The 56,393-nt window shown below is 71.2% G+C and carries 49 protein-coding genes, 3 pseudogenes and 1 riboswitch (2 of these 53 running past the window's edge); of the genes and pseudogenes, 28 read left to right on the forward strand and 24 right to left on the reverse strand.

Annotated features, from left to right (window positions below):
* The 3 genes from ACFY0K_RS38995 to ACFY0K_RS39005 all read right to left on the reverse strand — a co-directional run.
* On the reverse strand, window positions 1-235 hold the 5' portion of the coding sequence (locus tag ACFY0K_RS38995; RefSeq protein WP_390643830.1) for a hypothetical protein. The gene continues 8 nt to the left of window position 1, outside the view; only the first 235 of its 243 coding nucleotides appear in the window; the start codon lies at window positions 233-235; its stop codon lies beyond the left edge, outside the window.
* A 71-nt stretch (window positions 236-306) separates the two neighbouring features.
* A complete protein-coding gene (locus ACFY0K_RS39000; RefSeq protein WP_390643831.1) occupies window positions 307-495 on the reverse strand; it encodes a hypothetical protein in 189 nt (62 codons plus the stop codon).
* A gap of 358 nt (window positions 496-853) precedes the next feature.
* Window positions 854-2,557, reverse strand: a complete 1,704-nt coding sequence (locus ACFY0K_RS39005) for a recombinase family protein (RefSeq protein ID WP_390643832.1) — start codon at window positions 2,555-2,557, stop codon at window positions 854-856.
* On the opposite strand from ACFY0K_RS39005, the pseudogene ACFY0K_RS39010 reads away from it, so the two are divergent.
* The 4 genes and pseudogenes from ACFY0K_RS39010 to ACFY0K_RS39025 all read left to right on the forward strand — a co-directional run.
* Window positions 2,448-3,341: pseudogene (locus tag ACFY0K_RS39010) on the forward strand (ATP-binding protein); the annotation flags it as partial. The gene ACFY0K_RS39005 and the pseudogene ACFY0K_RS39010 sit on opposite strands and share 110 nt — an antisense overlap.
* Window positions 3,338-4,483 carry a DNA-processing protein DprA gene (dprA, locus tag ACFY0K_RS39015; protein WP_390643833.1) on the forward strand — a complete coding sequence of 382 codons (1,146 nt, stop codon included), beginning with the start codon at window positions 3,338-3,340 and terminating at the stop codon, window positions 4,481-4,483. The pseudogene ACFY0K_RS39010 and the gene dprA, both read left to right, overlap by 4 nt.
* Before the next feature lie 323 nt (window positions 4,484-4,806).
* Complete coding sequence (gene whiG / locus ACFY0K_RS39020) at window positions 4,807-5,649, forward strand: RNA polymerase sigma factor WhiG (RefSeq protein ID WP_089098491.1); 843 nt, start codon at window positions 4,807-4,809, stop codon at window positions 5,647-5,649.
* 117 nt (window positions 5,650-5,766) lie between these two features.
* On the forward strand, window positions 5,767-6,324 hold the full coding sequence (locus ACFY0K_RS39025) for a TetR/AcrR family transcriptional regulator (RefSeq protein ID WP_390643916.1): 558 nt from the start codon (window positions 5,767-5,769) through the stop codon (window positions 6,322-6,324).
* A gap of 186 nt (window positions 6,325-6,510) precedes the next feature.
* Here the strand turns inward: ACFY0K_RS39025 and ACFY0K_RS39030 are convergent, their stop codons facing one another.
* A complete protein-coding gene (locus ACFY0K_RS39030; RefSeq protein WP_390643834.1) occupies window positions 6,511-7,077 on the reverse strand; it encodes a murein hydrolase activator EnvC family protein in 567 nt (188 codons plus the stop codon).
* 271 nt (window positions 7,078-7,348) lie between these two features.
* Between ACFY0K_RS39030 and rpsB the strand changes: the two genes are divergently transcribed.
* From rpsB to ACFY0K_RS39085, 11 genes are all read left to right on the forward strand, one after another.
* The gene (rpsB, locus tag ACFY0K_RS39035) at window positions 7,349-8,281 is read left to right on the forward strand and encodes a 30S ribosomal protein S2 (protein ID WP_390643835.1); all 933 of its coding nucleotides are present in this window, start codon (window positions 7,349-7,351) and stop codon (window positions 8,279-8,281) included.
* 133 nt (window positions 8,282-8,414) lie between these two features.
* Complete coding sequence (tsf, locus tag ACFY0K_RS39040; RefSeq protein WP_390643836.1) at window positions 8,415-9,251, forward strand: translation elongation factor Ts; 837 nt, start codon at window positions 8,415-8,417, stop codon at window positions 9,249-9,251.
* A 208-nt stretch (window positions 9,252-9,459) separates the two neighbouring features.
* Window positions 9,460-10,218, forward strand: a complete 759-nt coding sequence (gene pyrH, locus ACFY0K_RS39045) for a UMP kinase (RefSeq protein WP_351959657.1) — start codon at window positions 9,460-9,462, stop codon at window positions 10,216-10,218.
* 146 nt (window positions 10,219-10,364) lie between these two features.
* Window positions 10,365-10,922, forward strand: a complete 558-nt coding sequence (gene frr / locus ACFY0K_RS39050) for a ribosome recycling factor (protein ID WP_132889831.1) — start codon at window positions 10,365-10,367, stop codon at window positions 10,920-10,922.
* Window positions 10,922-12,247 carry a phosphatidate cytidylyltransferase gene (locus ACFY0K_RS39055; RefSeq protein ID WP_390643837.1) on the forward strand — a complete coding sequence of 442 codons (1,326 nt, stop codon included), beginning with the start codon at window positions 10,922-10,924 and terminating at the stop codon, window positions 12,245-12,247. The genes frr and ACFY0K_RS39055 overlap by 1 nt, the downstream gene beginning before the upstream one ends.
* Before the next feature lie 375 nt (window positions 12,248-12,622).
* Entirely contained in the window at window positions 12,623-13,411 is a 789-nt protein-coding gene (locus tag ACFY0K_RS39060) for a VOC family protein (RefSeq protein ID WP_390643838.1), read from the forward strand.
* A gap of 401 nt (window positions 13,412-13,812) precedes the next feature.
* Entirely contained in the window at window positions 13,813-14,367 is a 555-nt protein-coding gene (locus tag ACFY0K_RS39065; protein ID WP_390643839.1) for a hypothetical protein, read from the forward strand.
* A gap of 731 nt (window positions 14,368-15,098) precedes the next feature.
* A complete protein-coding gene (gene rlmN, locus ACFY0K_RS39070; RefSeq protein WP_351959654.1) occupies window positions 15,099-16,205 on the forward strand; it encodes a 23S rRNA (adenine(2503)-C(2))-methyltransferase RlmN in 1,107 nt (368 codons plus the stop codon).
* 24 nt (window positions 16,206-16,229) lie between these two features.
* Window positions 16,230-16,337: riboswitch (TPP riboswitch) on the forward strand.
* Between the two features lie 72 nt (window positions 16,338-16,409).
* The gene (locus tag ACFY0K_RS39075) at window positions 16,410-17,480 is read left to right on the forward strand and encodes a thiamine ABC transporter substrate binding subunit (protein WP_390643840.1); all 1,071 of its coding nucleotides are present in this window, start codon (window positions 16,410-16,412) and stop codon (window positions 17,478-17,480) included.
* A 44-nt stretch (window positions 17,481-17,524) separates the two neighbouring features.
* A complete protein-coding gene (locus tag ACFY0K_RS39080; RefSeq protein WP_390643917.1) occupies window positions 17,525-19,123 on the forward strand; it encodes an ABC transporter permease in 1,599 nt (532 codons plus the stop codon).
* A complete protein-coding gene (locus ACFY0K_RS39085) occupies window positions 19,123-20,145 on the forward strand; it encodes an ABC transporter ATP-binding protein (protein ID WP_390643841.1) in 1,023 nt (340 codons plus the stop codon). The genes ACFY0K_RS39080 and ACFY0K_RS39085 overlap by 1 nt, the downstream gene beginning before the upstream one ends.
* 82 nt (window positions 20,146-20,227) lie before the next feature.
* On the opposite strand, the gene ACFY0K_RS39090 is transcribed toward ACFY0K_RS39085, so the two are convergent.
* From ACFY0K_RS39090 to ACFY0K_RS39120, 7 genes are all read right to left on the reverse strand, one after another.
* Entirely contained in the window at window positions 20,228-20,959 is a 732-nt protein-coding gene (locus tag ACFY0K_RS39090; protein WP_390643842.1) for an LAETG motif-containing sortase-dependent surface protein, read from the reverse strand.
* A gap of 138 nt (window positions 20,960-21,097) precedes the next feature.
* Window positions 21,098-22,252, reverse strand: coding sequence for an LOG family protein (locus ACFY0K_RS39095; protein WP_390643843.1), 1,155 nt, complete (start codon window positions 22,250-22,252; stop codon window positions 21,098-21,100).
* Between the two features lie 16 nt (window positions 22,253-22,268).
* A complete protein-coding gene (locus tag ACFY0K_RS39100; protein ID WP_352364636.1) occupies window positions 22,269-22,676 on the reverse strand; it encodes a VOC family protein in 408 nt (135 codons plus the stop codon).
* Between the two features lie 132 nt (window positions 22,677-22,808).
* Window positions 22,809-24,395, reverse strand: a complete 1,587-nt coding sequence (locus tag ACFY0K_RS39105; protein WP_390643844.1) for a hypothetical protein — start codon at window positions 24,393-24,395, stop codon at window positions 22,809-22,811.
* Window positions 24,377-25,117, reverse strand: coding sequence for an ATP-binding cassette domain-containing protein (locus tag ACFY0K_RS39110; RefSeq protein ID WP_351959649.1), 741 nt, complete (start codon window positions 25,115-25,117; stop codon window positions 24,377-24,379). Before ACFY0K_RS39110 ends, ACFY0K_RS39105 begins: the two co-directional genes overlap by 19 nt.
* 190 nt (window positions 25,118-25,307) lie before the next feature.
* Window positions 25,308-26,690, reverse strand: a complete 1,383-nt coding sequence (locus tag ACFY0K_RS39115; RefSeq protein WP_390643845.1) for an aspartate aminotransferase family protein — start codon at window positions 26,688-26,690, stop codon at window positions 25,308-25,310.
* Window positions 26,675-27,193 carry an Lrp/AsnC family transcriptional regulator gene (locus tag ACFY0K_RS39120; protein WP_093498818.1) on the reverse strand — a complete coding sequence of 173 codons (519 nt, stop codon included), beginning with the start codon at window positions 27,191-27,193 and terminating at the stop codon, window positions 26,675-26,677. Before ACFY0K_RS39120 ends, ACFY0K_RS39115 begins: the two co-directional genes overlap by 16 nt.
* 165 nt (window positions 27,194-27,358) lie before the next feature.
* On the opposite strand from ACFY0K_RS39120, the gene ACFY0K_RS39125 reads away from it, so the two are divergent.
* The 3 genes from ACFY0K_RS39125 to ACFY0K_RS39135 all read left to right on the forward strand — a co-directional run bounded on the left by ACFY0K_RS39125 (window position 27,359) and on the right by ACFY0K_RS39135 (window position 31,592).
* Window positions 27,359-28,798: a gamma-aminobutyraldehyde dehydrogenase gene (locus tag ACFY0K_RS39125; RefSeq protein ID WP_390643846.1), complete on the forward strand. Its 1,440-nt coding sequence runs from the start codon at window positions 27,359-27,361 to the stop codon at window positions 28,796-28,798.
* A 179-nt stretch (window positions 28,799-28,977) separates the two neighbouring features.
* A complete protein-coding gene (locus ACFY0K_RS39130) occupies window positions 28,978-30,171 on the forward strand; it encodes a PotD/PotF family extracellular solute-binding protein (protein WP_390643847.1) in 1,194 nt (397 codons plus the stop codon).
* Between the two features lie 467 nt (window positions 30,172-30,638).
* Window positions 30,639-31,592, forward strand: coding sequence for an AraC family transcriptional regulator (locus ACFY0K_RS39135; RefSeq protein ID WP_390643848.1), 954 nt, complete (start codon window positions 30,639-30,641; stop codon window positions 31,590-31,592).
* A 44-nt stretch (window positions 31,593-31,636) separates the two neighbouring features.
* On the opposite strand, the gene ACFY0K_RS39140 is transcribed toward ACFY0K_RS39135, so the two are convergent.
* The 5 genes from ACFY0K_RS39140 to ACFY0K_RS39160 all read right to left on the reverse strand — a co-directional run bounded on the left by ACFY0K_RS39140 (window position 31,637) and on the right by ACFY0K_RS39160 (window position 38,384).
* Window positions 31,637-32,539, reverse strand: coding sequence for an intradiol ring-cleavage dioxygenase (locus ACFY0K_RS39140; RefSeq protein WP_390643849.1), 903 nt, complete (start codon window positions 32,537-32,539; stop codon window positions 31,637-31,639).
* Window positions 32,536-33,597 carry a maleylacetate reductase gene (locus ACFY0K_RS39145; protein ID WP_382718034.1) on the reverse strand — a complete coding sequence of 354 codons (1,062 nt, stop codon included), beginning with the start codon at window positions 33,595-33,597 and terminating at the stop codon, window positions 32,536-32,538. Before ACFY0K_RS39145 ends, ACFY0K_RS39140 begins: the two co-directional genes overlap by 4 nt.
* A 4-nt stretch (window positions 33,598-33,601) precedes the next feature.
* A complete protein-coding gene (locus tag ACFY0K_RS39150; protein WP_390643850.1) occupies window positions 33,602-35,395 on the reverse strand; it encodes an FAD-dependent oxidoreductase in 1,794 nt (597 codons plus the stop codon).
* Window positions 35,396-36,149: 754 nt separating this feature from the next.
* Window positions 36,150-37,475 (reverse strand): lipase family protein, encoded by a 1,326-nt coding sequence (locus tag ACFY0K_RS39155; RefSeq protein ID WP_390643851.1) that lies wholly within the window; start codon window positions 37,473-37,475, stop codon window positions 36,150-36,152.
* Window positions 37,476-37,910: 435 nt separating this feature from the next.
* Window positions 37,911-38,384, reverse strand: a complete 474-nt coding sequence (locus ACFY0K_RS39160; protein WP_390643852.1) for a cytochrome P450 — start codon at window positions 38,382-38,384, stop codon at window positions 37,911-37,913.
* Between ACFY0K_RS39160 and ACFY0K_RS39165 the strand changes: the two genes are divergently transcribed.
* Window positions 38,379-38,597, forward strand: a complete 219-nt coding sequence (locus tag ACFY0K_RS39165; protein ID WP_390643853.1) for a hypothetical protein — start codon at window positions 38,379-38,381, stop codon at window positions 38,595-38,597. The genes ACFY0K_RS39160 and ACFY0K_RS39165 overlap by 6 nt on opposite strands.
* A 288-nt stretch (window positions 38,598-38,885) precedes the next feature.
* Here the strand turns inward: ACFY0K_RS39165 and ACFY0K_RS39170 are convergent, their stop codons facing one another.
* Complete coding sequence (locus ACFY0K_RS39170) at window positions 38,886-39,773, reverse strand: sugar phosphate isomerase/epimerase family protein (RefSeq protein ID WP_390643854.1); 888 nt, start codon at window positions 39,771-39,773, stop codon at window positions 38,886-38,888.
* Window positions 39,774-40,371: 598 nt separating this feature from the next.
* Between ACFY0K_RS39170 and ACFY0K_RS39175 the strand changes: the two genes are divergently transcribed.
* Window positions 40,372-41,058, forward strand: a complete 687-nt coding sequence (locus ACFY0K_RS39175; RefSeq protein ID WP_390643855.1) for a helix-turn-helix transcriptional regulator — start codon at window positions 40,372-40,374, stop codon at window positions 41,056-41,058.
* A 47-nt stretch (window positions 41,059-41,105) separates the two neighbouring features.
* Window positions 41,106-41,660, forward strand: coding sequence for a DUF3291 domain-containing protein (locus ACFY0K_RS39180; RefSeq protein WP_382718055.1), 555 nt, complete (start codon window positions 41,106-41,108; stop codon window positions 41,658-41,660).
* Between the two features lie 42 nt (window positions 41,661-41,702).
* Here the strand turns inward: ACFY0K_RS39180 and ACFY0K_RS39185 are convergent, their stop codons facing one another.
* From ACFY0K_RS39185 to ACFY0K_RS39195, 3 genes are all read right to left on the reverse strand, one after another.
* The gene (locus tag ACFY0K_RS39185) at window positions 41,703-43,097 is read right to left on the reverse strand and encodes an MFS transporter (protein WP_390643856.1); all 1,395 of its coding nucleotides are present in this window, start codon (window positions 43,095-43,097) and stop codon (window positions 41,703-41,705) included.
* Between the two features lie 696 nt (window positions 43,098-43,793).
* Window positions 43,794-45,497, reverse strand: a complete 1,704-nt coding sequence (locus ACFY0K_RS39190) for an NAD-dependent malic enzyme (protein ID WP_390643858.1) — start codon at window positions 45,495-45,497, stop codon at window positions 43,794-43,796.
* Window positions 45,498-45,661: 164 nt separating this feature from the next.
* Window positions 45,662-46,138 (reverse strand): MarR family winged helix-turn-helix transcriptional regulator, encoded by a 477-nt coding sequence (locus tag ACFY0K_RS39195; protein ID WP_390643859.1) that lies wholly within the window; start codon window positions 46,136-46,138, stop codon window positions 45,662-45,664.
* Window positions 46,139-46,442: 304 nt separating this feature from the next.
* Here ACFY0K_RS39195 and ACFY0K_RS39200 point away from each other — a divergent pair, with 304 nt between their 5' ends.
* Entirely contained in the window at window positions 46,443-46,859 is a 417-nt protein-coding gene (locus ACFY0K_RS39200) for a nuclear transport factor 2 family protein (protein ID WP_388717510.1), read from the forward strand.
* 27 nt (window positions 46,860-46,886) lie between these two features.
* Here the strand turns inward: ACFY0K_RS39200 and ACFY0K_RS39205 are convergent, their stop codons facing one another.
* A complete protein-coding gene (locus ACFY0K_RS39205; RefSeq protein ID WP_390643860.1) occupies window positions 46,887-47,615 on the reverse strand; it encodes a LuxR C-terminal-related transcriptional regulator in 729 nt (242 codons plus the stop codon).
* A 251-nt stretch (window positions 47,616-47,866) separates the two neighbouring features.
* On the opposite strand from ACFY0K_RS39205, the gene ACFY0K_RS39210 reads away from it, so the two are divergent.
* Both ACFY0K_RS39210 and ACFY0K_RS39215 read left to right on the forward strand, forming a co-directional pair.
* On the forward strand, window positions 47,867-48,277 hold the full coding sequence (locus ACFY0K_RS39210) for a hypothetical protein (RefSeq protein ID WP_390643861.1): 411 nt from the start codon (window positions 47,867-47,869) through the stop codon (window positions 48,275-48,277).
* 119 nt (window positions 48,278-48,396) lie between these two features.
* Window positions 48,397-49,071: pseudogene (locus ACFY0K_RS39215) on the forward strand (RNA polymerase sigma factor); the annotation flags it as partial.
* A 56-nt stretch (window positions 49,072-49,127) separates the two neighbouring features.
* Here ACFY0K_RS39215 and ACFY0K_RS39220 read toward each other — a convergent pair.
* Both ACFY0K_RS39220 and ACFY0K_RS39225 read right to left on the reverse strand, forming a co-directional pair.
* Complete coding sequence (locus ACFY0K_RS39220) at window positions 49,128-49,805, reverse strand: glycerophosphodiester phosphodiesterase (RefSeq protein WP_390643862.1); 678 nt, start codon at window positions 49,803-49,805, stop codon at window positions 49,128-49,130.
* Between the two features lie 22 nt (window positions 49,806-49,827).
* A pseudogene (locus tag ACFY0K_RS39225) lies at window positions 49,828-51,070 on the reverse strand (adenosine deaminase).
* 19 nt (window positions 51,071-51,089) lie between these two features.
* Between ACFY0K_RS39225 and ACFY0K_RS39230 the strand changes: the two are divergent.
* Window positions 51,090-51,812, forward strand: coding sequence for a DUF4190 domain-containing protein (locus tag ACFY0K_RS39230; RefSeq protein WP_390643863.1), 723 nt, complete (start codon window positions 51,090-51,092; stop codon window positions 51,810-51,812).
* A 272-nt stretch (window positions 51,813-52,084) separates the two neighbouring features.
* On the opposite strand, the gene ACFY0K_RS39235 is transcribed toward ACFY0K_RS39230, so the two are convergent.
* The gene (locus ACFY0K_RS39235; protein WP_390643864.1) at window positions 52,085-52,699 is read right to left on the reverse strand and encodes an NADAR family protein; all 615 of its coding nucleotides are present in this window, start codon (window positions 52,697-52,699) and stop codon (window positions 52,085-52,087) included.
* A 208-nt stretch (window positions 52,700-52,907) separates the two neighbouring features.
* On the opposite strand from ACFY0K_RS39235, the gene ACFY0K_RS39240 reads away from it, so the two are divergent.
* The 3 genes in view from ACFY0K_RS39240 to ACFY0K_RS39250 are tightly spaced (at most 52 nt apart) and all read left to right on the forward strand, a layout consistent with a single transcriptional unit that may run on beyond the window.
* On the forward strand, window positions 52,908-54,443 hold the full coding sequence (locus tag ACFY0K_RS39240; protein WP_390643865.1) for a gamma-aminobutyraldehyde dehydrogenase: 1,536 nt from the start codon (window positions 52,908-52,910) through the stop codon (window positions 54,441-54,443).
* 52 nt (window positions 54,444-54,495) lie between these two features.
* Window positions 54,496-55,731: a PotD/PotF family extracellular solute-binding protein gene (locus ACFY0K_RS39245; RefSeq protein WP_390643866.1), complete on the forward strand. Its 1,236-nt coding sequence runs from the start codon at window positions 54,496-54,498 to the stop codon at window positions 55,729-55,731.
* A gap of 7 nt (window positions 55,732-55,738) precedes the next feature.
* Window positions 55,739-56,393, forward strand: partial view of an ABC transporter ATP-binding protein gene (locus ACFY0K_RS39250; RefSeq protein ID WP_093498800.1) — the 5' portion only. It continues 491 nt past the right edge of the window; the window shows 655 of its 1,146 coding nt (coding positions 1-655); the start codon lies at window positions 55,739-55,741; its stop codon lies off the right edge, out of view.

Below are 56,393 nucleotides of genomic sequence, written 5' to 3' on the forward strand. Positions count from 1 at the left end.
CCTCGTCGTCGAGCAGGCTCACAGGTGTCTTCGACGCTGCCTTACGCGCGGGAATCTCAATCCCGTTGGCTTTGGCGAGTTCCTTCCGGAATGCGGTTGCGTCGGCCTGTGCGGCAGTCAGCGCTAGAAGGGCGTGAACGTTGGCGAGACGGGTGAGCCGCTCCTGTTCCTCGGTGGTGACGTAGCAAACCTCGAAACCCGCTTTATTCATGCGCGTTGCTGTGGCCTGTTCCATCAGTTCTTCGGCGCGCCGGTAGTGCTCAATGCCGTTTATGGATCTTTCCTTCCGGTGGCGGTGGTTAGCGCTCAGCGCGCTGTGTAAGTGCGGATGGTCTGAATGCTCAGGCCGGTATAGGCCCGGATTTCTTCTTGGGTCATGTGCGCTTTCGCGCTGGGCATTAGCTCGCGTAGCTCGCGATCGGCGGTAGCCAGCTCGTCACGCAGTCGCTTACGACGTGCGCCTATTGCTCGCATGCGCTGTGTGATCTCGTCCATGTGGACTCACCTCCTATCGGTGACTGAGGCAGGCGGAAGGGGAAAGCAAGGGCCCCGGTCGCAATGACCAGGGCCCTGCCTCCCCACCGCCAGGAAGGGAAATCTGTGGGATGCAGCTTGGGGACCTGTGCCCCTTGCTCATTTGGTTACCGTCGAGTCGAATGCATGCCGCTGGATGGCCAGTGGGGCGTTTTGCTGATGGCACTAGACCGCAAGCACTTCCCGAACGGGCGTCGAAGTGCTCCTACAGAGAATCTGTCGAGTCGAACGCAGGGCGCTGTACGGCCACCTGAGGGCATGAAAGAGCCCCGCCGGACCCACTGGGCCAGACGGGGCTAAGAGTGGCTTACGCGGGCGCTCAGGCCATATCAGCCAAGAACTCTTCGCGCAGGACAGCGTCAGCAGCCTCAGCCGCTGGGTCATCGATATGCACGCCAACGCTCACGCGCTCAGAGTCCCAGCGCCGTCCCTTTGTTGCTGGCGCGATGGCAGCCCGGATACGCATGGACAGCAGGAGCACCCGCTTACCGGCCGTATCGGCGTTGTTCCAGCGATCCGCCACCGTTTCGCCGGTCGGCACCCAACGCCATTCCGGCTCGCTCGCTGGCTCCGCCTGGGCCTCTTCTAGCGCTTCCTGGCGGGATTCGAGCTGGGCGAGAACGGCAGCTTTGGCAACTCCACGCAGACCAACCAGGCTCGCCGCAAGTTCGGCAATGTCGCTTTCAAGCTCTTCGATGACTGACGCCGTGTCGTTGCCCCCGACTAGCACGCGCTCTGTGTATGGCAGGTGGCCGAAGCTGCGGAGCAGCCAGGTTTCTACCTCAGCTTCGACCCGTTCGGCATTCACGCTGATTCCCGCGCACTTATCGCGCCGGTTCTTGTCTCGCGCTGCCGGACACGCGTACTGGTCCATGCGCCGGTCTTTGTAGACGCGCGTGTTGTAGTGCATGTGCTCATCGCACGCCGTGCACCAGGCGACGTGAAGCAACATCGTTGCTTTCTTGCGCGGGCGCCGGGTAGCCACCCCGTTTGCGTCCAGTGTGGCTTGCAGCGTGCGCCAGGTCTTGTCATCGATCAGTGCCGGACCTACGCGAACCGGCCTGCCTTCGCTGTCACGCACTACGCGCCGTTCATCGCGCTTCCCCTGTACGCGATATCCGCGCAAAACCTCAGACCGAAGATGCTGATACAGCGCGGAATAGGTCCATCGGGCACGCTCGCCGGTCAGCTCTTCCCCGCGCTGGTCTTTCCGGTAGTCGCCCGGAGACAGCACGCCGGACGAATTCAGCCGGTCCACTTCTGCGCTGAGCGTATGTCCCTCGTTGATTCGCTCGATTACATGGCGCAGCACTTCGGCGGCAGTCTCGTCTACGTCGAGCCGCTTGTTTCCTTCGCCGTCCGGCACCACGCGGAATCCGTAAGGCGCAGCGCCACCAAGCCACTTGCCACCCTGGCGAAGCTCAACGCGGCTACGCAGGATGCGTTGTTGGATGGTTTCCCGTTCGAGCTGGGCGAACGCCACCATCAGCGTGACGACGAACCGGCCGTAGGGCGACGTGAGGTCAGCTTGCCCCTGGACGTCGGCAAGGGTGGTGCTGCGCTTGTCGAGCAATTCGACCAGAGAAGCGAAGTGCGAAGTTACGCGCGAAAAGCGGTCGACGCTGCGAGCAACGACAACGTCAATACCGCTGAGCGATGCGACAATCTGACTGAAGCCTTCACGCTCTTCCGGCCGGACACTGCCGCTGACACCGACGTCATGCCGGACCATGACCACTTCGTAGCCGCGAAGCTGGCACCACGCGCGAGCGTCAGACTCCTGCGTAGTAATAGAGGTAGAGGATTCGTCGTCACGGGACAGACGACAATAGATAGCGGCGCGGAGCGGGCGGCCTTCTTCTCGCTGGGCTGGGATCACTGACGGAGCCTCTTTCTGTCTCGAACAGTGTGCACCAGCGGGTGCCGGCAAGACCATGCTGGCCGAGCGGCTGCCGGGGCTGCTGCCCGAGCTGGGCCGCCAGGAGTCCCTGGAGGTCACCGCCGTCCACTCGGTCGCCGGCATGCTGCCGCCCGGCCACCCCCTGGTCGACAGGCCGCCCTACTGCGCCCCGCACCACTCGGCCACCATGGCCTCCCTGGTCGGCGGCGGAACCGGCCTGCCACGCCCCGGAGCGGTCTCCCTGGCCCACCACGGCGTGCTCTTCCTGGACGAGGCCGCGGAGTTCCACAGCAGCGTCCTGGACGCCCTGCGCCAGCCCCTGGAGTCGGGCCACGTCGTCATCGCCAGGGCCGCCGGGATACTGCGGATGCCCGCGAGGTTCCTCATGGTCCTGGCCGCCAACCCCTGCCCCTGCGGCCGCCACGGCACCCCCGGCGACGTCTGCGAGTGCCGGCCCTCCTCGATCAAGCGGTACCGGGCCCGGCTCTCCGGCCCCCTGATGGACCGCGTGGACCTCAGGGTGAGCGTCGAACCGGTCGCCCGGGAGGAACTGCTGCGGCTGCACACCGGCGCCGAGCCCTCCGCCGCCGTGGCCGACCGGGTGCGCACGGCACGCCAGCGGGCCGCCCGCCGCTACGAGGGGCTGCCCTGGCGGACCAACAGCGAGGTCCCCGGCCACGAACTCCGCACCCGCTGGCACGTCCAGCCGGGCGCGCTCCTCAAGGCGGAGCTGGACCTCGACCGGGGCCTGCTCACCGCCCGTGGCCTGGACCGGGTGCTCCGGGTCGCCTGGACCCTCGCCGACCTCGCGGGCCGCGACCGCCCTTCGGCCAACGACGTCAACCTGGCCCTGGAGCTGCGCACCGGCGTCCGGCGCGGCGCGATCCTGGAAGGGATCGCCCCATGAGCGACAGCGGACTGCTCGACCGGGTCTTCCTGGCCCGGGTGGCCGAGCCCGGCGACGAGACCGCCGGGCGGTGGGTGCGGGAACGGGGCGTGCACGAGGTGGCGGCCCGGCTGCGCGCGGGCGGGCGGCCCCTGCCCGGCGCCGGCGCCAAGCGGTGGGCGGGCCTGCTGGCCCGCGCGGCGCAGGCCGACCCCCGCGCGGACCTCGCCGCCGCAGGGGAGGCGGGCGCGCGGTTCGTGTGCCCCGGCGACACCGAGTGGCCGACACAGCTCGACGACCTGGGCGACGCCCGCCCCCTCGGCCTGTGGGTGCGCGGCCTGCCCAGTCTGCGGATGTGGGCGCTCAGGGCCGTCGCCGTCGTCGGGGCACGGGCCTGCACCGAGTACGGCGCCCACATGTCGGCCGTCCTCGCCGCGGGACTCGCCGAGCGCGGCTGGGTGGTGGTGTCGGGGGGCGCCTACGGGGTCGACGGCGCCGCCCACCGCGGAGCCCTCGGCGCCGGCGGGGCCACCGTCGCCGTGCTGGCCTGCGGGGTCGACCGGCCCTACCCCCGGGGCCACACCGAGCTGATCAACAGGATCGCCGAACAGGGACTGGTGGTGGGGGAGTTGCCGCCCGGCGAACACCCGACGCCGAGCCGGTTCGTGCTCCGCAACCGGGTCATCGCCGCGCTCACCAGGGGCACCGTCGTCGTGGAGGCCGCCCACCGCAGCGGCTCGCTGGTCACCGCGCGGGCGGCACAGCGGCTCGGCCGGTTCACCATGGGCGTGCCAGGTCCGGCCACCAGCGGCCTCTCGGCCGGGGTGCACGAACTGCTCCGCGGGGAGGCCGTGCTGGTCACCGACGCCGCGGAGGTCGTCGAGCTCGTGGGCGACATGGGCGAGCTGGCCCCGGCCGGCCGGGGCCCCGTCCTCCCGCGTGACCTGCTGGAACCCGCCGCCCGGCAGGTCCTTGCCGCCCTGCCCGGCAACCGGCCCGCCTCACCCGAAGAGGTGGCACGCGGCGCGCAGACGTCCGAGGACGAGGCCGTCGCGAGACTGTACGAACTCCGAGCACTTGGTTACGTCGAACGACATGGCGACGGCTGGAAGTTGACACGCCAGGCGATGATCTCGGTCCGGGCCGGTCGGAGCCGGTGCTGACCGAGCGTGTTCGGCCGTCCGGGGGAACCCCCGACGCCCTTGGGAATTCCCGGAGTTGACGCTCTCGGCCGATCACGCAGAGCGACGCGCGGAGTGTGCTGGAGCGCGCCGTGCAGGGGGTTCGCGCAGGGGTGGAGCCGCACTGTTCGCGCACCGCGACTCCTCAGTCACGCTACGCTCACGAAAGGCCTGACGCAGACCGCGCCAACCGACACGAGACCGGCACCTCACCCAACCATCGCTCTCCATTCCCCGCTCACCCCGCGCCACGGCACGACACGGCACTTCCTGGCACTTCACAGCAGAACGGCACAAGGCGACGAATGCCCCAGCACACCTCCGGGTCCGACCGGGCGGCGATCCCCCCAGCCGCCCGCGACGGTGGCAGCGTGCGGCCGCCCGCTCCCTCGACGCTCGACGAGCTGTGGCGGTCGTACAAGGCGACGGGGGACGACCGGCTGCGGGAACAGCTGATCCTGCACTACTCGCCGCTGGTCAAGTACGTGGCCGGGCGGGTGAGCGTGGGCCTGCCGCCCAACGTGGAGCAGGCCGACTTCGTCTCCTCCGGGGTGTTCGGGCTCATCGACGCGATCGAGAAGTTCGACGTCGACCGGGAGATCAAGTTCGAGACGTACGCGATCACCCGGATCCGGGGCGCGATGATCGACGAACTCCGGGCGCTGGACTGGATCCCGCGCTCGGTCCGGCAGAAGGCGCGGAACGTGGAGCGGGCCTACGCCACCCTGGAGGCACGGCTGCGGCGCACGCCCTCGGAGGGCGAGGTGGCCGCCGAACTGGGCATCGAGGTGGACGAGCTGCACGCCGTCTTCAGTCAGCTGTCGCTGGCCAACGTGGTGGCGCTGGAGGAGTTGCTGCACGTCGGGGGCGAGGGCGGCGACGGCCTGAGCGTCATGGACACGCTGGAGGACACCGCGGCGGACAACCCCGTGGAGGTGGCCGAGGACCGGGAGCTGCGGCGCTTCCTGGCGCGGGCGATCAACACGCTGCCGGAGCGGGAGAAGACCGTGGTGACGCTCTACTACTACGAGGGACTGACCCTCGCCGAGATCGGGAACGTGCTGGGGGTCACCGAGAGCCGGGTGAGCCAGATCCACACCAAGTCGGTACTGCAGCTGCGGGCGAAGCTGGCGAGTTTCGGCCGCTGAGCGGCGGTTTCCGGCGCCCGGCGGCGGCCGGGCGCCCGGTCTTCCGGTCGTGCTGCCTCCCGTCCGGCCCGACGCGTCCGTAGAGTGGTCGACGTGCCAAGGATTCGAGCGGCCTCCGTGGCCGAGCACCGGTCGATGCAGCGAGCCGCCCTGCTGGACGCGGCGCGGTCCCTCCTGTCCGAGGGCGGGACGGAGGCGCTGACCTTCCCCGCGCTCGCCGAGCGCACGGGGCTGGCCCGGTCGTCCGTCTACGAGTACTTCCGCTCCCGGGCCGCCGTGGTCGAGGAGTTGTGCGCGGCCGACTTCCCCGTGTGGGCGGCGGAGGTCGAGGCGGCGATGGAGCAGGCGGCTACCGCCGAGGGCAAGGTCGAGGCCTATGTGCGGCAGCAGCTCGCCCTGGTCGGGGACCGGCGGCACCGGGCGGTGGTCGCGATCTCGGCGAGTGAGCTGGACGCGGGGGCACGCGAGAAGATCCGGGCCGCGCACGGCGGGCTGGTCGCGATGATCGTGGAGGCGCTGGGGGAGCTGGGGCACGAGCAGCCCCGGCTGGCGGCGATGCTGGTGCAGGGGGTCGTGGACGCCGCGGTACGGCGGATCGAGCTGGGGGCGGCGGAGGACCCGGTGGTGATCACCGAGGCGGCTGTGGCCATGGCGCTGCGGGGTGTGCGGGGCTGAGGGTCAGCTGGGGCTGGGGCCCCCACCCCTGCCGCCCGGCTATGGAGCTGGGGTGACTGCAGCGCCCCTCAGGGGCGCTGGGGGTGCCCCCGGCCGAAGGCTGGGGGAGGAACTGCGCGATCAGCCCCCACGCACCCGCAGTCGCGCGACCGCCCCTTGCCACCCCTTCGGTGGCGAAATCCCGGCTCACCCCTCCGGCAGCGGCACCCCCAACACCGGCAACAACCTCGACGGCCCCGCGTTCAACAACCACGGCGGCAACAGCAGCAACGGGTCCAGGTACACGTCTCCCCTGAGCAGCCCCCAGTGCACGCACACCGTCGGGCAGTGGGCTCCGACCGCCGGCACCGTCCCCACCACCTCCCCCGCCGCCACCACCTGCCCCTTCTCCACCGTCGGCGTCACCGGCTCGTACGTCGTGCGCAGATCTGTCCCCGTCAGTGCCACGGACACCACACCCCTCCCGGCCACCGGCCCCGCGTAGGAGACCCGGCCCGCCGCCACCGCCCGTACCGGCGCACCGGGGGCCGCGCCCAGGTCGACCCCGCGGTGCCCGGGGCCGTACACCGTCGCCGGAGGTTCCCAGCCGCGCAGCACCGGTGGCCGTACCCCCACCGGCCAGGCGCGGGCGACCGCCGGCACGGGTGGCGGCGTGTCCGCCGCCACCCACGCCCGGGCCGCGGCCGACCCCAGAGCCAGCGGCAACGCAGTCGCCGCCCACATCCATCGCATCGCCCGTCGCATGACCAACATGGCCAAACGGTCCCGCACCCACGCCGATCATGGCCGGTACCTGTGGATTACTCCCGAGTTGTGGACAGCGGCGTCACCCGACGCCTCCCCGGTCCCGTACACTTCCCTTGGCGATCCGGGTCACCGGGTCGACTTCGCACGCCCCGACACCTGGCCCTCACCAGCAGGTGTCAGCGCTTCTCGGTCCTTCGCGGCACAGCGCACACGGGCGTCAGGCGCGGGAGCCGTCCGGCACCCGCGGCACAACCGAGAAATTCAAGGAGATACGGCCATGGCCGTCGTCACGATGCGGGAGCTGCTGGAGAGCGGCGTCCACTTCGGTCACCAGACCCGTCGCTGGAACCCGAAGATGAAGCGCTTCATCTTCACCGAGCGCAACGGCATCTACATCATCGACCTGCTCCAGTCGCTGTCGTACATCGACCGCGCCTACGAGTTCGTCAAGGAGACCGTCGCCCACGGCGGCACGGTCATGTTCGTCGGCACGAAGAAGCAGGCGCAGGAGGCCATCGCCGAGCAGGCCACCCGCGTCGGCATGCCCTACGTCAACCAGCGCTGGCTGGGCGGCATGCTCACCAACTTCTCGACCGTCTACAAGCGTCTGCAGCGCCTCAAGGAGCTCGAGCAGATCGACTTCGAGGACGTCGCCGCGTCCGGTCTGACCAAGAAGGAGCTTCTCGTGCTCTCGCGCGAGAAGGCCAAGCTTGAGAAGACCCTCGGCGGTATCCGCGAGATGCAGAAGGTGCCCAGCGCCGTCTGGATCGTGGACACCAAGAAGGAGCACATCGCGGTCGGCGAGGCCCGGAAGCTCAACATCCCGGTCGTCGCGATCCTCGACACCAACTGCGACCCCGACGAGGTCGACTACAAGATCCCGGGCAACGACGACGCGATCCGCTCCGTCACCCTGCTCACCCGCGTGATCGCCGACGCCGTCGCCGAGGGCCTCATCAGCCGCTCGCGCGTCGCCACCGGTGACAAGGGCGAGAAGGCCGCCGGCGAGCCGCTCGCCGAGTGGGAGCGCGACCTGCTCGAGGGCGAGAAGAAGGCGGACGACGCCGAGGTCCAGACCTCCGCCGAGACCGAGAAGGTCGCCGACGCCGAGCAGGCCGAGGCTCCGGCTGCCGCCGAGGCCGCTGCCGAGGCTCCGGCCGCCGAGGCTCCGGCTGCCGAGGCTCCGGCCGCGGACGCCGAGCAGGCCTGACCCGTCAGCGTTGACGGCGGGGGCGGCGACATCCCGTACGCCCCCGCCGTTCACCCATAGATTCGCGCTCCACATCTACGTGTGGTTCGTGGATCGGGCAGATCTCCCGACTTCGAGAAAGACTTAACGACTCATGGCGAACTACACCGCCGCTGACGTCAAGAAGCTCCGCGAGCTCACCGGCGCCGGCATGATGGACTGCAAGAAGGCCCTGGACGAGGCCGAGGGCGACGTCGACAAGGCTGTCGAGGCGCTCCGCATCAAGGGCCAGAAGGGCGTCGCCAAGCGCGAGGGCCGCTCCGCCGAGAACGGCGCCGTGGTCTCGATCATCGCCGACGACAACTCCTCCGGCGTCCTCGTCGAGCTGAAGTGCGAGACGGACTTCGTCGCCAAGGGCGAGAAGTTCCAGGCCGTCGCCAACGCCATCGCCGAGCACGTCGCCAAGTCCTCCTACGCGGACCTGGACGCCCTGCTCGCCTCCGAGATCGAGCCCGGCAAGACCGTCCAGGCGTACGTCGACGAGGCCAACGCCAACCTCGGCGAGAAGATCGTCCTGGACCGCTTCGCGCAGTACGCCGACGGCTACGTGACCGCCTACATGCACCGCACGATGCCCGACCTGCCGCCGCAGATCGGTGTCCTCATCGAGCTCGACAAGCCGAACGCCGAGATCGCCAAGGGCGTCGCCCAGCACATCGCCGCCTTCGCGCCGAAGTACCTCTCCAAGGAGGAGGTGCCGGCCGACGTCGTCGAGTCCGAGCGCCGCATCGCCGAGGAGACCACCCGCGCCGAGGGCAAGCCCGAGGCCGCCCTGCCGAAGATCGTCGAGGGTCGCCTCAACGGCTTCTTCAAGGACGCCACCCTGCTCGGCCAGCCGTACGCGCTGGACAACAAGAAGTCGGTCCAGAAGGTCCTGGACGAGGCCGGTGTCACCCTGAAGCGCTTCACGCGCATCAAGGTCGGCATCTGAGTCCGTACCGCGATCGACGCGCGACCCGCGGGGAAATCCCGATAGGGTCGGTCGACAGCAGTCGTCCGTACGCACCGCCACACCCACGGGCGTGACGGACGGCGGCAGATCTGACGAGGAGGCCATTGCCGCGCATGGGCAGCGAAAAGCGACCCCACCGGCAATGGCCTTCTTTGTATGTGCACCACGTGAAAGAGGCGGGATCTCCATGACCACCAAGGCCCAGAAGAGTGACGACGGCAAAGTGCGCGGCCGGTTTCTGCTGAAGCTGTCCGGAGAGGCCTTCTCCGGTGGCGGCGGCCTGGGCGTGGACCCCGACGTGGTGCACAAGATCGCCCGTGAGATCGCGGCCGTCGTCCGCGACGGCGCACAGGTCGCCGTCGTCATCGGCGGCGGGAACTTCTTCCGCGGCGCCGAGCTCCAGCAGCGCGGCATGGACCGGGCCCGCTCCGACTACATGGGCATGCTCGGCACCGTCATGAACTGCCTCGCCCTCCAGGACTTCCTGGAGAAGGAGGGCATCGACAGCCGGGTGCAGACCGCGATCACCATGGGGCAGGTCGCCGAGCCGTACATCCCGCTGCGCGCCGTGCGCCACCTGGAGAAGGGCCGCGTGGTCATCTTCGGCGCCGGTATGGGCATGCCGTACTTCTCCACCGACACCACCGCCGCCCAGCGTGCCCTGGAGATCGACGCCGAGGCGCTGCTCATGGGCAAGAACGGCGTGGACGGGGTCTACGACTCCGACCCCAAGACCAACCCCGACGCCGTCAAGTTCGACTCCCTCGGCTACGGCGAGGTCATCACCCGCGAGCTCAAGGTCGCCGACGCCACCGCGATCACGCTCTGCCGCGACAACAAGCTGCCCATCCTGGTGTTCGAGCTGCTCGCGGAGGGCAATATCGCGCGCGCCGTCAAGGGTGAGAAGATCGGCACGCTGGTGGGTGACCAGGGCGGCCGGGACTGACCGGCACCGCCTGACGGACCCTGACCGGGGGATGGACAATGTCCTGCCGGTCGGGAACCGTCGGAGAAAGAAGACGCGACGCAGCCGGCCGCCGCCTCCGGGCGGAACCGCAGCCGGGCCTTACTCAAGACACGCAGGAGCAAGTGGTGATCGAAGAGACCCTCCTCGAAGCCGAGGAGAAGATGGAGAAGGCCGTCGTGGTCGCCAAGGAGGACTTCGCCGCGATCCGCACCGGCCGTGCGCACCCGGCGATGTTCAACAAGATCGTGGCCGACTACTACGGCGCGCCGACGCCGATCAACCAGCTGGCCTCGTTCTCCGTGCCGGAACCGCGCATGGCGGTCGTGACCCCGTTCGACAAGACGGCCCTGCGCAACATCGAGCAGGCCATCCGCGACTCGGACCTGGGCGTCAACCCGAGCAACGACGGCAACATCATCCGGGTGGTGTTCCCCGAGCTCACCGAGGAGCGCCGCCGTGACTACATCAAGGTCGCCAAGGGCAAGGCGGAGGACTCCCGGGTCTCCATCCGCTCCGTCCGCCGCAAGGCCAAGGACGCCATCGACAAGCTGATCAAGGACGGCGAGGTCGGCGAGGACGAGGGCCGCCGCGCCGAGAAGGAGCTCGACGACACCACCGCGAAGTACGTCGCGCAGGTGGACGAGCTCCTCAAGCACAAGGAAGCGGAGCTTCTCGAAGTCTGATGAACGACTCATCCTGGGGAGCCCCGCCGCACGCCGGGCCGCAGCCCGGGCAGGCCGGACCACCGGCCGGGTACTGGGAACCGACCGATCAGGGCACCGGCCAGGGGTACGACCACGGCTCCGGCCAGGGATACGGCCCCGCCCACGGGTCCGGCCCGGGGTACGGCACGGGCGCAGGCCCTGTCCACGGTCCCGGTCAGGGGTACGGCCCCGGTCACGCTCACGGCTACGACCAGGGGCATGTCCAGGGAGCCGCTCCTGCGGGTCCCGCGTACGATGCGCAGAACGCGCAGCAGACTCGCCCCATGCCCGTCGTGCCCGACGACGTGCCCGCGTACGGCTCGGACCAGGACGGTGACAGGGGAACCGCTCGGCTGGGCGGTCCCCCGTTCCGAGACGAGACGTTCCGTCACGACACACCGTCGGCGCAGCCCCTGCCTCACGCGGCGGCGCCGCAGAATCCGGAGCCCATGCCCGACGCCCCACAGCCGGCGCCCGCGCCGCAGAAGAAGAGCGCGGGACGCGACCTGGGCGCGGCCATAGGAGTCGGCGTCGGACTGGGCGTCGTGATCGTGGCGTCCCTGTTCGTCGTCAAGGCCGTCTTCGTCGGTGTCGTGGCGGTCGCCGTCGTGGTGGGCCTGTGGGAACTGACCAGCCGGCTTCAGGAGCGCAAGGGCATCAAGGCGCCCCTGGTCCCGCTGGCGCTGGGCGGCGCCGCGATGGTGGTCGCCGGGTACGCGCGGGGCGCGGAGGGTGCGTGGGTCGCTCTCGCCCTCACCGGCCTCGCGGTCCTGGTCTGGCGGATGACGGAACCTCCCGAGGGCTACCTCAAGGACGTCACGGCGGGCCTCTTCGCGGCGTTCTACGTCCCGTTCCTTGCGACGTTCGTCGCGATGATGCTCACCGCGGAGGACGGCCCGCAACGCGTGCTGACCTTCCTCCTCCTCACGGTGGTCAGCGACACCGGCGCCTACGCGGTCGGCTGGCGCTTCGGCACCCACAAGCTCGCCCCGCGCATCAGCCCCGGCAAGACCCGCGAGGGCCTGGTCGGCGCGGTGCTGTTCGCGATGGTCGCGGGCGCGCTGTGCATGGAGTTCCTGATCGACGACGGCACCTGGTGGCAGGGCCTGCTGCTGGGCGTCGCGGTCGCGGCCAGCGCCACGCTCGGCGACCTCGGCGAGTCCATGATCAAGCGGGACCTGGGCATCAAGGACATGGGCACGCTGCTGCCGGGCCACGGCGGCATCATGGACCGCCTTGACTCCCTGCTGCCGACGGCTCCGGTGGTGTGGCTGCTGATGGTGCTGTTCGTCGGCAGCGGCTGACCGGGCCGACCCCGGCCGATCAACAGAGTCGTCGGCAGGGTGCGGCGCACAACTGTCGCAGCCGAGCCCCCGTCCCTCGCAGGGCGGGGGCTCGACGGCATGTCGGCCCCGGATGACGCAGCACACATCGCATGGTCGTTCCGGCGCGAGGCAGACTTCCGATGAGGACGCCGTCTCCTCCGACGCGCGGAGAGGGTGTCCATGCCCCTGAATCCGGGTCGAGCGGCCCGGTCCACGCCCGCTTCCCCGGCATCCGGCCGGCCGTACCACCGGAGGAAGCCGAGTTCCAGCGCCGGGGCCTGATCCGCGGACCGCGTACGCTGCCCGTGACGTGGTGACCGGCGCGGGCCGGCGAGGACCGAGGAGGACCCCACCATGCTGACGACCACCTACGTGCCCGGCGCCCCCAACTGGCTGGACCTGGGCACCCCCGACCCCGACGCGAGCGCCGCCTTCTACGCGGCCGTCTTCGGCTGGCAGCACCGGTCCGCCGGTCCCGAGGCGGGCGGCTACGGCTTCTTCCAGCAGGACGGCGGGACGGTCGCCGGGATCGGCCCGCTCACCGGGGAGAGCGCGGGCGCGTCCTGGCGGGTGTACTTCCACACCCCGGACGCCGACGCCACCGCCAAGGCCGTGGAGCAGGCGGGCGGCAGCGTCCGGATCGCCCCGTCGGACGTCTTCGCCTTCGGGCGGGCGGCCGCCTTCGTCGACCCCGCCGGCGCGGACTTCGCGGTCTGGCAGCCGGGCGAGACCGCGGGCCTGGACCTCGTCGCGGTCCCCGGCAGTCTGGCCAGGACGGAGCTCTACACCACCGACGCGAACACGGCGAAGGCGTTCTACGGGGCGGTCTTCTCCTGGCAGACCCGGGACGTGCCGATGGGCCCGGGACTCACCTACACGATCCTCACCCCGGCCGGCGCCGGTCCCGCGGCGGCCCACGGCGGCCTCATGCAACTGCCCCAGGCCAACCTCGACGCCGGATCGACCCCGGAATGGCATCCGTACTTCGAGGTGAGCGACTGCGACGCCACGTTCGCCACCGCCACCGACTCCGGAGCCACCGCCCTCATGCCCGTCACCGAGGCCCCCGGCATCGGCCGCTTCGCCATGCTCCTCGACCCCTTGGGCGCCTTCTTCGCCATCATCACCACGGCCAGGGGCTGAGCCCTCGGCCCCCGGCCCCCGGCCGGATCCGCGGTCGCAGGCCACCTCAGTTGATCTGCGGCGTGCGTGGGGAGCTCCCGTCCCGACCACCGTCGACCCAGGCAGAGCCGAGCAGACGCGGCCCAGGGCAGGGCGTCAAGGTCGTTCGTGCAGTGGCGCGCTCCACCTTGACGCCCTGAACCACGCCCGCTCCACGGAGTGTGGGTCGACGGCTGACGGGATGGGAGCTGGGGAGGGTGGTGGGTTGAGGGGTTCTGGATCAGGTGTCGACGCTGGGCCTCGGCTGGCGGCTATCCCTCACCCGGCAGCGAGGAGAGGTGTGCTGGGTGAGCGGGACCGGCGCCGCTGAGGGAATCAGAAACCGTTGCGCCTGTGGCACGTCTGTGCGACAAGATGTGCCCATGATGCGAACCGCGCGTGCGCTGCTTCCCCTCCTCCTACTGCCAGTGCTCCTCACAGCATGCGCCGCGGACAAGAAGGACAGGACGGAAGGGGCGGCCGCCGACAGCGCCGACCTCGACGCCGCCGCGCGCGACTGGGGCATCGCGCCGGAACTCGTCTATGTCACCGAGGTGTCCGGTTACACCGTGTTCCAACAGTCGGTCGGCGCGTACGACGACGAGTTCGCCGCGGCATACCGGTCGGAGAAGGACGCTACTAAGTTCGGCCTATTCGTAGGTCGCGGCACGATGACAGCGGAGAGCTGCCCCAAGCAGCCGTTGGGCGAGGTCTCGGACAAGCAGGTCACCTGTGAGCACGACGGCGCCGCCTGGTACCGCAAGGCCGATGGCAGTCACGAATACGCGGTGCCTGACGACGGCGTTGTGATTCATCTGATCGCCGACGCGGACAAGGTCGACCGAGCCATTCTGCGTAAGGCGGCCGAGGCGGTCCACCGCCCGGATGACGCCGAGCTGGCCGCACTCCAGCCAGACACGAACGGTGCGGATACCTGAGCGGATGGCATGAAGTCGACGGATGCCACTTTTCGCACCGGTCCTGCGGGAGGTGCGGACGCGCCGTAGGTTGTCCCGGTGAGGCGATACTGTGCGCCATGGCGAGTGTCAAGCTCGGGCTCGGTGCCTGACACCAACGGTCCTGAACAGCGACGGTCAGCGCCGGACGCCAACGGATGATCAGCTGAGGACCACGGCCGGTTGGCTCACGTCGATGGCATCGCGTGTAAACGGTGCACCGATGTCATGACCTTGTTAGCCCTTGAAGGAGCCCTTGGTCCGCTCTTTCGCGCCCCGCACCCTGCCCCGCGCTTCGAGAGCGGCGCCTTTTGCGGCAAGGGTTTCCTTGTGCACCGCGTGGGCTGCCTTCCGCACGGTCTTTCCGACGACCTGTTCGGCCTTTGCCTTCGCTCTTTCTGCGGCACTCATCTCGATACCTCCACGTCACTGGCCGTGTGCCCTTGAGTCAGGGGTCACAACCACCGCAGCGACCGGCAGTCGCCTCAGCAGCATCCGCCGACCGAGCACCGAGCGTCCGTACACGCTGAGCCGCAGGTCAGTGGATGGGCGAGGTGATCCGTTTGTGAGAGGTCAAGAGCCTGACTTCGTCGGCCGGGCCGTCTGTGGGCCGTCCGAGGACGATCGGCGGCGACCGGTGACGACCAGTAACGACAGTCGTCCAGAGCGACAGCCGCAGGCCACCTCAGTTGATCTGCGACACTGGTACAGCCATGCCTAATCCCGGAGAACTCACTTTCGTAGCGCCACGCGGTGCCAAGAAGCCGCCGCGGCATCTCGCCGATCTCTCGCCCGCCGAGCGCAAGGACGCGGTGGCCGAGGTGGGGGAGAAGCCGTTCCGTGCCAAGCAGCTGTCGCAGCACTACTTCGCGCGGTACGCGCACGACCCCGAGCAGTGGACCGACATCCCGGCCGGTTCGCGGGACAAGCTGCGGGAGGCGCTGTTCCCCGAGCTGATGACGGTCGTACGGCATCTGTCGACCGACGAGGGGACCACGCGCAAGACGCTGTGGCGGCTGTTCGACGGCACGCTCGTCGAGTCGGTGCTGATGCGGTACCCGGACCGGGTGACCATGTGCATCAGCTCGCAGGCGGGCTGCGGGATGAACTGCCCGTTCTGCGCGACCGGGCAGGCGGGTCTGGACCGGAACCTGTCGACCGCCGAGATCGTCCACCAGATCGTGGACGGGATGCGGGCGCTCCGGGACGGGGAGGTTCCCGGGGGACCGGCGCGGCTGTCCAACATCGTCTTCATGGGGATGGGGGAGCCGCTCGCGAACTACAAGCGGGTGGTCGGAGCGATCCGGGCGCTCACCGACCCCGCCCCGGACGGGCTCGGCCTCTCGCAGCGCGGGATCACCGTCTCGACCGTCGGACTGGTCCCTGCCATCCACCGGTTCGCCGACGAGGGCTTCAAGTGCCGGCTGGCGATCTCGCTGCACGCCCCCGACGACGAACTGCGCGACACCCTCGTCCCCGTGAACACGCGGTGGAAGGTGCGCGAGGTCCTCGACGCCGGGTTCGAGTACGTCGAGAAGAGCGGGCGGCGGCTCAGCATCGAGTACGCCCTCATCCGGGACATCAACGACCAGGCGTGGCGGGGGGACCGGCTGGGCCGCCTGCTCAAGGGCAAGCCCGTGCACGTCAACCTCATCCCGCTGAACCCGACGCCGGGTTCGAAGTGGACCGCGTCGCGGCCGGAGGACGAGAAGGCGTTCGTCGAGGCGATCGAGGCGCACGGTGTGCCGGTGACGGTCCGGGACACCCGTGGGCAGGAGATCGACGGAGCCTGTGGTCAGCTCGCGGCCACCGAGCGGTAATCTGAGGGCCGCAGGTACATCTTCATATTCCGACAGGGGAGCGCCACAGCGCTGAGAGTGCGGCAACCGGGCCGCAGACCCTCTGAACCTCGCCCAGGTCATTCTGGGTAGGAAGTTCGGTCATCACTCAAGCTGTTGCGCCCTGCCCGCACACCGCGGGCAGGGCCGCGTCTCTTCCTGGTCAACCCCAGGAGGAAAACACCAGTGCACACAAGGACCTTCTTGGCCGCGGCCGTCGGGCTCGGCCTCGTCACGCTGTCCGCGTGTTCGTCGTCGTCGGGTTCCGAGGCCGACTCCAAGACCGTCACCCTGGTCAGCCACGACTCGTGGGCCGTCTCCAAGAACGTGCTCCAGGACTTCGAGAAGCAGTCCGGCTACAAGGTCAGGGTCCTCAAGGACGGCGACGCCGGGCAGGCCGTCAACAAGGCGATCCTGACCAAGGACAACCCGCAGGGCGACGTCTTCTTCGGCGTCGACAACACCCTCCTCTCCCGGGCCCTCGACAACGGCCTCTTCCAGCCGTACGAGGCGAAGGGACTCGGCACGGTCGGCACGGCCTACCAGCTCGACGCGGCCAAGCACCGGGTCACGCCCATCGACTACGGCGACATCTGCGTCAACTACGACAAGGCGTACTTCAGCAAGCACAAGCTGACCCCGCCGACGTCGTACGCCGACCTCGTCAAGCCGCAGTACAAGAACCTCCTCGTCACCGAGAACGCGTCCACGTCGTCGCCGGGGCTCGGCTTCCTGCTCGGCTCGGCCGCGCAGTACGGGGACAGCGGCTGGCAGGGCTACTGGAAGAAGCTCCAGGCCAACGGCGTCAAGGTCGTCGACGGCTGGGAGCAGGCCTACAACGAGGAGTTCTCCGGCTCGGCCGGCGGCAAGAAGGCCGGCGGTGACCGGCCGCTCGTCGTGTCGTACGCCTCCTCGCCGCCCGCCGAGGTCATCTACGCGGACCCGAAGCCGAGCACCGCGCCCACCGGGGTCGCGACCGGCACCTGCTTCCGGCAGATCGAGTTCGCGGGGCTGCTGAGCAACGCGGGGAACACCAAGGGCGGCAAGGCGCTCATCGACTTCCTGGTCTCCAAGGAGTTCCAGGAGGACATGCCGCTGAACATGTTCGTGTACCCGGTGGTGAAGGGCGCGAGCGTGCCTGCCGAGTTCACGAAGTACGGGCCCGCCGCCCAGGACCCCGAGACCATGGCGCCCGACAAGATCGCCGCCAACCGTGACCAGTGGGTCAAGACGTGGACGTCACTCGTACTGAAGTAGCCCCGCACAAGGGCCGTTCGGGGAGCGCGGCGCGGCTCGGGCTGATGTCCGTGCCGGTCGCGTTCTTCGCCGTCTTCTTCGCCTGGCCGGTCGCGGCGATCGTCACGCGCGGGCTGAGGGTCGACGGCGTGTGGCGGTTCGGGCGGATCGCCGACGTCGTCGGCCAGTCCGACATCCGGCACGTGCTCTGGTTCACCACCTGGCAGGCGCTCGCCTCCACCGCGCTCACCCTGCTGGCCGCGCTGCCCGCCGCCTACGTCTTCGCCCGCCTCGACTTCCCGGGCAAGCAGGTGCTGCGGGCCGTGGTGACGGTCCCCTTCGTGCTGCCGACGGTGGTGGTGGGGACCGCCTTCCTCGCACTGGTCGGGCGGGGCGGCCTGCTGGACGAGCTGTGGGGCGTACGGCTCGACACCACCGTCTGGGCCATCCTGCTGGCGCACGTCTTCTTCAACTACGCGGTCGTCGTACGGACCGTGGGCGGGCTGTGGGCCCAGCTGGACCCGCGGCAGGAGGAGGCCGCCCGGATGCTCGGCGTCTCCCCCCTGGCCGCCTGGCGGAAGGTCACCCTGCCCGCACTCGCCCCCGCGGTGGCCGCCGCCGCGCTGATGGTCTTCCTGTTCACCTTCACCTCCTTCGGCGTGGTGCAGATCCTCGGCGGGCCGACGTTCTCCACCCTCGAAGTGGAGATCTACCGGCAGACCTCCGAGATCTTCGACCTCTCCACGGCCGCCGTCCTCACCCTCGTGCAGTTCGCCGCGGTCGGCGCGATCCTCGCCGTGCACGCGTGGACGGTACGGCGGCGGGAGAGCGCGCTCAGGCTGGTGGACCCGGCGGTGACGGCACGCCGGCCGCGCGGGGCCGGGCAGTGGGCGCTGCTCGGCGGGGTGCTCGCCACCGTCGCCGTGCTCCTCGTGCTGCCGCTGGCCGTGCTGGTCCGGCGGTCGCTGGACGGCGGGTTCGGGTACTACCGGGCGCTGGGCGACGCCGACGGCGGGACCTTCCTGGTCGCGCCGATCGAGTCGGTCGTCAACTCGCTGCAGTACGCGGTCGCCGCCACCGCCGTCGCCGTGGTGATCGGCGGGCTCGCGGCCGCCGCGCTGGCCCGGCGGGACGCGGGGCGCCTGGTACGAGGGTTCGACGCCCTGCTGATGCTGCCGCTCGGGGTGTCCGCGGTGACCGTCGGCTTCGGGTTCCTGATCGCGCTCGACAAGCCGCCGCTGGACCTGCGCCAGTCCTGGATCCTCGTCCCGCTCGCGCAGGCGCTGGTCGGCGTGCCCTTCGTCGTGCGGACCATGCTGCCCGTGCTGCGGGCCGTGGACGAGCGGCTGCGGGAGGCGGCGGCCGTGCTGGGGGCCTCGCCCTGGCGGGTGTGGCGGGAGGTCGATCTGCCCCTGGTGCGGCGGGCGCTGCTGATCGCGGCGGGCTTCGCGTTCGCGGTGTCGCTGGGGGAGTTCGGGGCGACGGTGTTCATCGCGCGGCCGGACAACCCGACCCTGCCGGTCGCCGTGGCCCGGCTGCTGTCCCGCCCCGGTGATCTCAACTACGGCCAGGCAATGGCCCTTTCCACGATTCTGATGGTGGTGTGCGCGGTGGCCCTGCTGGTCCTTGAGCGGCTGCGCACCGACCGGACGGGGGAGTTCTGATGCCGCTTCTCGAACTGGACGAGGCCACCGTGCGGTTCGGCGGGCGGGCCGTGCTCGACGCCGTCGGCCTGGAGGTGGCCGAGCACGAGGTGGTGTGCGTGCTCGGGCCGAGCGGGAGCGGCAAGTCGACGCTGCTGCGGGCGGTGGCGGGGCTGCAACCGCTCGGCTCTGGGCGGGTGTTGCTCGACGGTCACGACCAGGCGCGGGTGCCGGCCCACCGGCGGGGCGTCGGCCTGATGTTCCAGGACCACCAGCTGTTCCCGCAGCGGGACGTCGGCGGGAACGTGGCCTTCGGGCTCCGGATGCGGGGCGTTGGGAGAGCGGAACAGGCCGAACGGGTCGGTGAGTTGCTGGAGCTGGTGGGGCTTCCGGGAGCGGCCGGGCGGGCCGTCGCCGGGCTCTCCGGCGGCGAGCAGCAGCGGGTTGCGCTCGCGCGGGCGCTGGCGCCGCAGCCTCGGCTGCTGATGCTCGACGAACCGCTGGGGCAGCTCGACCGCTCGCTGCGGGAGCGGCTGGTGGTCGAACTCCGGGAGCTGTTCGGGCGGTTGGGCACCACCGTGCTGGCGGTGACGCACGACCAGGGGGAGGCGTTCGCGCTGGCCGACCGGGTGGTGGTGATGCGGGACGGGCGGATCGCCCAGTCCGGCACGCCCCTCGACGTCTGGCAGCGGCCCGCGGACGAGTTCGTGGCCCGCTTCCTCGGCTTCGGCAACGTGGTCCCGGCGACCGTCGAGGGAACCGTCGCGGTGACGCCGTGGGGGAAGGTCCCGGTGCCCGAGGGTTCGGCGCAGGGCCCGCGGACGCTGCTGGTGCGGCCGGCGGGGGTGCGGCTCGTCGCCGCCGACGCGGGGCTGCCCTGCACGGTGACCGCCCGCACCTTCCAGGGCACCCACGTCACCGTCCACCTCCAGCCCGGGGACGGGCCGCGCCTGGAGGCGGCCTGTGCGCTGCGGGAGGCGCCGGAGGCCGGGGACGCGGTGGGCGTCGCGTTCGAGGCGGCGGAGACCGTCGTACTGCACTGACCTCGTGCGCGGGTACGGCCGAGGCCCGCCCCCGGGGATACGGGACGGGCCTCGACGGTGTACGGGTGTGGTGAGCGGCGCGTCAGCTGCCGCTGTGCGCCCCACGACGGCGCATGCCGAACCAGACGGCTCCACCGCCGACCACCACGAGCGCGGCGGCGATACCGGCGATCAGGCCGGTGTTGGAGTTGGCACCGGTCTCGGCGAGGTTCGACTCACCGACGGCCGGGGACGGGGCGTTGTCCGACGTGGTCGCCGGGGCCGTGCTGCTGCTCTCGGTGGCCGACGGGGTCGGGGAGTCCGACTCGGCCGGAGTGGTCTCGGACGCCGAGGGCGACGGGGTGGCCGAGTCCGACGGGGAGGGGCTGGCGCTCTCGTCCGACTTGCACGCGGTCGACGGGGTCGTCAGGTTGGGCGTGATGTCCGTGTCGATGTGGATGTTGCCACTGTCGACCTTGACGCGGACGCGGTACGTCGCGTTGGGCGCCCAGTCCTCGGAGAAGGTGACCTTCTTGCCGGCCTTGGAGCCCTTGACGGTCTGCGCGTCGCCGACCTGCTTCGCGTCGGCACCGTTGCTCTCGAGGAAGACGGTGATGGTGGCCGGGGTACCCGAGGCGTCCTGGTCGGTGACCGTGATGACGCCGTTGGAGCCGTCGCAGGTGGCTTCGGCGGAGAACTCGGAGATGTTGCACGCGAAGGCGCTGCTGGAGACGCCCAGGGCCAGCGCGGCCGACGCGGAGGCAACACCCAGGATGCGCACGGAACGACGTGCACTGCGGCGGGATATGGACACGTTTGTCCTTACTGAGTGCATAACTGAGGGGGGCTGAAGGGGAGTTGATGCGGCAATGCGGTGAGGCATCAGAATCCCCAAGAGTCCCTCAGGTCTATAAGTGTGCCGTAAGTAGTGTCAACGCATATGCGGTCCACGGATGTTGACTTTACCTTCTCTTTAATTGGTGAGACGTTTCAGCGCTTGTGAAGCTTGCTCGATCCGGTCAACGAGGGCGATACGGGACGCCATCGCGCGCTCCCCCGCGAGCGAGGTCAGCAGCTGCCAGGCCGGCAGCTTCTCGCTCCAGTGCGCCTCGTTCACGAGCACCATCGGGGTCGGCTCACCGCGTGACTCGTAGTAGTTGGGCGTCGCGTTGTCGAAGATCTCCTGTACGGTCCCGGCGGCACCCGGCAGGAAGACCACGCCGGCGTTGGAGCGGGCCAGCAGGCCGTCCTCGCGGGTGGCGTTGGCGAAGTACTTGGCGATGTGCGCGGCGAAGGCGTTCGGCGGCTCGTGGCCGTAGAACCAGGTGGGGATGCCGACCGACGGGCCGCCGTCGGGCCAGCGCTCGCGGACCTCGAAGGCGGCGCGCGCCCAGTCGGTGACGGACGGCCGGAACAACGGCGCCTTGGCGAGGAGTTCCAGTGCCTCGTCGAGCATCCCGTCGTCGAAGGGCGCCGCGTACGCGCCGAGGTTCGCCGCCTCCATCGCGCCGGGGCCGCCGCCGGTCGCCACCGTGAACCCCGTCCGCGCGAGCTCCCGGCCGAGCCGGGCGGCACCGGCGTACTCGGCCGTGCCGCGCGCCATCGCGTGCCCGCCCATCACGCCCACCACCCGGGCGCCGACGAGGAGTTCGTCCAGCGCGTCGGAGACCGCGTCGTCGTGGATCGAGCGCAGCATCGAGCCGAATATGTCGCCGTCCGCCCTCGTCTGCTGGAACCAGGCGTACGAACGGGCGTCCGGAGTCGCCTCGTAGCCCGCGTCGAGCGAGTCGAACAGCTCGCCGGGCGTGTAGACGAAGGCGCGGTAGGGATCGAAGGGGAGGTCCGGGACCGGCGGGAACACCAGCGCGCCGGACGCGCCGGCCCGGGCGGCGGCCTCGGGGGACATCGGGCAGCCGAGGAAGACGGCGCCGGTGGTGTCGGTGGTCAGCAGGACGTCCGTACGGTCCGTCAGATCGACGGCCTGGATCCGGTACTGCGCGAGCGTTCCGTGCGCGGCGACGACCTCGTCGAACTCGGCGAGGGACTCGATCTCACGGTCGCGGGCGGCCCGGTGCGACGGCGTGGAGCCTGGCTGGGCGGGGTGCGGCTGGGCGGGTGTCGGATGCACCCGCCCACTGTAGGTGTCAGCCCTGGACCGCCGCCGGGTCCATCCACACGACCTCCCAGCTGTGGCCGTCGAGGTCCTCGAAGGAACGGCCGTACATGAAGCCCTGGTCCTGGACGTCGTCGTTGGCCGTGCCGCCGGCCGCGACCGCCTTGCCCACGAGCTCGTCGACCTTCTCGCGGCTCTCCGCGCTCAGGCAGATCAGCACCTCGCTGGTCTTCGTCGAGTCGGCGATCTCCTTCTTCGTGAAGTCGGCGTAGCGCTGCTTGCTCAGCAGCATCGCGATGATCGTGTCGCTGATCACGACGCAGGAGCAGTCGTCGTTGCTGAACTGCGGGTTGATCGAGTAGCCGAGCTCCGTGAAGAACTTCCGGGACGCGGCGACGTCGTCGGTGGCCAGGTTCACGAAGATCATCTGCTGGTACATGGGGTCTCTCCCTCGGGTGTCGTGCCGTTCGGGGGGATAGACCGGGGTGCGCCGCGAAAGTCATCGCGCCGGGCGCGGATTTTTTCGAACGGCCGCTCGTACGGCCGTTCAGTCCGCCGTTCAGTCGGGCTTTCAGCGGGCGAGCGGGAGTGCGGCGAGGTCCGCGATCAGGAGGGTGAGGGGGCCGAAGAAGGCCAGCAGGGCGCCGGTGCGCAGGGCCGCGGCGCTGCGCAGCACGGTCGCCGGGGCGCCCAGGCGGAGCAGGGCCGCGGTGATGTCGGCGCGGGACTGGCGGGCCTCGACGGCGGCGGTGAGGAGGGTGGCGACCGTGCAGCCGGCCACCACGAGGCCGCCGAGCGCGGTGAGGGGGCCGAAGGCGGGGGCGCTGCCGTCGCCGCCGTGGAGGGCGGTGGTCGCGAAGGCGGCCGACGCCACCGCGCAGACGACGCCGAGGGGGCGGCCGACGCGGGTGGCCTCCGCCATCAGGACGCGGCCGGCGAGGAGGCGGCGGGCGCCGGGGCGGACGGCCTGGAGGAGGCGGCCGCAGAGGTGGGTGAGGCCGGGGGCGGCGAGGATCAGGCCGAGGGCGGTGAGGGCCCAGCCGGCGAGGACACCTGCGGGGCCGCCGGACAGGCCGCCGGGGAGGGTGGTGTGCGGGGCGGTCTCGGTGACGCCGGCGTAGGACTCCACGGCGAGGCCTGCGGCGAGCACGGCGATGCCCCAGGGGAGGCCGGGGGGTTGGGCGGTGGGGAGGTCGGGGACGGCGGGGAGGCCGGGGAGGGGGGCCGGGGTGTCATGGGTGGGGTCGGCTGGGGCTGAGGCGAGGGGGGTGTCGCTTACCGGCGCTCGCAGGGTGCCGTCCGCGCCCACCCGTGCCGCCCCAGCGGCACGACTGCCCGCGGATTCCGAAGACGGCGGGGCGTCGTGCGCGGGATGCGCGGGCGGTTGGGCGGCGTGCGAGAGGTGGAGCGGTGGCTGGGGGCCGTGCGAGAGGTCGAGCGGTGGCTGGGGGCCGTGCCCGGGCTGGAGCGGTGGCTGGGTGGCGTCTGTCGGGTGGGGTGGGGGGTTCGTGGGCTGGGGGCTGGGGGTGGGGCTGCGGAAGAAGCGGGCGCCGAAGCGGCCGTAGGTGCCGAAGGATTCGGGCTTTGCGGTGCGGTCGTAGGCGCCGAAGCGGCCGTAGACGCGGGTCCGGGTGCCGGGGTGGGGCAGGTCGCGGGGGCGGAGGGCCAGGGCGACCGTCGTGGAGGCGAGGACCGGGAGGACGGCCAGGAGGGTCAGGGCCGCCGGGACGGGCAGGGACCTGTCGGCCGCCAGGAAGTCCTTCGCCGCGCCGTCGAAGGGCATGCCCGTGAGGTCGCCGCGCAGGTGGAGGAAGACCAGGAGGGCCAGCACGGAGCCGAGGGTGCAGGCGAGGGCCGTGTTGAGGGCGGCGATCGCCATCAGGCGGGCCGGTCCCAGGCCGAAGGCGGAGAGACCGGAGCGCGGCCTGGCGCCGGGGTCGGTGCGGGCCACCGCGACCGCGAGGTACACCGTGCTGGCGGCCGGGACCGCGCACCAGGACAGGCGCAGGAGGGCCGCCGTCGAGTGGTTCGGGTGGGCCAGCGCGTAGCCGAGGGCGGAAAGGAGGAGGAAGCCCGTGCCCGCCGCCGCGGCGGCCACCAGGAGGCGGCGCACGTGGACGGCCGGCCGGGCGGCGCGGGTCAGACGGAGACTGAGCACTCGGCCCGGCCCTCCGTTTCGGGGACCGGCGGCAGATGGACGGTGTTCACCCGGCGCCCGTCCAGGAGGTCGACCTTGCGGTCGGCGAGGGCCGCCGTCTCCGCGTCGTGCGTGGCGAGGACGACCGTGATGCCGTGCGAGCGGGCGGCCGTGGTGAGGGTGCGCAGCACATGGGCGCGGTCGGCGCGGTGCAGCGGGGCCGTCGGCTCGTCGGCGAAGAGGACCGTGGGCGCGGGGGCGAGGGCGCGGGCGATGGAGACGCGCTGGCGTTCGGCCTGCTGGAGCTCGGCCGGGTGCTTGCGGGCCTTGTCGCCGACGTCGAGGCGCTCCAGCCACTCCAGCGCTGCCACCTTGGCCCGGCGGCGGCCGGTGCCGCGCAGCATCAGGGGCAGGGCGGTGTTCTCCCAGACGTTCAGTTCGGGGACGAGGGCCGGGGCCGGGTCGATCCAGCCGAAGCGGTCGCGGCGCAGCCGCTCGCGGGCGAACGGGCCCATCCGGTGCACGGCCTTGCTGTTGAACCAGACCTCGCCGTCCTGCGCCGGGACCAGACCGGCGAGGCACCTCAGGAGTGTCGTCTTGCCGCTGCCGCGCGGGCCGCTGACGGCGAGGATCTCGCCCTCCCGCACGGCCAGCGAGATGCCGGCGATGCCGGGTGAGCCGTCCTGGTGGCTGAAGTGCAGGGCGCGTGCCCACAGCACGTCGTTGTCCGGCGGGGCCTCCATGGGCGTACACCTCGGTTCTGATCCGTTTGCCGTGCCTTCCCACGTCCGGGGGAACGAAGGCTGGGCCGATCGGTCACGTGCACGCTAGGCAGGCGGGGCGGCGGAGCCCGGACAGCACACGGCCCCGGGCCGCCGTTCTCACTCGAACGGACGGCGCCGGGGCCGGATGGTCAGACCGCTGATCCGATGATCAGAGCTTGGTCCACGCCTCCGTGAGGGTGGCGCGCAGTATCTGCTCGATCTCGTCGAAGGTCTCCTGGTTGGAGATCAGCGGCGGGGCGAGCTGGACGACCGGGTCGCCGCGGTCGTCGGCACGGCAGTACAGGCCGTTCTCGAACAGGGCCTTGGAGAGGAAGCCGTACAGGACGCGCTCGGTCTCCTCGTCGTTGAAGGACTCCTTGGTGGCCTTGTCCTTGACGAGCTCGATGCCGTAGAAGAAGCCGTTGCCGCGGACGTCGCCGACGATCGGCAGGTCGTGCAGCTTCTGCAGGGTGGAGAGGAAGGCGCCCTCGTGGTCCAGGACGTGCTGGTTGAGGTTCTCGCGCTCGAACAGGTCGAGGTTGGCGAGGCCGACCGCCGCGGAGACCGGGTGGCCGCCGAAGGTGTAGCCGTGCAGGAAGGTGTTGTCGCCCTTGTAGAACGGCTCGGCGACGCGGTCGGAGACGATGCACGCGCCGATCGGGGAGTAGCCCGAGGTCATGCCCTTGGCGCAGGTGATCATGTCCGGGACGTAGCCGAACTTGTCGCAGGCGAACATCGTGCCCAGCCGGCCGAAGGCGCAGATGACCTCGTCGGAGACCAGGAGCACGTCGTACTGGTCGCAGATCTCGCGCACGCGCTGGAAGTAGCCGGGCGGGGGCGGGAAGCAGCCGCCCGCGTTCTGGACCGGCTCCAGGAAGACCGCGGCGACGGTGTCGGGGCCCTCGAAGAGGATCTGCTGCTCGATCTGGTCGGCGGCCCAGCGGCCGAAGGCCTCCGGGTCGTCGCCGTGGATCGGGGCGCGGTAGATGTTGGTGTTCGGGACCTTGTGGGCACCGGGGACGAGGGGCTCGAAGGGGGCCTTCAGCGCCGGCAGGCCGGTGATCGACAGGGCGCCCTGCGGGGTGCCGTGGTAGGCGACCGCGCGGGAGATGACCTTGTACTTGGTCGGCTTGCCCTGCAGCTTGAAGTACTGCTTGGCGAGCTTCCAGGCGGTCTCGACGGCCTCGCCGCCGCCGGTGGTGAAGAAGACCTTGTTCAGGTCGCCGGGGGCGTGGTCGGCCAGCCGCTCCGCAAGCTCGACGGCCTTCGGGTGGGCGTACGACCACACAGGGAAGAACGCCAGCTCCTGGGCCTGCTTGAAGGCGGTCTCGGCGAGTTCGGTGCGGCCGTGACCGGCCTGGACCACGAACAGACCGGCGAGACCGTCGAGGTAGCGCTTGCCCTTGTCGTCGTAGATGTAGGTGCCCTCGCCCCGGACGATGGTCGGGACGGGCGAGTTCTCGTACGAGGACATGCGGGTGAAGTGCATCCACAGGTGGTCGTACGCGGTGCGGCTGAGGTCCTTCTGGGTCACGGTTATCGGGTTCCCCACATGTAGGTCTGCTTCTTCAGCTTCAGGTAGACGAAGCTTTCGGTGGAGCGCACGCCGGGCAGGGCCCGGATGCGTTTGTTGATGACGTCCAGCAGGTGGTCGTCGTCCTCGCAGACGATCTCCGCGAGGATGTCGAACGAGCCCGCGGTCATCACCACGTACTCGACTTCCGACATGGCCGTCAGCGCGTCCGCGATCGACTCGACGTCGCCCTCGACGTTGATGCCGACCATCGCCTGCCGGCGGAAGCCCACGGTGAGCGGGTCCGTGACGGCGACGATCTGCATGACGCCCTGGTCCAGCAGCTTCTGGACGCGCTGACGCACGGCCGCCTCCGACAGGCCGACGGCCTTGCCGATCGCGGCGTACGGCCGGCGGCCGTCCTCCTGGAGCTGCTGGATGATGGCGAGGGAAACGGCGTCCAACTGCGGGGTGCCGTTCCTGGACTCGCGCGACGAGTCCCTCTGGTCTGCGCTTCGACTGGCCACGACCTCACTGTGCACGACGTCTCGACGGTTCCGCAAGGCCGTATCGATGAAATTCGTTGTTTGAGGTGTCGTGGATTGCGGATTTCGCAGACGTGGCGGCTGTGGGGGTGTTGAAAACGTGGGATCTCGGATTACTGTGGGTGTCTCAGTGAATGGACACCCGAACTTGGAGGGCCGGCAGTGAGCACCGAGCTGCGTCGTCTGCGCAATTACATCGACGGTGAGTTCCGGGACGCCGCCGACGGACGGACCACCGAGGTGGTCAACCCGGCGACCGGCGAGGCGTACGCCACCGCCCCGCTGTCCGGCGAGGCCGACGTCGACGCGGCGATGGCGGCCGCGGCCGCGGCCTTCCCGGGCTGGCGCGACACCACGCCCGCCGAGCGGCAGAAGGCGCTGCTGAAGATCGCGGACGCGTTCGAGGAGCGGGCCGAGGAACTCATCGCGGCGGAGGTGGAGAACACCGGCAAGCCGACCGGGCTCACCCGCTCCGAGGAGATCCCGCCGATGGTCGACCAGATCCGGTTCTTCGCCGGCGCGGCCCGGATGCTGGAGGGCCGGTCGGCCGGCGAGTACATGGAGGGGATGACCTCCATCGTCCGCCGCGAGCCGGTCGGCGTCTGCGCGCAGGTCGCGCCGTGGAACTACCCGATGATGATGGCCGTGTGGAAGTTCGCCCCGGCGATCGCCGCGGGCAACACCGTCGTCCTGAAGCCGTCGGACACCACCCCGGCGTCGACCGTCCTGATGGCCGAGATCATCGGCGGGATCCTCCCCAAGGGCGTCTTCAACGTCGTCACGGGTGACCGTGACACCGGCCGTGCGATGGTCGAGCACCCGGTCCCGGCGATGGCCTCCATCACCGGCTCCGTGCGGGCCGGCATGCAGGTCGCCGAGTCCGCCTCCAAGGACCTCAAGCGGGTCCACCTGGAGCTGGGCGGCAAGGCCCCCGTCGTCGTCTTCGAGGACACCGACATCGCCAAGGCCGTCGAGGACATCTCGGTGGCGGGCTTCTTCAACGCCGGCCAGGACTGTACGGCGGCGACCCGGGTGCTCGTCCAGGAGTCCATCCACGACGAGTTCGTCGCGGCGCTCGCGAAGGCCGCCGCCGAGACCAAGACGGGCCAGCCGGACGACGAGGACGTGCTGTTCGGACCGCTGAACAACCCGAACCAGCTCAAGCAGGTCGCCGGCTTCATCGAGCGGCTCCCGGCGCACGCGAAGGTCGAGGCCGGCGGTCAGCGGGTCGGCGACAAGGGCTACTTCTTCGCGCCGACCGTCGTCTCCGGCCTCAAGCAGGACGACGAGATCATCCAGAACGAGGTCTTCGGGCCGGTCATCACCGTCCAGTCCTTCACGGACGAGGAGCAGGCCGTGGGCTGGGCCAACGGCGTCGAGTACGCGCTCGCGTCCTCGGTGTGGACCAAGGACCACGGGCGCGCGATGCGGATGTCCAAGAAGCTGGACTTCGGCTGCGTGTGGATCAACACGCACATCCCGCTGGTCGCGGAGATGCCGCACGGCGGCTTCAAGAAGTCCGGGTACGGCAAGGACCTGTCCGGGTACGGGTTCGAGGACTACACGCGGATCAAGCACGTGATGACGTCGCTGGACGCGTAAGCCGTAGGCCGTAGGCCGCAGGTTGTGGGTCGGGTGCGGGTGCGTGGGGGCTGGTCGCGCAGTTCCCCGCGCCCCTTTCGGGGCGCCGTCCGGGGCATCGACAAGGTGTCGGGTCCGCGTCAGGTGGCTCGACGCAGCGTCGATTGCCCGGTGAGACGCGGGCGCGACATGCTTCGGGCGTGCCCCAGACCTCTTCCCAGACGCCCGCGCTCTCCCGTCGCTCCCTGCTGCGCGCGCTCGGCGGCACCGCCGCGCTCGGCGCGCTGGCGGGCTGCGGGGTGCCCGCCGCCTACGTCAAGGCCGGCGACCGCGCCGTGACCGACGTGTCCGCCGCGGACCACAAGCTGGTCTTCGCCAACTGGCCGCTGTACATCGACGTCGACGACGACAACCCGAACAAGCGGCCCACCCTCGACGCCTTCGAGAAGAGCACCGGGATCTCCGTCGACTACATCGAGGAGATCAACGACAACGACGAGTTCTTCGGCAAGATCAGCCCCGCGCTGATGAACCACCAGTCCACCGGCCGCGACCTGATCGTCATCAGCGACTGGATGTGCGCCCGGTTCGTCCGCCTGGGCTGGGTCCAGACGATGGACCGCGCCCACCAGCCGAACGTGGCGAAGTACCTGGACCCGTTGCTCCGCTCGCCCGCGTTCGACCCGGGCCGCCTCTCCACCGTGCCCTGGCAGTCGGGCATCACCGGCATCGCGTACAACCGCAGGAAGCTGGGCCGCGAGATCCGGCACGTCAAGGACCTGTGGGCGAGCGACCTCAAGGGCCGGGTGACCCTGCTCTCCGGCCTCGACGAGGCCTTCGCGCTGCTCATGCAGGGCAACGGCGTGGACATCACCAAGTGGACGGCCGACGACTTCTACGCCGTCTGCGACGAGGTGCAGCGGGAGGTGGACCGCGGCCAGATCCGCCGCTTCACCGGCAACGACTACACCAAGGACCTGGTCAGCGGGGACGTCCTGGCCTGCCAGGCGTACTCCGGCGACGTCATCCAGCTCCAGGCGGACAACCCCGACATCAGCTTCGTCGTCCCCGAGGAGGGGGCGGAGCTCTGGTCCGACTCCCTGATGATCCCGGACCGCGCCGACCACAAGGCCAACGCGGAGCGTCTCGTCGACTACTACTACCAGCCCGAGGTCGCCGCCGAGCTGGCCGCCTGGGTCAACTACGTCTGCCCGGTCCCGGCGGCCCAGCAGGTCCTCGCCGACTCCAAGGACAAGGACACCGCGGCCCTCGCCGACAACCCCCTGATCTTCCCCAACGCGGCGATGCGCAAGCGCCTCGCGATCGCCCGGGACATCACGTCGACGGAACGGGTGGAGTTCGCCCAGCGGTGGAACAAGATCGTGGGGTTGTAGGGGGGGACGGTGTGGCCCATCACGTCGACGCACGCGGCTCGGGCGGCGTCTGATCGCTCCCGCGGGTACGGCCCCCCAGGTTCATGCCGCTGCCGGGGGTGATCGGGGGTGGCTGCCAGGCCAGGCTCATCCGCGCCGGCCGGTGCCCCGACGTGGGGCCATGCCTGGTGGCGGGTCATCCGGGCCAGTAGGCCGCTGACCTCGTCGGTGAGCTGTTGCCGCACGGCCGACCAGTCGGCCGGCCACCTGTCCGGCACCGGCCTCGGGGCGGTGGGCGGGCTGTGATCTCGGCCTGCCGGCACGTCGGCGTGGTCCTGGCCGTCGTACTCCCGGAGAGGCGTCTCGCCGGCGGCGGCCCGGACCGGCCTGCGCCACCCGGCGCCGAGCCCGGGGACCGGAGGGCCCGGGGACCGGAGGGCAACGGCGCGGACGACCGGTTGACGGCACCGAGGGAATACTCTGGGAGGATGACGACCGGCATGGTGTCGGGGCCCGTGCGTTTCAGCACGGCCGGGCTGCCCGAGGCCCAGCGTGTCGCGCTGTGGGAGGACCACAACGCGACCGCGTTGATCGGCCTGCGCTGCCGGTCGCTCGACGACGAGGTCCTGGAGGCGACGGAGATCAACCTGCAGCTGCCCAGGGTGCATGTGGCCCGGGTGACGGGGAATCCCCACGTCGTCGAACGTACCCGTGCGGTCGTCCGGCAGCTGCCGTCCGAGGCCATCGCCTGCTACCTGACGCTGGTCGGGGAGGCGTTCTTCTATCACGACGGCGGAGTACAGGTGGTCCGGCCGGGCCAGTTGATCGTGTGCGACGCGGACCGGCCCTTCATGCGCGGCTTCTCCCAGGGCCTCGAGGAACTGGCCGTCAAGGTGCCGCGGCAGGTGTGGCGGGAGATCACCGGGCCGGAGCCGGTGGCCCGCCCCCGGATGTTCGACTTCGGCACCGGCGACCTGCAGGCCAGGACGCTGGCGCGGCTGGCCGGCCGCGCCGTGCATCCCGAGACGTCCCGGCCGGTCGACGAGGACACCCTGCTCGATCTGCTCGCCGGCGTGGTGACCGGCCGTCCGGCCGCGCTCTCCGCCGTCCATCTGGCGATGGCCAAGGCCTATGCCGAGGACCACCTGAGCGACAGCGGGCTGAACGCCGTCCGGATCGCCAAGGGCATCGGGATCAGCGAGCGGCACCTGTCGCGGGTGTTCGCCGCCGGCGGTACGACCGTCCCGCAGTACCTGCTGGCACGCCGGCTCGAGGGGGCGCGGGCACTGCTGGCCGGGGGCGGGAACCCGACCGTCGCCGAGGTGGCCGCGCGCTGCGGCTTCGGTTCGGCGGCCCGGTTCTCGCACCGGTTCAAGGAGCGGTACGGGGTGCGGGCCACCGATGTGCTGCGGGAGGCCCGGGCGGCCGACGCCGACGGCTGACGGCCGGGGGAGAGCCGGACGCGCCGCCCGCTCGGGGTGGTGGGTCAGGCGCCGTCCGGTGCGAGCACGATGTCGAACCCGACCCGCGACCAGGCGCGCCCTTCCAGGTCCCGCCCGTCGGGTGCCGGGGTGTCCGGCCGCTGCCGACGGAACTCCTTGACCAGCGACTCCTTCACACCGAACACCGCGTCGTGGCCCAGCAGTTCGTCGCCCTTCACGAAGATGTGCGTGACCAGGGTGCGCAGGCCGGGCGCACTGACCATGAAGTGCAGATGCGAGGCCCGCATCGGTGAGCGCCCGGTCGCCGCCAGCAGTTCGCCCACCGGTCCGTCGTGGGGGATCGGGTACGGGGTCGGGGTCAGGCCCCAGAAGCGGTAGCCGCCGTCCGCCCCGGTGAACAGATGCGCACGCGCGGCCGTGCGGTCGTCGCCGTACTGCGTGTCGTAGAAGCCGTCCTCGTCCGCCTCCCACACCTCGATGCGCGCACCGGGGACCGGCTTGCCGGTGCTGTCGGTGACGGTTCCCTCCACCCAGCAGGGTTCACCGGCGGCGCCGAACGCGATGTCCCCGCCGTTCTCGATCTCCGGGTTCTCCTCGACGAAGAAGGGGCCGAAGACGGTGGCCTCGGTGGCGTCACCGTACGCCTGGTTGTTGACGGCGACGGTCTGCATGGAGGCGCCGAGGACGTCCGAGAGGAGGATGAACTCCTGGCGCCGGTCGTGGGTGATGTGCCCGGCCCGGGTGAGGAAGTCGATCCCCTTGCTCCACTCGTCCTCCGTCAGCCGCACCTCCCGGACGAACGCGTGCAGATGCCGTACGAGGGACTCCAGGACCTCCTTGAGCCGGGGATCGGTGCAGTCGCCGAACGAGTCGAGAACCTGCCGGGTGATCTCGGCCTCCCGCGCCTGCTGCTCGGCGGGGACGGCGGCCCGGGTCTCGCTGGTCATGGCCGTGCTCCTTCCCAGGCCGCACGCACCAGCCGGCGGACCGGTCCGAGCGTGACGGCCCGCGGGTTGTCGGGCGGGGCGGCGGCAACGATCGCCTCCGCCGCCGGAGTGATGCCGTCCTCGGGCATACCGAGGTCGCGCAGGGCGCGCGGCGGGTCCAACTCGTCGTACACGAGGGCCAGTCCGGCGGTCGCCGTCGGCGCGTCGAAGGCCGCCGCGAGCCGTCGTTCGGCCTCGGGGGCGTGCGGGGCGTTGAAGGCGAGGACGTGCGGGAGGACGACGGCGTGGGTCTGGGCGTGCGGCAGGTCGAACATGCCGCCGAGGACATGGCAGATCTTGTGGTGGAGTCCCGAGCCGGCGGACGCGAAGGCGGTCGCGGAGAGGTACGCGCCGTACAGGGCCCGTTCACGGCCGTCCAGTCCCTCCGGCTCCTTGACGATCAGGGGCAGCCCGGTGCGCAGGGCACGGACACCCTCGGCCGCGAGGGCCTGGTCGATCGGGTCGGTGCGGGGCGCCCACATCGAGTCGACGCAGTGCGCGAGGGCGTTGAGCCCCGAGGCCACGCTCATGCCGACCGGCAGGGTCAGCGTCAGGGCGGCGTCGTAGACGACGGCGCGGGGCAGGACCCGCGGGTCGGTGCCCGTCGTCTTGCGGGCGTCCTCGGTCAGGCCCCAGACCGCGGTGGCCTCGGAGCCGGCGTAGGTGGTCGGCACCGCGACCACCGGGATGCCGGAGGTCAGGGCGACCGCCTTGGCCAGACCGGTCGTCGAGCCGCCGCCGACGGCGACCACCACGTCCACGTCGTGCTCCGCCGCCGCCGCTCGGGCCCGCTCGGCCACCGCGACCGGGACGTGCATGACGACATCGCCGTCCCGGTCGTGCCAGTGCGCGACGGGCAGCCCGGCCGCGATCTCGCGGGCGACGGCCCGTGCGGCCGGGTCGGCGATCACCATCGGCCGCAGGCCGCCGAGGAGTTCGACTTCGGTGCGGAGGCCGGCGGCCGCCGCACCGGACGCGAACCGGACGCGCTGCGGCAGGGTCTCATGGTCGAAACGCACCGGATCAGGCCCTTCCCAGTACGGCGGCCAGAGCGTCGCGCAGCCGGCCCTCCGGATCGTCCGGCAGGGTCATGGCCCGCCAGGCGATGTGCTTGTCGGGGCGGACCAGCAGCACCCCGCTCTCCTCGACCTCGCGCAGTTTGGCCCAGTCGTAGTAGAGGTCGGTGACCTCGCGGCCCGGGCCGATGACGACCGTGGCCAGCGGCACCCCGAGTTCCTGGCCGACCTTCTCGGCCGCGGCCTCCCACGCCTCGCCGGCGATGCCGGTGATGAGCGTCCAGCGGTCGTACGGCGCCAGGTCCATCAGCGCCTTGCGGTGCGCGCTGTCCCCGACCCAGGCGTGCGGCAGACGCGAGCCCGGCACCGTGGACATCTCGTAGTAGAGGTCGGGGTCGCGGGACGGGACCGGCGGTGCACTGCCGTCGGAGAGGATCGCCGACGAGGTGTAGAACTGGCCGAGTTCGACGCCGTGCGCGTTGAACTCGTAGTTCTTCAGGTCCATCGCCCGCACCAGGGCGGCCCGTTTGGCGGCGCCCGCCGGGGTGTTGGCCTTGCGTTCCTCGATCGCGGCCGCCATCTCGGTCTCCGTCGTGGCGTCGAGGACACCGAGGGCCTTGAAGATGTCGACGAACTCGCGGCTGGACCTGTTGGCCCGCTTCACGATCCGCTCGGCGACCGGCGCCCGCTCGGCGGAGTAGGTGTCGAGCAGCGCGGGATCCGCCTGGCCCTTGAGGACGGCGGCCAGCTTCCAGACGAGGTTGTAGGCGTCCTGCACCGAGGTGTTGGAGCCGAGGCCGTTGCTCGGCGGGTGCCGGTGGACGGCGTCGCCGGCGCAGAACACCCGGCCGCTGTGCAGGTGGGTGGCGTACATCTCGTTGTTGCCCCAGAGGCTGGTGCCGGTGATCTCGACGTCGAGGTCGGGCATGCCGAGGAGGTTGCGGACGATCTGGACCGCCGCCGCCTCGTCGACCTGCGGGGGCTCCTCGTTGATGTCGTAGCCCCACACGATCAGCCACTCGTTCCACGGGCGGACCATCCGGACGAGGCCCGCGCCGATCCCGCCGACGTTCGAGCCGGGCTGGATCACCCAGTACAGGACCGAGGGCCGGTGGGAGACGTAACGGCTGATGTCGGCCTTGAAGGTGATGTTCATCGAGCCGGCGATGTCCATCGCCCCCTCGAAGGGTAGACCGATGTCGGCGGCGACCATGGAGCGGGCGCCGTCGGCGCCGATCAGGTACTTGGCGCGGATCAGGTACGCCTTCCCGGTCAGCCGGTCGAGGACGTCGACGGTGACGCCGTCGTCGTCCTGGGTGTGGGAGAGGTACTCGGTGGAGAACCGCACCTGGGTGCCGCGCTTGGCGGCGTTGCGGACCAGGATCGGCTCCAGGTAGGTCTGCGGGATGTCGACGGTGAGACAGGGCGAGGCGAGCCGGTAGTCGGCCTCGCGGTCCGGGCGGGTGCCCCAGGTGTGGATCCGGCCGATCTCCTCCCCGGCGATGCTGGTGCAGAACACCGTGTCGCCGACGAGGTCGTGGTCCGTGGCGTCGGCGAGCACCTGGTCCTCGATGCCGAGGTCGCGGAAGACCTCCATGGCGCGCTGGTTGGTGATGTGGGCCCGCGGGGTGTTGGCCGTCCAGCGGTACTTGGTGATCATGATGTTGTCCACGCCGAGCGTGGAGAGGGCCAGGGCAGCCGCGGCGCCCGCCGGTCCGGATCCCACGACCACGACGTCCGTGACCATGACCGGACCGGCCGGGAGTTCGGTCTCCGCGGTCCCGTCGTTGAATTCCGGCATCCTTGGCACCTTTCGTCCGTCCGGCCTCGTCGCCGATGGCTTCACTGTGCGCCCGGCGACTCCCGCTGACAGCGGTCGCACGCGTTCTCGGCGGAAACCGCAAGACATGGCGGATCCGGGAAGATCCGCGAACGCGCGGACCGCGTTCCCTCCGGCAGCACCCGCCGGCCGCGGCGAAGGCGTCGATCATGCCTCGGGTGCGGGGTGCGGGGTGCGGGGTGCGGGGTGCGGGGTGCGGGGTGCGGGGTGCGGGGTGTCGGGTGTCGGGGCGTCGGGGCGTCGGGGCGTCGGGTGTCGGGTCCCGGGCGCCCGGCGCCGGGCTCGGCCGCCGTCCGCTGCGGAGGGTCGAAGCCGGGCATGCGCGTCGCGGGCTCGGCCGCCGGGTTTCCGACGGTGCGGTGCGGCCGGGCACGGACCTGTTCACGGGCCGGTGTGTCCAGGCCGCCGAGCTGCGGGGCGAACCGGCCCGCTCAGCGGACTCCGCGACGACCTGGTCTCCGCCGTAGGGGCCGCGGTCCACCAGCGCGCCCTCCCCTTGACCACCCGCGGACTGACCATCTCCGCGACCCGGCTCAAGGGAACCCCCGGACTCCACGGCGGCACCGCCCCGCCGCCCAGGACGTGTTCAGCCCCGCCGGAGCCGCCGGAGCCGCCGGACTCCTGGCCGACGAGCCGCGCGTCCAGGAGAGCAGCCCCTGAGGACCGGTGGCCAGGTGGGAGGCGCGCGTGGGCTGCCCCCCACCTGCGCGGTCGATCAGGGCTGGGCGGGCATGCTGGAGCAGTTGGAGACGGTCGCCTCGCCGGCGAGCCGGTCGGTCAGCCAGTTGATGGCGGCGGTCTGGTCGGTGAGGAGCGGGGCGAAGTGGTTGACTAGCGCGCTGCCGAGGTCCGGCAGGGTGACGGCCTTGTAGGTGACATCGCCTCCCTTGTGGCACCAGTCGACGGCGAGTTGCCGCGCCTGCGCGTGCGGAACGAGGTTGTCGCTGACGCCGGTTGCGATGCGGACGGCCCCGGACGGGTCGAGGGAGCCGATGCGCTGGCTGTCCAGGAACGACTGGAGGGCGGGCGTGTCGGCGATGATGTCGCTGATGGACCGTCCGTCGGTCGTCCACTTGGTGCTCTTCGCGTAGGCGTAGCCGAAGATCGCGTCTCCGGTGCACATGGTCGACAGGTCGGAGAGGGCGGCCTTTCCGGCGGCGTTGAGATGCGCCTCGGCGATCGGCCTCAGATCGGGGTCGGACTGGAGGAAGCCGTTGAGCGACCAGCCCAGCGCACCGGCCAGCTCGCTTCCGTCGATGGCCTTGGTGACCGCGGTCAGATCGGCGGGCGGAGCGCCCGCGTAGGTGCCGGCGAGCGGGACGTCGGGGGCATAGGACGCCTGGAGTTCGGCCGCGGCGGCGGTCGCCCCGCCCCCCTGGCTGTAGCCGAACAGCCCCACCCGGGACGCGTCGGTGACGGAGGCGCCGCCGACCGAGCGGGCGGCACGGGCGGCGTCCAGCACCGCGTGGCCCTCGTCGACGCGGTTGACGTAGGTGTGCAGCCGGTCGGTGGCGCCGAGGCCGACGTAGTCGGTGACGACCACGGCGATGCCCTTCGCGAGCAGGCGGTAGACCGCCAGGTCCTCGTAACCGACGGAGACCGTCTGGCCGTTGACCGTCAGGGGGTGTTCGAGCCCCAGGGACGCGGCGCACTGGTCGCCCTGTCCCATGGTGCCGGGCGCGATCACGACCAGGGGGCGTACCCCGCCGCCCCGCCACGCGGCGGCCGGTTCGATGTAGGCGCCGGTCACGGCCACCGCCCGGCCGTCCGAGTCGGTGGACTTGTACATCAGGCGGGTCGCGCTGCCGGGGAGCGGCCCGTCGAGGCCAGGCAGGCTGAGGGCGAGGCTGAGCGGCTCGCTGCGGATCAGCGTGCCGTCGGCGCTGGGCAGGTCGGTGGGCGGGTTGTAGAACGCGGGGATGGTGACTCCCCTGGAGATCACCTCGTCCGCCGCCGAAGCGGGGGAGGACGACAGGGCCTGGACGCCCAGGCAGGCGGCAGCGGTGACTGCTGCGACCAGAAGTCGTCTGCGTACGGGCATGGCAAACCTCTCGTGGAGCGGCCGGCAGTGAGGTGCACAGGTGAGAGCGGCACCGGAACGCGGCCGTCCCATGGCGCGTTCATGCCGCTCGGTAGCGGTTCGCCAGAACCTTACGCACGAGTAAGTTACTCGTGGTAGCAGTCGGTAGGTTACGGTTCAGTAATTTGACGACACGTGTAACAGGGTGGTTGTGGCGATGAGCGACCGTCATCGGCGCGGGTCTCTGACGTGCGCGTTCTCGGATGCCGGAGACCCGCCGGCGTCGACGCGCAACGCCACGTCGCCGCAGCAGGACCGGGCACCCTGCGATCACGTCGGCCGACGGAGCCGAGCGGTTCGCCGGCCGGCGGCCACGTGGAGGGCGTTGGCCGATAGCAGTGCTGCCGCACAGGAGGCGGTGCGCTGCCGAACCGCAGTGGGCTTCGACGTGCCCGCTCAGCCGGCCACGCGCACGCGGACCGGCAGGGCGGCCCAGGCGCGCAGGGTGTTGTTGAGGTGGCGCTCGGGCTGCCCGGCCAGTTCGATGCGGGACACCCGGCGGACCAGTGCGGTCAGCAGGGCCTCGGCCTCCAGCCGTGCCACGTGCTGGCCGACGCACTGGTGGATGCACATACCGAAGCCGACGTGTCCGGAGGGGTCCCGGGCGAGGTCGAAGCGGTCCGGGTCCTGCCACCTGGCCGGATCCCGGTTGGCCGACCCCAGGAACACGAGGATCCTCGTTCCCTCCCGGATCACGGTCCCCCCGACGGTGACGTCGGTGGTGGCCGTACGGAAGAAGGTCTGCACCGGCGACTGCCGGCGGACCGCCTCGTCGAACGCCACCCGCGCCGGCTCCGGGCGTTCGCGCAGCCGCTGCCACTGCTCGGGGTGCGAGGCGAAGGCGAACAGTGTCGCGGCCAGGCCGTGCACGGTCGTGCCGACGCCGGCGGTGAGCGGGGAGCGGACGACCAGGGGTGCCTGTTCCGGTCTGAGGTCGCCCCGGTCCGCGGCGGCCCAGATCCGTGCGCCGAAGCCGTCCTCACCGTCGGTCTCACCGCCGGCACCAACACCCTGAAGTTCTCCAACTCCTCGTCCTGGGCGCCCGACATCGACTATGTCGAGGTCGCCCCCGTCAACGGCTGACCACCGAGCCTCCGTGAAGGCCGGGCCGGGACGGCACCTCCGTCCCGGCCCGGCCCGTGGCGCGGACCGTCCCCCCGGGGCAGGGCGAGGTCAGGCCCGTCCACGCGCTCGGCGTGCCGCTCGTCGATGACGCCGCCCGCCGCCCGCCGCCCGCCGGGCGACCGGCGGCCTCGACGAGCCGGAGTCCGTCGTGCACGGTCCTGACGTCGGACCAGGGCAGGAACCGATGCCGTCCCGTGCCCCCACAGCGTCCGCCTGGACCGCCGGCGCGGCGAACTCCGCGCGGGGCTATGCGGCCCCGCGCAGGACCGAGCGAAGGTGTTCGGCGCTGGCCCACACGTCCTCGACCGGGCCCTTCCCCTCGGGGTCCGCGGTGAGGATGGTGTCCTGCTCGAGGACGTACCAGCCGTCGTAGCCGTGGGTGGCCAGGTGGGTGACGATGGCCTCGACGTCGACGTCACCTGCGCCCAGCGGGCGGTACATGCCGGCGCGGACGGCGTCGGTGTAGGTGAGGCGGCCGGACTGCACCTTGGCGGCGAGGGAGAGGTCCACGTCCTTCATGTGGGTGTGGGCGATGCGCTCGGGGGCCTGGCGGGTGAGTTCGGCGGGGTCGGTGCCGCCGATGAGCAGGTGGCCGGTGTCGAGGCAGAGGGAGACCGAGGAGTGCTCCAGGACGCGGCGGACCTCGTCGCCGTTCTCGACCATCGTGCCGACGTGCGGGTGCAGTACGGCCCGTACCCCGCGCTCGGCCGCCAGCGCGGTCAGCCGGTCGAGGTTGGACAGCAGCAGCTTCCAGCCGTCGGCGTCCAGCTCGGGGCGGGAGTCGTAGCCGTCCTGGCCGGTGATGGCGGAGAGGACCAGGACCTCCGCGTCCGAGGCGGCGTAGTTCGCCAGGAGCCGTTCCGCCTCGGGCACCGGGTCGTGACCGGGCACGTGCAGCAGCAGCGGGGTGAAACCGCCGACGGCGTGCAGGTCGTGGTCGGCGAGGACGTGGGCCATCGCCTCGGGGGCGGCGGGCAGGAAGCCGTCCGGGCCGAACTCGGTGGCGGCCAGGCCGACCTCGCGCATCTCCTTCAGCACCCGCTCGGGTGTCAGCTGGTAGCCCCAGCCGGGCACTTCGCACACGCCCCAGGAGATGGGCGCGCCGGCGATCCGGTTCAGCTGCGGGGTGGTCATGCCGTGGCCTTTCGGTGGTTCCAGTGAGGGTCGGCGTCGCCGGGGAGCGGGTCGTCGCCGGGTGCGTCACACCCGTACGAGGGCGGGTGCGGACGGCGTCCGGGAGGTGGAAGAACGGGAGATGGAAGAACGCGTGGTGACGGGGCGCATGGTGACGGAGCGGGTGGTGGGCGGTCGGTCCGGCGCCTGCGGGGCGGCCCGGCTCCAGGACGCGCGGGCGGTTCCGGCCACGGTCGACGGGGAACGCCCCGGCACGGGTGGGCGGGTGGCGGGACGTTCATCCGCTCGTGGGCGGACGTACGGCACCGCACCGCGGTTCCGCGTCCGGCCGTCGATCAGCCACGCCACGGGCGCCATCGCCCTCTCCGTTCAGGAAACTGTCAGAGCACGGCCGTGGCCGGCGCACGATCGGTCGCGCACGGCCAATGGCCAGAACGTTCACGTGGTCGCAACGCTAGGGCCGGGAAGGGATCTGGTGTAGCCCTCGAATCCCTCAATTGGCCGTCATCGGGACCGTCATTTGCCCGTCAATGGGCGGGGCGGCCGTCATCGCCCGGCCCTTTCTATCTCCAACCTGCGTAGTTCCTAGAATGGCCGGGTGGACGACATCGACGCGATCGCGGCGTTGCAGGATCCGGTGCGCCGCCGGCTGTACGAGTACGTGGCCGCGCAGGGCCGCGAGGTCGGCCGTAACGAGGCCGCCGAGGCGACCGGGGTGGCGCGCACGCTCGCCGCGCACCACCTGGACAGGCTGGCCGAGGCCGGTCTGCTCGACACCGGGAGCCGGCGGCTGACCGGGCGCTCGGGACCGGGCGCGGGCCGGCCGGCCAAGGTGTACACCCGGGCCCGGGCGGAGCGGGCGGTGTCGCTGCCCGCCCGGGACTACCGCACCGCGGCCGAACTGCTCGCCGAAGCCGCCGAGCAGGCGGGGCTGGACGCCGGGCTCTGCGCGGCCGCGCGCCGTCGCGGCGAGGCCCTGCGCGGTTCGGCGGCACCCTGCGGCGGCCTCGAAGAAGCCATGGAGACGCTCGCGGCCCGGGGTTACGAACCGCACCTGGAAGCCGCCGGAAGTGCGGAGGACGCGGCCGGGACGGCCGCCGCTGTCGTCCGGATGCGCAACTGCCCCTTCCATGCTGTCGCCGAACGCTTTCCGCCGCTCGTCTGCGGCATGAACCTCGCGCTGCTGGAGGGACTGCTCGGTACCGGCGGCCCGGTCCGGGCGCGCATGGCAGCCCGGCCGGGCGAGTGCTGCGTGGTGGTGGAGGCCGCCTCCGAAGTCCTCTAAAAACAACGACGATTGACATAGAAGGCGATGCGTGCTGCCATGTGGCCATGACCGCATCCGCGCCCGCAGTCCACCTCGCCCAGCTGAATGTCGCCACCCTCCGCTTCCCACTCGACGACCCGCGTATGGCACCGTTCGTCGGCATGCTCGACACGGTCAACGCCGCTGCCGACGACGCGCCCGGCTTCGTGTGGCGGCTCGTGGAGGACGGGGCGGCCGACGCCACCGCCCTGCGTCCTGCGGGCGAGGACGTCATCGTCAACCTGACGGTGTGGGAGACCCGGGAGGCGCTGTGGGGATTCACCTACCGCAGTGAGCACCTGGACGTGATGCGGCGCCGGCGCGAGTGGTTCGAGCGGCACGTCGAGGCGCATCTCGTGCTCTGGTGGGTTCCCGCCGGTCACCTCCCGACCGCCGGCGAGGCCCTGGAACGGCTGGCCGACCTGCGCGTGCACGGGCCCTCGGCGCGCGCCTTCACCTTCGCCGTCTCCTACCCCGCGGACGAGGCCGCGCTTGCGCCGCACCATGGCGCGGACGCCGGTACCGCCCCGGCCGCCACCGCTCCCGCCGGTACCGCAACCGCTCCCGCGGGACGCGGGTGAGGGGCGGGCGCCGGGAGTTCGGCGCACGCCCCTCACCGCCGCTCACGACGCCTGGGCGGTCTCCGGCCGGCCGTCGACGGGCAGCTGGGCCGCGGCGCCCGGGTCCGCGCCGGTGAGATCGGTGCGGCTGGTCTCGCCGAGCAGGGCCAGGCACACCACCGTCAGCAGGCAGAACGCGGCGATGACCGCGGAGATGAGCGTCGTCGCCCCGGTGCCGGCGCCGGCCTGTACCTCGGTGAAGATCAGCGGGGCGAAGCCGGCCCCCAGCCCTGCGATCTGGTAGCCGAGGGAGGCGCCGGTGTAGCGGCTCCGGGTGGAGAACAGCTCCGTGTACAGCGCGGCGAGCGGGCCGTACATCATCGGGTGGACCAGCGACTGCCCGAGCACGAGGGCCAGCACGAGCAGCCCCGTACTGCCCGTGTCGACCAGCGGGAACAGGGCGAAGGCATAGGCGCCCACCGCCAGCGCGCCCGCCATGACCACCGGGCGCCGGCCCTGCCGGTCGGACAGCGCCGACCAGCCGATGATGCCGAACACCGCGAGCGTGGACGAGACCGCCAGGCTGTTGAGCACCGTCTGCCGGGAGAAGCCGTCCTGCACCGCGTACGAAATGATGTACGTGGTCACCGTGCCCTGGAAGACGAACGCGGACAGGCCCACCCCGATGCCCAGCAGCAGCACCCGGGGGTGGTGGCGCAGCACGTCCAGCAGGGGAAGGGGCCGGCGCGACGCATCCTGGACCGGCCGCGTCTTCTGCTCCTTGTCCGCCTCGGCGAACACCGGCGTCTCGCTGACCCGCAGCCGGATGAACAGGCCGACGGCCAGCAGCACCACGCTGAGCAGGAAGGGGATGCGCCAGCCCCAGGAGAGGAAGGCGTCCTCGCCGACCGCGGCCGACGTCGCGGACATGGCCACCGTGGAGACCGCCATGCCGAAGGGGGCGCCGGCGTTGGTGAAGCTCGCCCACAGCCCGCGCCGCCCTCCGGTCGCGTGCTCGGCGGACAGCAGCACCGCACCGCCCCACTCGCCGCCCACCGCCACGCCCTGGACGATGCGCAGGAGCAGCAGGCAGACCGGGGCCAGGGTGCCGGCCTGGCCGTAGGTCGGCAGGACGCCGATGAGGAAGCTGGCGACGCCCATGAGGGACATCGTCACCACGAGCGTCCGCTTGCGGCCGAGCCGGTCCCCGAAGTGCCCGAAGACGACCCCGCCGAGCGGCCTGGCCAGGTAGCCGGTGGCGAAGGTGGTGAAGCTGGCGAGGGTGGCGGCGGTGGGGCTGAGGTCGGCGAAGAACACGTGGGGGAAGACCACCGCCGCCGCGGTGGAGTACAGCAGGAAGTCGTAGTACTCGATGACGCTCCCCAGGAAGCTGGAGGTCACCGCCCGGCGCAGTTGCCGGGGATCGTGTGGTGCGGGGCGGGGAGAAGCGGTGCGCATGTCGTGAGCTCCCTTGCTGACGCGGAGGTGGATCAGTCCGATGCGGGCGGGGGGGTGCGGCATCGCGGGCGGATGACGGGAGTGCCCGTCGGGCGCAGGGGCTCGCAGCGTGGAGCGGCGAGGAACTGGCGTCGGCGTCCAGCCGGCCGACTCCGTGATATCGGGCAGATTTTTTGTCTGCGTCGAGATTCTGACCAACATTGACCCACTCGTCTACCCTCCGGACGCGACGTTCGAAGAAGGGGGGAACGCCCGGCGCCCCCCCGGCCGCCGGGGAGTCCCGGACGGCGAGGTGGGCGCTGGTGGTGCGGGGGACTCCTCGCCGGCCGCAGGGGCGCGGTCGGTGCGGCTGGCGTGGTCGGTGCGGTGGCCGGCTCGGTGTGCCGGCCCGGTCGGTGCAGTGGCCGGCTCGGTGTGCCCTCCTGGCCGCTGACGTCACCGGCCTCCCGGTTCCCTCGCGATGTCGGGGAGGCCGGCCGGATGGTCCTGGCCTAAGTCGGCCGACCTGCTCACCGGCTCCCGGGCGGCCGCCTCCCTCCGGACGACGTCGTCCAGCTGCCCGGGCCTGCGGGCCGTGGCGGCGAGGTTGTCGCCGGTGCAACTCGGATGTGCTTCGCCTGGGCGGCGGTGCCCGGTGCCCGGTGGCCATGGGGCAGGGCGCCGGGGGGCAGGCAGCCGCCTGGCGCCCCCGGCGGGTCAGACGGCCTTGACCGGCGGATACACCGGCTGCCACATGGCGGCCCTGACCCGATTCTCGACGGAGTCGTCGACGGTCGTGCCGGCCACCCCGTCGGCGGCCGCGGCGCGGGCGACCGCCACGGCGACCGCCACCGAGGTCTCGCGCAGCTGGTCGGTGAGGGGCAGGATCGGCGCGCCGGGGCCGTCGGCGTCCGTCTGCCCGGCGACGGCGTGCGCGGCGGCGACCAGCATGCCGTCAGTGACCCGGGTGGCCCGGGCGACGATCGCGCCGAGCCCGAGGCCGGGGAAGACCAGCGCGTTGTTGGCCTGCCCGATCAGGTACCGGACCCCGTCCCGCTCGACCGGGCGGAACGGGCTGCCGGTGGCGATCAGGGCGCGGCCGTCGGTCCAGGCCAGCAGGTCGGCCGGGACCGCCTCGGCCAGGTCCGTCGGGTTGGACATCGGCAGGATGATCGGCCGCTCGGCGTGGGCGGCCATCGTACGGACGATCTCCTCGGTGAAGGAGCCGCCCTGGCCGGAGGTGCCGATCAGGACCGTCGGCCGGACCCGCGCCACGACCTCGGCCAGCGCGATGCCGCCCACCTTCTCGTCCCGCTGCCAGTCGGCGACCTCGGCGGCCGGCCGGGCGTAGCGGACCTGGAAGTCGCGCAGGTCCTGCTGGTCCTCGGTGAGCAGGCCGTACCGGTCGACGCCGAAGATGCGGGCGGTGGCCTCCTCGGCGGTCAGACCGTCGGCGACCATGGCGTCCCGCAGCTGGTCGGCGATGCCGATGCCGGCGGTGCCCGCGCCGAAGATCACCACCTGGTGGTCGCGCAGCGGGGTCCCGCTGGCCTTCACCCCGGAGAGCACGGCGGCGAGGTTGACGGCACCGGTGCCCTGCACGTCGTCGTTGAAGGTGAACTCGGTCGGGCGGTAACGCTCCAGGATGCGGCGGGCGTTGGCGGGGCCGAAGTCCTCCCAGTGCAGCAGGGCGTGCGGGAAGAGCCGGCGGGCGGTGCTGACGTAGGCGTCGATGAAGGCGTCGTACGTCTCCCGGTCCACGCGCGGGTGCCGGTTGCCGAGGTAGAGCGGGTTGTCGAGGAGCTCCTGGCGGTTGGTGCCGACGTCCAGCATGACCGCGAGGGTGCGGTTCGGGTCGATGCCGGCGGCGGCGGTGTACACGGCGAGCTTGCCCACCGAGATGTCGATGCCGCCCACCCCCCAGTCGCCGATGCCGAGGATCGCCTCGCCGTCCGTGGCGACGATCAGGTCCACGTCGTCCGGGCCCAGACCGGCGGCCGCGAGCGCGCTCTCGATCTCCTCCGGGGCGTCCACCGACAGGTACACGCCTGCCGGACGCCGGTACTCGTTGCTGTAGCGCTGGATCGCCTTGCCGACGGTCGGGGTGTAGACGATGGGCAGCATCTCGTCGAGGTGGTCGCAGAGCAGGCGGTAGAAGAGCACCTGGTTGCGGTCGTGCAGCGCGGTGAGGTTGACGTGCTTGGCCAGGTCGGTCGGCTGTGCCGCGTACTGCTGGTACGCCCGCTCGGCCTGCTGCTCCAGGGTCAGCACCGCCGGGGGCACCAGGCCCACCAGGCCCAGCATCCGCCGCTCCTCGGGGGTGAAGGCGGTGCCCCGGTTGAGGCGGGGCTGGGAGAGCACGGCACGGCCGCGGGCGGTGGTCTCCATGTGGCCTTCGCCGGCGTTCCACTGGGTCGTCATATCGGCTCCTTGCCGTTTCCGTATGGCTTCCAGGATCGCGTGCGGGGCGTCCCGAGTCGCTTCGGGTCGCTTCGGGTCGCTCCCGGCGTGCCGGGTCGTGCCGGGGGGATGCCGGGTCGTGCGGGGTCGTTCCGGGTCGTTCCGGGTCGCTTCCGGGAGTCCGGTCAGCCGCGTCGGGCCGTGGCGTAGGCCCGTTCCAGCTCCGCGACCGTGCTGAGGAAGTCGGCGCCCTTCAGCCGGTTCAGCGTCTCGGTGGCGAGGCGGTCCAGGGTGGTCCAGAGGTCGGCGAGCGGCTCGCGGAGCGCCTCGCCGTCGGCGGTGAGCGAGACGACGAAGGCCCGGCGGTCGTGCTCGGCGCGGGCCCGCGCGACCAGCCCGGCGTCCTCCATGCGGCGGATCGACCGCGAGACCGTGGAGTGGTCGAGCCCGACGGCCTGCTGCAGTTCGGCCTGTGTCTGGCCGTCCCGGTCGAAGAGCCGCATCAGGATCAGTTCCTGGCCGGGGTGCAGGCCGAGCCTCAGGAGGAGCTCGGCGCCGTAGCCGTGCAGTTCGCGGGAGAGCGCGAAGAGCCCGAAGCTGACCGGCGCGCGCTCGACGAGGCTGGGCCGAGGCATCACCGGGTCGGGCTTCGCGGCTGACATGGCGCTCCTCTGCTGGCGGGCGGCGGGCGGCGGGCGGCGGACGGCGGCGGGAACTCACCTTCCGGCTGCCGCCTGGGCTGGGAATACCTTAGTCGCAGCGGGTGTTCGAGGCCGGTTCTCCCGTGCCGCTCCCGGGGGTGCGGCCTGTCCGGACCCGCTCGGGCAACGGGCAAAAAGTTGCTTGCGTGGGCAATTTATTTGGCACTGCGGTGGGTCCATCGCTTGATTTATGTGGCTAGCCAAGCAAATATGTGGCTAGCCACATTAATGGGTGGCCCACTTCGCATCACGATGGGAACGAACCATGAGTGAGACCCTTGCCGCCGCCGACCTGGTGCGGCGCAGCCTCGACATCTTCCTCGCCAAGGACATGCGGGCATGGGCGGACCAGTGCGACGAGAACGTGGTCGTCGAGTTCCCCTTCGCCCCCGAGGGCAGCCCCACTCGGCTGGAGGGCCGGGCGGCCGTCCACGAGTACCTGAAGGGCTACCCCGACCTCATCGACGTGCAGCGGATCACGTCGCTGACCGTCCATGCGACCGACGACCCGGACACGGCCGTCGCCGACTGGAGCGTCACCGGCCGGGTGCTGGCCAACGGGAACCCGTACGACATGAGCTACGCGACGTTCGTGACGTTCAAGGACGGCAAGATCGTCCGGTACCGCGAGTACTGGAACCCGCTGGCTTTCCTCAAGGCGCTGGGCGGCGAGAGCTTCTAGGGGCTCGCGGCTGTTCCGCCGGGGCACCTACGCCGCCGGCCGGATCAGCCCCGACTCGTAGGCGAAGGCGACCGCCTGCACCCGGGCGCGGGCGCCGATCTTCGCGAGGACGTTGCTGACGTGGGTCTTCACGGTGGTCGGGGCGATGGACAGCCACTGCGCGATCTCGGCGTTGGTCCAGCCGGAGGCGACCGCGATCAGGACGTCGCGCTCGCGCCCGGTGAGGGCGCCGAGCCCCGAGGTGCGGGGGAGGGGGCGGACGGTGTGCTGCTGGCGTACGGCGTCGATGAGCGCGCGGGTCAGACCGGGCGTGATGACGGCGTCGCCGGCGGCCACCACCCGGATGGCCGCGGTCAGTTCGGCCGGGTCGGCGTCGTTGAGCAGGAAGCCGCCGGCGCCCGCCCGCAGGGCCGCCCAGGCGTCCGCCTCCTGCTCGGCCGCGGTCAGCATCAGGACCCGCGGGACGCGGGAGGCGGCCGCGGCCTCGCCGGTGAAACCGGCGGAGGGGGTGCGGGTCCGGGCGGCGGGGCGGGCGATGCGCCGGATGGTGTCGATGGCGTCCGCCCGTGACGGTTGGCTGTCCATGAGGACGACGTCGGGGTGGAGCGCGGCGCTCGCACGGATCGCCTCGTCCCCGTCCGCCGCCTCCCCGACGACCGTCAGTCCCGGCTCGGCGGCGAGGAGCATGCGCAGGGCGAGGCGCTGGAGGGATTGGTCGTTGACGACGAGTACGGAGACCGTGCCTGTCTTCTCCATGCGAGGTCCGTTCCGTGAACGAAACTGTTTCGTTCACATGCTACGCCTGGAGCCGCCGCACCGGGAGAGGGGGTCCGGCTACTTGGCGCGGACCAGTCCGGAGTCGTACGCCGTTCTCGCTTCGGCCGGAGGCTGGGCGCGGTTCGGCCCGGGGCCGGACCTCAGGTCCGGGCCCGGGTGACCCGGGCGCTAGAGTCGAAGAACGCGATCTTCCTCCCGACCGGGAGGCCCACCGGGACCAGGACGAGTCCGTGATCATCTCCTATTCGAACTTCACCACCCGGGACCTCCGCGGTACCGGTGTGGAGCGGCTCTGCACCGACATCGAGGCCGACCTGTGGGTCGCCGACGGTGATGTCCTGATCTACAACGAGGTCCTCTTCCCGGTGGCCGAACTCGCGTCCGAGCTGACGAACTGGGTTCGCGATCCGGAGCCGGTGCGTCCCGATTTCGCGCTCGATTCGATGTCCTTCGCCGAGAAGGGGGTGGTCGGCATCACCCGGACGGCGGGCGGATGGCGGATCGGATCGGTTCTCTCGCCGGGAGTCGGCAGCGGGGTGGTCGACGAGTCCGCACTGCTCCAGCAGATCCGGCAGTTCGCCGGTCTCGTGCAGCGGGACATGGCCGCCGCCGGTGTCGATCCCCGCCCCCTGTTCCGGTAGCCAGGGAACAGTGGGAGAGCCGGGGCGGTAAAAGTGTTATCGCGGAACCCCGTGCTCCGTCTCCGCACTGTGCTCCCCGACATCGCCAAGGCCATCGCCCCGGCTGAGAGGGTGCGGTCATGAGGACGGACGTGCCGGTGTCGCTGCAGTGGAGGGCCACCGTCGCGGCCGCGCAGGCCGGCGACCGGCGCGCGCTGGACGAACTGGTCGAGGGCTGGCTGCCGTTGGTCTACAACGTGGTCGGGCGTGCCCTCAACGGTCACGCGGACGTCGACGACGTCGTCCAGGAGACCATGCTGCGTGCCGTCGACAACCTCGGCACCCTGCGCGACCCGGACAGCTTCCGGTCCTGGCTGGTGGCCATCGCCATGCGGCAGATCCGGGACCGGGCGCGCCGCAGACACGACCGGGAACTGGACGAGGCGGTCCCAGACGGCACCGCCGACTTCGCGGAACTCACGGTGCTGCGGCTCCAGTTGGAGGGGCAGCGGCGGGAGGTCGCGGAGGCCGTGCGGTGGCTGGACGCCGAGGACCGGCAGCTGGTGTCCCTGTGGTGGGTGGAGGTCTCCGGCGAACTCACGCGGCGTGAACTGGCGGCGGCCGTCGGCATCAGCCGGCAGCACGCCGCCGTCCGAGTGCAGCGGATGAAGGAACGGCTGGAGGCCTCGCGGGGCATCGTGCGCGCGCTGGACGGGGCCTGCCCCGAACCGCGCGAGCTGACCGCCCGCTGGGACGGCCGGCCCGACTCCGTCTGGCGCAAGCGGCTGGCCCGGTGGCCCAACGGTCGCGGGTTCAGCTCGGGCCGGTGGGGGTTGCTCGCGCAGTTCCCCGCGCCCCTTCGGGGGCGCGTTCAGCGGAGGGCGTTGAGTACGTCCACTCTGTTCGTGGTGATTGAGTCGACGCTCATCTCCAGCAGGCGGCGCAGCGAGCGGCGGGTGTCCGGGGTCCAGCAGGAGACCAGGTGGCCGGTGCGGTGGACGTGTTCGACCAGGGCGTGGTCGAGCAGGGTGAAGCGGTAGTTCAGGTAACGGGGGCGGATCACGTCCAGGAGCGCGGGGCGGACCGGCGCCAGGGTCTTGCGGGTCAGGGCGATCTCGGCGGACGGGTCGGCCGCCCGGACCGCCAGCATCGCGACGGCGTCGCCCGTGTAGTAGACGCGGTCGGTCGCGTCGCACTCCCTGGCCACGGCCACGATCCGCGCCACCGCCCGCTCGCCCGGGTCGCCGGGCAGGTCGAGCATCACCCGGCTGCCCTCCGTCGCCGCCAGCGCCTCGGCGAGGGTCGGCACACCGCCCTCGGTGAGGCCGCGCACCTCGTCCGCCGACAGGGTGTGCAGGGGGCGGTCGTGCTCCCACAGCCGCTTGAGCGTGGCGTCGTGCAGGAGGACGGGAACGCCGTCACGGGTGAGCCGCACGTCGGTCTCCACCGCGTCCGCGCCGCGGTGGAGCGCGGAACGCAGGGAGCCGAGCGTGTTCTCGCGAATGCGATAGGGGTCGCCGCGGTGGGCCACGGCGGTCACGGTCTGCATGCGCCCATGCTCTCAGGCCACGTCAGGGGGCGAGCCACGCCTTCGTGTACGCGTCGATCTCGGCAGAGATTTTCGCCTTGCCCGTCAGATCCAGGAAGGACGCCTCGACCGCGTTCTTCGCGAGGTCCGCGAGGCCGCGCTCGTCGAGGCCGAGGAGACGGGCGGCGACCGCGTACTCGTTGTTGAGGTCGGTGCCGAACATCGGCGGGTCGTCGGAGTTGACCGTGACCAGGACACCGGCGGCCACGAAGTCCTTGATCGGGTGCTCTTCGAGGGTGCGGACCGCGCGGGTGGCGATGTTGGAGGTCGGGCACACCTCGAGGGCGATGCGGTGCTCGGCGAGGTGGGCGAGGAGCTTCGGATCCTGCGCCGAGCTGGTGCCGTGGCCGATGCGCTCGGCGCGCAGGTGGGTCAGCGCGTCCCAGACCGTGCCGGGGCCGGTGGTCTCGCCCGCGTGCGGGACGGAGCGCAGGCCGGCCGCGATCGCCCGGTCGAAGTACGGCTTGAACTGCGGCCGCGGCACGCCGATCTCGGGGCCGCCGAGACCGAACGAGACCAGGCCCTCCGGGCGCAGCCGGTCGTCGGTCGCCAGCCGTGCCGTCTCCTCGGCGGCCTCCAGGCCCGCCTCGCCGGGGATGTCGAAGCACCAGCGCAGCACCGTGCCGAACTCGGCCTCCGCCGCCTTCCGCGCGTCCTCGATCGCGTCCATGAAGGCCCGCGCGTCGATCCCGCGCCGGGTGGACGAGAACGGGGTGATCGTCAGCTCGGCGTAGCGCACCTGCTGCCGGGCCAGGTCACGCGCCACCTCGTAGGTGAGCAGCCGAACGTCCTCGGGCGTGCGGATCAGGTCGACCACCGACAGGTAGACCTCGATGAAGTGGGCGAAGTCAGTGAAGGTGAAGTAGTCGGCCAGGGCCTCGGGGTCGGTCGGGACCTTGGAGTCGGGGTGCCGCGCGGCCAGTTCCGAGACGATGCGGGGGGAGGCGGAGCCGACGTGGTGGACGTGCAGTTCGGCCTTGGGCAGTCCGGCGATGAAGGCGTGCACGTCGTGTACATCGTGCGTGTCGCGCGGGGCTGCGGGGTCGGTGTGGCGGTCGGTCAAGGGTTCCTCCCCGGAACGGCGCGGGCCGCCTGCGGCGGGGTACGGCCGTGGGGCCCTGCGCGGTGATCGGCTGATCGGTGACTCGGGGGTCATGGTAGGCCGGACGGGCCGGGCCGCGGTCCGGCGGGGCCCGGCCCGTAGCATGACGGCGGCATGCGCGCAGGAGGAGGGGACGTCGCACGATGGCTGACGAGGTGCCGGAGGCTTCGAAGATACGGCTGGACAAGGGGGAGGCCGCCGGGGAGGGGGCCGGCTCCGAGGCGCCGGTGACGCCGGTGGCGCCGGTGGCACCGCCGTCGGTGCACGACCAGCGGACGGTCGCGGCGGTACCGGGGCCGGACGCCCCCGCCGAGGCGCCGCCGCAGGGCTGGGCCAACCCCTTCGCCGCGCCGTCCGGCACGGTTCCGGCTCCGCCGGTGAACCCCTTCGCGGCGCCGGGCCCTGACGTGCCGCCGAACCCCTATGCTCCGCCTGCGGCCCAGCAGCCGCAGAGTGCGGCGGTGCCGCCACCGCCGATCGCCCCGAACGGGCCGGGGCCGGTGCCGTACGGCTATCCCGGCCAGCATCCGGGCCAGGCGCTGCCGGCGTATCCGGTGTATCCGGCGGGGCCCGGGGGGTACGGCGGCTGGCCCGGTATGCAGCCGATGCCGAACAACGGGCTGGGCACGGCCGCCATGGTGACGGGGATCATCAGCGCGATCGGGTTCTGCCTGGCGCCGGTCGCGTTCGTGATGGGGGTGCTTGCGATCGTGTTCGGCGTGATCGGGCGGAGGCGGGTGCGGCGGGGGGAGGCGACCAACGGCGGGCAGGCGCTGGCCGGGATCATCTGCGGGTCGGCGGGGCTGGTGATAATCGCCGCGTTCATCACGCTGATCGTGGTGGCGGGGAGCCAGGGGGGCCAGTAGAGGCCGCGTCGTCGTTCGGGTGCGGGCCGGTGGGGGCTGGTCGCGCAGTTCCCCGCGCCCCTTGAGGTGGGGCTGGTCCCGTCGGTGGGAAGTCCCCCGCGCTTTGAGGCGGGGCTGGTCCTGTCGGTGGGAAGTCCCGCGTTCTTTCAGGTGGGGCCGGTCCTGTCGGTGGAAGTCCCGCGCGCTTTGAGGTGGAGCAGGTCCCGTCGGTCGGACGGTCCCGCGTTCTTTCAGGTGGAGCAGGTCCCGTCGGTCCGACGTCCCGCGTTCCTTTACGCGGGACCGGTCCCGTCGGTCGGAAGTCCCGCGTTTCTATACGGGGGCCCGGGAGCGTCGGACCGGAGCTGGTCCCGTGCCGCCATCAGCGCGAACCCGAGCAGGTTCAGACCCCGCCACCGCCCCGGGTCATCCGCCGCCGCGTCCGTCGCCGCCAGGCCGATGCCCCACACGCGGTCCACCGGGCTCGCCTCCACCAGGACCCGGTCGCCGGTGGCCAGGAGGAAGTCGCGCAGGTCGGGCGCGGCGGCGAACTTGTGGACGCTGCCCGCGGTGACGATTCCGAGGCGCTCGCGCTTCCATGCCGCCTCGTCGAAACCCCGGACCAGCCGGCCCGCCTTCTTCGCCTCGGCGGGATGGGCCGCCGCCAGGACCGCGCGCTCCGCCTCCGCGTCCCCGAAGAGCCGGGCCTTCGCCGCCATCATCCAGTGCTCGGCGGTCGCGTATTCCACACCGTCGACCACGAAGGGTGACGGCCACCACTGGCTCAGGCAACTCGCCGAGACCTGCCCGTCCGGCCTCGGCCGGTGTCCCCAGAAGTGGAGGTAATTGATCCTGGCCCCCGCCTGGACCGCCCTGATCAGGGCCTCCACAGAATCGATCTTCGCCATGCACGCCAGTCTGGCAGCCACCACTGACACTCCGTCCCCCCTTTTCCCTGCCGACTCGACACCTGGTCGACAGATTCCGTCGCGTAACCAAAAGGCAACAACGGAATCACTTGTTGGTCGCCCCCTGCTCTGTCAGGATCGGCAGTCAAATCGAGCTGGAGCTACGCCACCCGCCCCTCGGGACGGGCGACGGCGGAGGAGAAGCGACATGGACAACCCGGGCACCGCCACCCCGGAGACCTTCCCCGCGCAGGAGCGGCTCGCGGGCGGCGCGCAGTACATCGCGGGACGGTTCGCCAAGGGCACGTCGGGACACACGCACGCCGTCGTCGACCCGGCCACCGGGATGGACGTGTACACGTACGAACTGGCCGGCCCGGAGGACGTCGACCGGGCCGTGGCCGCCGCGCGGGACGCCTTTCCGGGCTGGGCCGGGACCACGCCCGGCGACCGGTCGGACGCGCTGCACCGGTTCGCCGCCGTGCTCGCCGACCGCGCCGAGGAATTCGCCCGAGCCGAGTCCCTTCAGTGCGGCAAGCCGCTGAAGCTCACGCGCGAGTTCGACGTGCCCGGGACCATCGACAACACCGCCTTCTTCGCGGGTGCCGCCCGGCATCTGCAGGGCCAGGCCGCCGCCGAGTACTCCGGTGACCACACCTCGTACATCCGCCGCGAGCCCATCGGTGTCGTCGGCTCCATCGCGCCCTGGAACTATCCGCTCCAGATGGCCGCCTGGAAGATCCTCCCGGCGATCGCGGCCGGCAACACGATCGTGCTCAAGCCGGCCGAGCTGACCCCGCTCACGTCGCTGCTCTTCGCCGAGGCCGCCACGCTCGCCGGGATCCCGGACGGTGTGATCAACATCGTCACCGGGACGGGGCAGGTGGCCGGTGAGCACCTCGTCGGCCACCCCGACGTGGCCATGACCTCCTTCACCGGGTCCACCGGCGTCGGCAAGCGGGTCGCCGAGGTCGCCACCGCGACCGTGAAGCGACTCCACCTCGAACTCGGCGGCAAGGCGCCGTTCGTGGTCTTCGACGACGCGGATCTGGAGGCGGCCGTCAACGGGGCCGTCGCGGGCGCTCTCATCAACACCGGGCAGGACTGCACCGCCGCCACGCGCGCGTACGTGCAACGGCCGCTCTACGAGGCCTTCGTGGAGCGGACGGCCGCCCTGATGGAGACCGTGCGGCTCGGGGACCCGTTCGCACCAGGTACCGATCTCGGGCCGCTGATCTCGCACGTCCAGCGGGACCGGGTCGCCGGGTTCGTGGAGCGGGCGCGCGGCTACGCGCGCGTGGTGACCGGCGGAGAGGCCCCGGGAGGGGAGCTCAAGGCCGGCGCGTACTACCGGCCGACCCTGGTCGCCGACGCACCGCAGGACAGCGAGATCGTCCAGTCCGAGATCTTCGGGCCGGTGCTGGTCGTTCTGCCGTTCGACAGTGATGATGAGGGCATCCGGCTGGCCAACGACACCCCCTACGGTCTGGCAGCCTCCGCGTGGACCGGCGGCGTCTACCGGGCGAACCGCGCGACCCGCGAGATCAAGGCGGGGTGCGTGTGGGTCAACGACCACATTCCGATCATCAGCGAGATGCCGCACGGCGGCTACAAGGCGTCCGGCTTCGGCAAGGACATGTCGGCGTACTCGTTCGATGAGTACACGCAGGTCAAGCACGTTATGTTCGACAACACGGCGGTGCCGCGTAAGGACTGGCACCGCACGATCTTCGGGGACCGATAGTCAGATCTCCGGCCGTTCGTCACGGCCCCCTTCCCGAAAGGGCACCAAGCGTATGAGGCAGTACGAGCCCGACCGCCCGACCCCGGTCGAAGCGGCCGCCATGCGGCGCAGTCTCCGCACCGGCCGGGCCGCTCTGGCCCGCCGGTCGTTCCTGGGCGGTGCGCTCGCGGTGGGCGGCGCCGGGGCGCTGAGCGCCTGCGGCATCCCCGCGGCCGGCAAGTCCCAGGGCGGCGTCTCCGCCGACGACCACTCGGCCACGGAGAAGGTCGTCAACTTCTCCAACTGGCCCGAGTACATCGACGTGGACGACAGCGGGAAGCAGCACCCGACGCTGGACGCGTTCCGCAAGCGGACCGGGATCACGGTCAAGTACACCGAGGACATCAACGACAACGACGAGTTCTTCGGCAAGATCCAGCCGCAGCTCGCCGCCGGCCAGGACACCGGCCGCGACCTGATCGTCCTCACCGACTGGCTGGCCGCCCGCATGATCCGGCTCGGCTACGTCCAGAAGCTGGACGCGTCCAACCTGCCGCACGCCTTCGCCAACCTGTCGGACCAGTTCCGCAGTCCCGACTGGGACCCGGGCCGCGCCTACTCGTACCCCTGGCAGGGCATCTCGACGGTCGTCGCCTTCAACAAGAAGGCCCTGAACGGCGTCGAGGTGAAGTCGGTCTCCGACCTGCTCGACAACCCCGCGCTCAAGGGCCGGGTCGGCCTGCTGACCGAGATGCGCGACACCGTCGGCATGACCATGCTCGACATGGGCATCGACCCGGCGAAGTTCACCGGCGACAACTACGACGCGGTGATCGCCCGGCTGCAGAAGGCCGTCGACAAGGGGCAGATCCGCCGGTTCACCGGCAACGACTACACCTCGGACCTCAGCAAGGGCGACCTGGCCGCCTGCGTCGCCTGGGGCGGCGACATCGTGCAGCTCCAGGCCGACAACCCGGACGTCGCGTACGTCATCCCGGACAGCGGCTACATGACGTCGACCGACAACCTGATGATCCCCAACAAGGCACGCCACAAGACGAACGCCGAGCGGCTCATCGACTACTACTACGAGCCCGAACCGGCCGCCGAACTCTCCGCCTACGTCAACTACGTCAGCCCGGTCGCGGACGTGCAGCCGTACCTCGCCAAGATCGACAAGGGGGCGGCGAGCAACCCGCTGATCGTTCCCGACAAAGCCATGCAGGCCAAGTCCCACGCCTTCCGCGCCCTGAGCTCGAAGGAAGAGACGGCCTACCAGCAGAAGTTCGCGAAGCTCACAGGGGCGTGACGACACCATGACGACAGACAGCAGCGGCGACGTCCGCCTCACCGGCATCGGCAAGACCTACGACAACGGCTTCACCGCCGTACAGCCGATGGACCTGACCGTGCCGCAGGGCTCCTTCTTCGCCCTCCTCGGTGCCTCCGGCTGCGGCAAGACCACCACCCTGCGCATGATCGCGGGACTGGAGGAGCCGACCACCGGCACCGTGCACCTCGGCGACCAGGACGTGACCCATCTGCCGCCGTACAAGAGGCCGGTGAACACGGTCTTCCAGTCGTACGCCCTCTTCCCGCACCTGGACATCTTCGAGAACGTCGCCTTCGGCCTGCGCCGGCGCGGCATCAAGAGCGTGAAGAAGCAGGTCGAGGACATGCTGGAGCTGGTCCAGCTCGGCGAGCAGGCGCGCAAGAAGCCGCACCAGCTCTCCGGCGGCCAGCAGCAGCGGGTCGCGGTGGCCCGCGCGCTGATCAACCACCCCAAGGTGCTCCTCCTCGACGAGCCGCTCGGCGCCCTCGACCTCAAGCTGCGCCGCCAGATGCAGCTGGAGCTCAAGCGGATCCAGACCGAGGTCGGCATCACCTTCGTGCACGTCACGCACGACCAGGAGGAGGCCATGACCATGGCCGACACGGTCGCCGTGATGAACGCGGGGCGCGTCGAGCAGC

Source organism: Streptomyces sp. NPDC001507 (assembly GCF_042894765.1).
Classification (GTDB): Bacteria; Actinomycetota; Actinomycetes; order Streptomycetales; family Streptomycetaceae; genus Streptomyces.

What these genes read in the sequence shown, in the direction of transcription:
- pyrH (WP_351959657.1), top strand. Translation starts at nt 9,460, where the DNA reads ATGACCACCAAGGCCCAGAAGAGTGACGACGGCAAAGTGCGCGGCCGG.
- ACFY0K_RS39200 (WP_388717510.1), top strand. Translation starts at nt 46,443, where the DNA reads ATGAGTGAGACCCTTGCCGCCGCCGACCTGGTGCGGCGCAGCCTCGAC.
- tsf (WP_390643836.1), top strand. Translation starts at nt 8,415, where the DNA reads ATGGCGAACTACACCGCCGCTGACGTCAAGAAGCTCCGCGAGCTCACC.
- ACFY0K_RS39220 (WP_390643862.1), bottom strand. Translation starts at nt 49,805, where the DNA reads ATGCAGACCGTGACCGCCGTGGCCCACCGCGGCGACCCCTATCGCATT.
- rlmN (WP_351959654.1), top strand. Translation starts at nt 15,099, where the DNA reads ATGCCTAATCCCGGAGAACTCACTTTCGTAGCGCCACGCGGTGCCAAG.
- ACFY0K_RS39055 (WP_390643837.1), top strand. Translation starts at nt 10,922, where the DNA reads ATGAACGACTCATCCTGGGGAGCCCCGCCGCACGCCGGGCCGCAGCCC.
- ACFY0K_RS39085 (WP_390643841.1), top strand. Translation starts at nt 19,123, where the DNA reads ATGCCGCTTCTCGAACTGGACGAGGCCACCGTGCGGTTCGGCGGGCGG.
- ACFY0K_RS39245 (WP_390643866.1), top strand. Translation starts at nt 54,496, where the DNA reads ATGAGGCAGTACGAGCCCGACCGCCCGACCCCGGTCGAAGCGGCCGCC.
- ACFY0K_RS39170 (WP_390643854.1), bottom strand. Translation starts at nt 39,773, where the DNA reads ATGACCACCCCGCAGCTGAACCGGATCGCCGGCGCGCCCATCTCCTGG.
- ACFY0K_RS39235 (WP_390643864.1), bottom strand. Translation starts at nt 52,699, where the DNA reads ATGGCGAAGATCGATTCTGTGGAGGCCCTGATCAGGGCGGTCCAGGCG.
- ACFY0K_RS39240 (WP_390643865.1), top strand. Translation starts at nt 52,908, where the DNA reads ATGGACAACCCGGGCACCGCCACCCCGGAGACCTTCCCCGCGCAGGAG.
- ACFY0K_RS39155 (WP_390643851.1), bottom strand. Translation starts at nt 37,475, where the DNA reads ATGCCCGTACGCAGACGACTTCTGGTCGCAGCAGTCACCGCTGCCGCC.
- ACFY0K_RS39195 (WP_390643859.1), bottom strand. Translation starts at nt 46,138, where the DNA reads ATGTCAGCCGCGAAGCCCGACCCGGTGATGCCTCGGCCCAGCCTCGTC.
- ACFY0K_RS39000 (WP_390643831.1), bottom strand. Translation starts at nt 495, where the DNA reads ATGGACGAGATCACACAGCGCATGCGAGCAATAGGCGCACGTCGTAAG.
- ACFY0K_RS39005 (WP_390643832.1), bottom strand. Translation starts at nt 2,557, where the DNA reads ATGCCGGCGACCGAGTGGACGGCGGTGACCTCCAGGGACTCCTGGCGG.
- ACFY0K_RS39135 (WP_390643848.1), top strand. Translation starts at nt 30,639, where the DNA reads ATGACGACCGGCATGGTGTCGGGGCCCGTGCGTTTCAGCACGGCCGGG.
- ACFY0K_RS39080 (WP_390643917.1), top strand. Translation starts at nt 17,525, where the DNA reads ATGTCCGTGCCGGTCGCGTTCTTCGCCGTCTTCTTCGCCTGGCCGGTC.
- dprA (WP_390643833.1), top strand. Translation starts at nt 3,338, where the DNA reads ATGAGCGACAGCGGACTGCTCGACCGGGTCTTCCTGGCCCGGGTGGCC.
- ACFY0K_RS39110 (WP_351959649.1), bottom strand. Translation starts at nt 25,117, where the DNA reads ATGGAGGCCCCGCCGGACAACGACGTGCTGTGGGCACGCGCCCTGCAC.
- ACFY0K_RS39185 (WP_390643856.1), bottom strand. Translation starts at nt 43,097, where the DNA reads ATGCGCACCGCTTCTCCCCGCCCCGCACCACACGATCCCCGGCAACTG.
- ACFY0K_RS39060 (WP_390643838.1), top strand. Translation starts at nt 12,623, where the DNA reads ATGCTGACGACCACCTACGTGCCCGGCGCCCCCAACTGGCTGGACCTG.
- ACFY0K_RS39230 (WP_390643863.1), top strand. Translation starts at nt 51,090, where the DNA reads ATGGCTGACGAGGTGCCGGAGGCTTCGAAGATACGGCTGGACAAGGGG.
- ACFY0K_RS39205 (WP_390643860.1), bottom strand. Translation starts at nt 47,615, where the DNA reads ATGGAGAAGACAGGCACGGTCTCCGTACTCGTCGTCAACGACCAATCC.
- ACFY0K_RS39140 (WP_390643849.1), bottom strand. Translation starts at nt 32,539, where the DNA reads ATGACCAGCGAGACCCGGGCCGCCGTCCCCGCCGAGCAGCAGGCGCGG.
- ACFY0K_RS39150 (WP_390643850.1), bottom strand. Translation starts at nt 35,395, where the DNA reads ATGCCGGAATTCAACGACGGGACCGCGGAGACCGAACTCCCGGCCGGT.
- ACFY0K_RS39180 (WP_382718055.1), top strand. Translation starts at nt 41,106, where the DNA reads ATGACCGCATCCGCGCCCGCAGTCCACCTCGCCCAGCTGAATGTCGCC.
- ACFY0K_RS39090 (WP_390643842.1), bottom strand. Translation starts at nt 20,959, where the DNA reads ATGCACTCAGTAAGGACAAACGTGTCCATATCCCGCCGCAGTGCACGT.
- whiG (WP_089098491.1), top strand. Translation starts at nt 4,807, where the DNA reads ATGCCCCAGCACACCTCCGGGTCCGACCGGGCGGCGATCCCCCCAGCC.
- ACFY0K_RS39065 (WP_390643839.1), top strand. Translation starts at nt 13,813, where the DNA reads ATGATGCGAACCGCGCGTGCGCTGCTTCCCCTCCTCCTACTGCCAGTG.
- ACFY0K_RS39030 (WP_390643834.1), bottom strand. Translation starts at nt 7,077, where the DNA reads ATGTTGGTCATGCGACGGGCGATGCGATGGATGTGGGCGGCGACTGCG.
- ACFY0K_RS39190 (WP_390643858.1), bottom strand. Translation starts at nt 45,497, where the DNA reads ATGACGACCCAGTGGAACGCCGGCGAAGGCCACATGGAGACCACCGCC.
- ACFY0K_RS39100 (WP_352364636.1), bottom strand. Translation starts at nt 22,676, where the DNA reads ATGTACCAGCAGATGATCTTCGTGAACCTGGCCACCGACGACGTCGCC.
- rpsB (WP_390643835.1), top strand. Translation starts at nt 7,349, where the DNA reads ATGGCCGTCGTCACGATGCGGGAGCTGCTGGAGAGCGGCGTCCACTTC.